60 protein-coding genes and 1 pseudogene (2 of these 61 cut by a window edge) are annotated in these 57,671 nt (G+C 45.7%); 34 read left to right on the top strand and 27 right to left on the bottom strand.

Going from position 1 to position 57,671, the window contains the following annotated elements; genetic code table 11:
* From metW to rdgB, 4 genes are all read left to right on the top strand, one after another.
* Positions 1-431 carry the 3' portion of a methionine biosynthesis protein MetW gene (gene metW, locus NI467_RS06130; protein ID WP_151203356.1) on the top strand. The gene continues 163 nt to the left of window position 1, outside the view, so the window shows 431 of its 594 coding nt (coding positions 164-594); its start codon lies off the left edge, out of view; its stop codon occupies positions 429-431.
* Positions 428-1,018 (top strand): tetratricopeptide repeat protein, encoded by a 591-nt coding sequence (locus tag NI467_RS06125; protein ID WP_151203355.1) that lies wholly within the window; start codon positions 428-430, stop codon positions 1,016-1,018. Before metW ends, NI467_RS06125 begins: the two co-directional genes overlap by 4 nt.
* A 308-nt stretch (positions 1,019-1,326) precedes the next feature.
* The gene (locus NI467_RS06120; protein WP_253151731.1) at positions 1,327-2,205 is read left to right on the top strand and encodes a LysR family transcriptional regulator; all 879 of its coding nucleotides are present in this window, start codon (positions 1,327-1,329) and stop codon (positions 2,203-2,205) included.
* 81 nt (positions 2,206-2,286) lie between these two features.
* A complete protein-coding gene (gene rdgB / locus NI467_RS06115) occupies positions 2,287-2,913 on the top strand; it encodes an RdgB/HAM1 family non-canonical purine NTP pyrophosphatase (protein ID WP_253151729.1) in 627 nt (208 codons plus the stop codon).
* A 99-nt stretch (positions 2,914-3,012) separates the two neighbouring features.
* Here the strand turns inward: rdgB and NI467_RS06110 are convergent, their stop codons facing one another.
* On the bottom strand, positions 3,013-3,894 hold the full coding sequence (locus NI467_RS06110; protein ID WP_253151727.1) for a permease: 882 nt from the start codon (positions 3,892-3,894) through the stop codon (positions 3,013-3,015).
* Between the two features lie 147 nt (positions 3,895-4,041).
* Between NI467_RS06110 and tatA the strand changes: the two genes are divergently transcribed.
* From tatA to NI467_RS06090, 4 genes and pseudogenes are all read left to right on the top strand, one after another.
* Entirely contained in the window at positions 4,042-4,260 is a 219-nt protein-coding gene (tatA, locus tag NI467_RS06105) for a Sec-independent protein translocase subunit TatA (protein WP_151203351.1), read from the top strand.
* Positions 4,261-4,269: 9 nt separating this feature from the next.
* A pseudogene (tatB, locus tag NI467_RS14895) lies at positions 4,270-4,522 on the top strand (Sec-independent protein translocase protein TatB); the annotation flags it as partial.
* Positions 4,523-4,706: 184 nt separating this feature from the next.
* On the top strand, positions 4,707-5,489 hold the full coding sequence (tatC, locus tag NI467_RS06095; RefSeq protein WP_151203349.1) for a twin-arginine translocase subunit TatC: 783 nt from the start codon (positions 4,707-4,709) through the stop codon (positions 5,487-5,489).
* Between the two features lie 173 nt (positions 5,490-5,662).
* Entirely contained in the window at positions 5,663-7,903 is a 2,241-nt protein-coding gene (locus NI467_RS06090; RefSeq protein WP_253151723.1) for a PhoX family phosphatase, read from the top strand.
* Positions 7,904-7,942: 39 nt separating this feature from the next.
* Here NI467_RS06090 and NI467_RS06085 read toward each other — a convergent pair whose 3' ends face one another.
* Entirely contained in the window at positions 7,943-8,722 is a 780-nt protein-coding gene (locus tag NI467_RS06085) for an NRDE family protein (RefSeq protein WP_253151721.1), read from the bottom strand.
* A gap of 93 nt (positions 8,723-8,815) precedes the next feature.
* On the opposite strand from NI467_RS06085, the gene lgt reads away from it, so the two are divergent.
* The 3 genes from lgt (at position 8,816) to NI467_RS06070 (ending at position 10,488) form a co-directional block, all read left to right on the top strand.
* Positions 8,816-9,625, top strand: coding sequence for a prolipoprotein diacylglyceryl transferase (lgt, locus tag NI467_RS06080; protein ID WP_253151719.1), 810 nt, complete (start codon positions 8,816-8,818; stop codon positions 9,623-9,625).
* A gap of 91 nt (positions 9,626-9,716) precedes the next feature.
* Positions 9,717-10,109 carry a hypothetical protein gene (locus NI467_RS06075; protein ID WP_253151770.1) on the top strand — a complete coding sequence of 131 codons (393 nt, stop codon included), beginning with the start codon at positions 9,717-9,719 and terminating at the stop codon, positions 10,107-10,109.
* Positions 10,102-10,488: a hypothetical protein gene (locus tag NI467_RS06070; protein WP_253151717.1), complete on the top strand. Its 387-nt coding sequence runs from the start codon at positions 10,102-10,104 to the stop codon at positions 10,486-10,488. The genes NI467_RS06075 and NI467_RS06070 overlap by 8 nt, the downstream gene beginning before the upstream one ends.
* Positions 10,489-10,507: 19 nt before the next feature.
* Here NI467_RS06070 and NI467_RS06065 read toward each other — a convergent pair whose 3' ends face one another.
* Positions 10,508-11,020 (bottom strand): CHAP domain-containing protein, encoded by a 513-nt coding sequence (locus NI467_RS06065; RefSeq protein ID WP_253151715.1) that lies wholly within the window; start codon positions 11,018-11,020, stop codon positions 10,508-10,510.
* A gap of 807 nt (positions 11,021-11,827) precedes the next feature.
* Here NI467_RS06065 and thyA point away from each other — a divergent pair.
* The 5 genes from thyA to msrA all read left to right on the top strand — a co-directional run bounded on the left by thyA (position 11,828) and on the right by msrA (position 15,553).
* Positions 11,828-12,670 (top strand): thymidylate synthase, encoded by an 843-nt coding sequence (thyA, locus tag NI467_RS06060; RefSeq protein ID WP_253151713.1) that lies wholly within the window; start codon positions 11,828-11,830, stop codon positions 12,668-12,670.
* Between the two features lie 110 nt (positions 12,671-12,780).
* Positions 12,781-13,293 (top strand): dihydrofolate reductase, encoded by a 513-nt coding sequence (locus NI467_RS06055; protein WP_253151702.1) that lies wholly within the window; start codon positions 12,781-12,783, stop codon positions 13,291-13,293.
* A 25-nt stretch (positions 13,294-13,318) separates the two neighbouring features.
* Positions 13,319-14,365 carry a DUF4105 domain-containing protein gene (locus NI467_RS06050; RefSeq protein WP_253151700.1) on the top strand — a complete coding sequence of 349 codons (1,047 nt, stop codon included), beginning with the start codon at positions 13,319-13,321 and terminating at the stop codon, positions 14,363-14,365.
* Between the two features lie 99 nt (positions 14,366-14,464).
* Positions 14,465-14,926 (top strand): META domain-containing protein, encoded by a 462-nt coding sequence (locus NI467_RS06045; protein ID WP_174659250.1) that lies wholly within the window; start codon positions 14,465-14,467, stop codon positions 14,924-14,926.
* 102 nt (positions 14,927-15,028) lie between these two features.
* A complete protein-coding gene (msrA, locus tag NI467_RS06040; RefSeq protein WP_253151698.1) occupies positions 15,029-15,553 on the top strand; it encodes a peptide-methionine (S)-S-oxide reductase MsrA in 525 nt (174 codons plus the stop codon).
* Between the two features lie 57 nt (positions 15,554-15,610).
* On the opposite strand, the gene NI467_RS06035 is transcribed toward msrA, so the two are convergent.
* The 5 genes from NI467_RS06035 to NI467_RS06015 form a co-directional block, all read right to left on the bottom strand.
* On the bottom strand, positions 15,611-16,015 hold the full coding sequence (locus tag NI467_RS06035) for a biopolymer transporter ExbD (protein ID WP_253151696.1): 405 nt from the start codon (positions 16,013-16,015) through the stop codon (positions 15,611-15,613).
* Complete coding sequence (locus NI467_RS06030) at positions 16,015-16,638, bottom strand: MotA/TolQ/ExbB proton channel family protein (RefSeq protein WP_151203337.1); 624 nt, start codon at positions 16,636-16,638, stop codon at positions 16,015-16,017. The genes NI467_RS06035 and NI467_RS06030 overlap by 1 nt, the downstream gene beginning before the upstream one ends.
* 25 nt (positions 16,639-16,663) lie before the next feature.
* Complete coding sequence (locus tag NI467_RS06025) at positions 16,664-17,440, bottom strand: TonB-dependent receptor (RefSeq protein ID WP_201798508.1); 777 nt, start codon at positions 17,438-17,440, stop codon at positions 16,664-16,666.
* 191 nt (positions 17,441-17,631) lie between these two features.
* Positions 17,632-18,498 carry a formyltetrahydrofolate deformylase gene (gene purU / locus NI467_RS06020; protein ID WP_151203335.1) on the bottom strand — a complete coding sequence of 289 codons (867 nt, stop codon included), beginning with the start codon at positions 18,496-18,498 and terminating at the stop codon, positions 17,632-17,634.
* A 47-nt stretch (positions 18,499-18,545) separates the two neighbouring features.
* Positions 18,546-19,277, bottom strand: a complete 732-nt coding sequence (locus tag NI467_RS06015; protein ID WP_151207028.1) for a TetR/AcrR family transcriptional regulator — start codon at positions 19,275-19,277, stop codon at positions 18,546-18,548.
* A gap of 116 nt (positions 19,278-19,393) precedes the next feature.
* Here NI467_RS06015 and NI467_RS06010 point away from each other — a divergent pair, with 116 nt between their 5' ends.
* The 4 genes from NI467_RS06010 to NI467_RS05995 all read left to right on the top strand — a co-directional run bounded on the left by NI467_RS06010 (position 19,394) and on the right by NI467_RS05995 (position 23,264).
* A complete protein-coding gene (locus tag NI467_RS06010) occupies positions 19,394-20,842 on the top strand; it encodes a coniferyl aldehyde dehydrogenase (protein WP_253151686.1) in 1,449 nt (482 codons plus the stop codon).
* 165 nt (positions 20,843-21,007) lie between these two features.
* Complete coding sequence (gene rpmB, locus NI467_RS06005) at positions 21,008-21,244, top strand: 50S ribosomal protein L28 (protein ID WP_004976147.1); 237 nt, start codon at positions 21,008-21,010, stop codon at positions 21,242-21,244.
* A 16-nt stretch (positions 21,245-21,260) separates the two neighbouring features.
* Entirely contained in the window at positions 21,261-21,416 is a 156-nt protein-coding gene (gene rpmG, locus NI467_RS06000; RefSeq protein WP_001205031.1) for a 50S ribosomal protein L33, read from the top strand.
* A 135-nt stretch (positions 21,417-21,551) separates the two neighbouring features.
* Complete coding sequence (locus NI467_RS05995; protein WP_253151684.1) at positions 21,552-23,264, top strand: cation:proton antiporter; 1,713 nt, start codon at positions 21,552-21,554, stop codon at positions 23,262-23,264.
* Between the two features lie 171 nt (positions 23,265-23,435).
* On the opposite strand, the gene NI467_RS05990 is transcribed toward NI467_RS05995, so the two are convergent.
* The 9 genes from NI467_RS05990 to NI467_RS05950 all read right to left on the bottom strand — a co-directional run bounded on the left by NI467_RS05990 (position 23,436) and on the right by NI467_RS05950 (position 32,888).
* Positions 23,436-23,714, bottom strand: coding sequence for a hypothetical protein (locus tag NI467_RS05990; RefSeq protein ID WP_151203331.1), 279 nt, complete (start codon positions 23,712-23,714; stop codon positions 23,436-23,438).
* Positions 23,715-23,825: 111 nt separating this feature from the next.
* Positions 23,826-24,329 (bottom strand): DUF6586 family protein, encoded by a 504-nt coding sequence (locus NI467_RS05985; protein WP_174659245.1) that lies wholly within the window; start codon positions 24,327-24,329, stop codon positions 23,826-23,828.
* Between the two features lie 207 nt (positions 24,330-24,536).
* On the bottom strand, positions 24,537-24,788 hold the full coding sequence (locus NI467_RS05980; protein WP_151203329.1) for an RNA-binding protein: 252 nt from the start codon (positions 24,786-24,788) through the stop codon (positions 24,537-24,539).
* Between the two features lie 83 nt (positions 24,789-24,871).
* Positions 24,872-26,860, bottom strand: a complete 1,989-nt coding sequence (locus NI467_RS05975) for an ATP-dependent helicase (RefSeq protein WP_253151682.1) — start codon at positions 26,858-26,860, stop codon at positions 24,872-24,874.
* 146 nt (positions 26,861-27,006) lie between these two features.
* Complete coding sequence (locus NI467_RS05970; RefSeq protein WP_253151680.1) at positions 27,007-28,140, bottom strand: glycerate kinase; 1,134 nt, start codon at positions 28,138-28,140, stop codon at positions 27,007-27,009.
* Positions 28,141-28,204: 64 nt separating this feature from the next.
* A complete protein-coding gene (locus NI467_RS05965) occupies positions 28,205-28,777 on the bottom strand; it encodes an HdeD family acid-resistance protein (RefSeq protein ID WP_253151670.1) in 573 nt (190 codons plus the stop codon).
* Between the two features lie 134 nt (positions 28,778-28,911).
* Entirely contained in the window at positions 28,912-29,670 is a 759-nt protein-coding gene (locus tag NI467_RS05960; protein WP_253151660.1) for a hypothetical protein, read from the bottom strand.
* 95 nt (positions 29,671-29,765) lie between these two features.
* Positions 29,766-32,408: a type I DNA topoisomerase gene (gene topA, locus NI467_RS05955; RefSeq protein ID WP_253151657.1), complete on the bottom strand. Its 2,643-nt coding sequence runs from the start codon at positions 32,406-32,408 to the stop codon at positions 29,766-29,768.
* 30 nt (positions 32,409-32,438) lie between these two features.
* Entirely contained in the window at positions 32,439-32,888 is a 450-nt protein-coding gene (locus tag NI467_RS05950) for an ammonium transporter (protein WP_151205382.1), read from the bottom strand.
* A 109-nt stretch (positions 32,889-32,997) separates the two neighbouring features.
* On the opposite strand from NI467_RS05950, the gene NI467_RS05945 reads away from it, so the two are divergent.
* Entirely contained in the window at positions 32,998-33,138 is a 141-nt protein-coding gene (locus tag NI467_RS05945) for a hypothetical protein (RefSeq protein ID WP_253151655.1), read from the top strand.
* A gap of 449 nt (positions 33,139-33,587) precedes the next feature.
* On the opposite strand, the gene NI467_RS05940 is transcribed toward NI467_RS05945, so the two are convergent.
* Both NI467_RS05940 and NI467_RS05935 read right to left on the bottom strand, forming a co-directional pair.
* Positions 33,588-34,586: a hypothetical protein gene (locus NI467_RS05940; protein WP_253151653.1), complete on the bottom strand. Its 999-nt coding sequence runs from the start codon at positions 34,584-34,586 to the stop codon at positions 33,588-33,590.
* 217 nt (positions 34,587-34,803) lie between these two features.
* Entirely contained in the window at positions 34,804-35,049 is a 246-nt protein-coding gene (locus NI467_RS05935) for a SlyX family protein (protein WP_151207047.1), read from the bottom strand.
* A 33-nt stretch (positions 35,050-35,082) separates the two neighbouring features.
* Between NI467_RS05935 and NI467_RS05930 the strand changes: the two genes are divergently transcribed.
* A complete protein-coding gene (locus tag NI467_RS05930) occupies positions 35,083-36,990 on the top strand; it encodes an ATP-binding cassette domain-containing protein (protein WP_253151651.1) in 1,908 nt (635 codons plus the stop codon).
* Between the two features lie 121 nt (positions 36,991-37,111).
* On the top strand, positions 37,112-38,047 hold the full coding sequence (locus NI467_RS05925; RefSeq protein WP_253151649.1) for a lauroyl acyltransferase: 936 nt from the start codon (positions 37,112-37,114) through the stop codon (positions 38,045-38,047).
* Between the two features lie 388 nt (positions 38,048-38,435).
* On the opposite strand, the gene NI467_RS05920 is transcribed toward NI467_RS05925, so the two are convergent.
* Positions 38,436-39,566 carry an endonuclease/exonuclease/phosphatase family protein gene (locus tag NI467_RS05920; RefSeq protein WP_374982202.1) on the bottom strand — a complete coding sequence of 377 codons (1,131 nt, stop codon included), beginning with the start codon at positions 39,564-39,566 and terminating at the stop codon, positions 38,436-38,438.
* 190 nt (positions 39,567-39,756) lie between these two features.
* Between NI467_RS05920 and asd the strand changes: the two genes are divergently transcribed.
* The 5 genes from asd (at position 39,757) to truA (ending at position 45,619) form a co-directional block, all read left to right on the top strand.
* Positions 39,757-40,875, top strand: a complete 1,119-nt coding sequence (asd, locus tag NI467_RS05915) for an aspartate-semialdehyde dehydrogenase (protein WP_253151647.1) — start codon at positions 39,757-39,759, stop codon at positions 40,873-40,875.
* A 123-nt stretch (positions 40,876-40,998) separates the two neighbouring features.
* The gene (locus NI467_RS05910; protein ID WP_253151644.1) at positions 40,999-42,402 is read left to right on the top strand and encodes a hypothetical protein; all 1,404 of its coding nucleotides are present in this window, start codon (positions 40,999-41,001) and stop codon (positions 42,400-42,402) included.
* A 71-nt stretch (positions 42,403-42,473) separates the two neighbouring features.
* A complete protein-coding gene (locus tag NI467_RS05905; RefSeq protein WP_253151642.1) occupies positions 42,474-43,787 on the top strand; it encodes a fimbrial protein FimV in 1,314 nt (437 codons plus the stop codon).
* A 50-nt stretch (positions 43,788-43,837) separates the two neighbouring features.
* On the top strand, positions 43,838-44,803 hold the full coding sequence (locus NI467_RS05900) for an asparaginase domain-containing protein (protein WP_253151758.1): 966 nt from the start codon (positions 43,838-43,840) through the stop codon (positions 44,801-44,803).
* Between the two features lie 18 nt (positions 44,804-44,821).
* On the top strand, positions 44,822-45,619 hold the full coding sequence (gene truA / locus NI467_RS05895) for a tRNA pseudouridine(38-40) synthase TruA (protein ID WP_253151639.1): 798 nt from the start codon (positions 44,822-44,824) through the stop codon (positions 45,617-45,619).
* Between the two features lie 105 nt (positions 45,620-45,724).
* Here the strand turns inward: truA and NI467_RS05890 are convergent, their stop codons facing one another.
* Positions 45,725-46,732, bottom strand: coding sequence for an AraC family transcriptional regulator (locus NI467_RS05890; RefSeq protein ID WP_151204010.1), 1,008 nt, complete (start codon positions 46,730-46,732; stop codon positions 45,725-45,727).
* A 230-nt stretch (positions 46,733-46,962) separates the two neighbouring features.
* Here NI467_RS05890 and infA point away from each other — a divergent pair, with 230 nt between their 5' ends.
* The gene (infA, locus tag NI467_RS05885; RefSeq protein ID WP_001284370.1) at positions 46,963-47,184 is read left to right on the top strand and encodes a translation initiation factor IF-1; all 222 of its coding nucleotides are present in this window, start codon (positions 46,963-46,965) and stop codon (positions 47,182-47,184) included.
* 292 nt (positions 47,185-47,476) lie between these two features.
* Entirely contained in the window at positions 47,477-47,896 is a 420-nt protein-coding gene (locus NI467_RS05880) for a hypothetical protein (RefSeq protein ID WP_253151626.1), read from the top strand.
* A gap of 62 nt (positions 47,897-47,958) precedes the next feature.
* Here NI467_RS05880 and leuB read toward each other — a convergent pair whose 3' ends face one another.
* The 4 genes from leuB to leuC form a co-directional block, all read right to left on the bottom strand.
* Positions 47,959-49,038, bottom strand: a complete 1,080-nt coding sequence (gene leuB, locus NI467_RS05875; RefSeq protein ID WP_253151623.1) for a 3-isopropylmalate dehydrogenase — start codon at positions 49,036-49,038, stop codon at positions 47,959-47,961.
* A gap of 40 nt (positions 49,039-49,078) precedes the next feature.
* Positions 49,079-49,642 (bottom strand): hypothetical protein, encoded by a 564-nt coding sequence (locus NI467_RS05870; RefSeq protein ID WP_151204013.1) that lies wholly within the window; start codon positions 49,640-49,642, stop codon positions 49,079-49,081.
* A gap of 86 nt (positions 49,643-49,728) precedes the next feature.
* Complete coding sequence (gene leuD, locus NI467_RS05865; RefSeq protein ID WP_151207065.1) at positions 49,729-50,379, bottom strand: 3-isopropylmalate dehydratase small subunit; 651 nt, start codon at positions 50,377-50,379, stop codon at positions 49,729-49,731.
* Positions 50,380-50,476: 97 nt separating this feature from the next.
* Positions 50,477-51,910, bottom strand: coding sequence for a 3-isopropylmalate dehydratase large subunit (gene leuC / locus NI467_RS05860; RefSeq protein WP_174659230.1), 1,434 nt, complete (start codon positions 51,908-51,910; stop codon positions 50,477-50,479).
* Between the two features lie 369 nt (positions 51,911-52,279).
* On the opposite strand from leuC, the gene NI467_RS05855 reads away from it, so the two are divergent.
* From NI467_RS05855 to ovoA, 3 genes are all read left to right on the top strand, one after another.
* Positions 52,280-52,528 carry a DUF2061 domain-containing protein gene (locus tag NI467_RS05855; protein WP_253151756.1) on the top strand — a complete coding sequence of 83 codons (249 nt, stop codon included), beginning with the start codon at positions 52,280-52,282 and terminating at the stop codon, positions 52,526-52,528.
* Between the two features lie 427 nt (positions 52,529-52,955).
* Entirely contained in the window at positions 52,956-53,825 is an 870-nt protein-coding gene (locus NI467_RS05850) for a LysR family transcriptional regulator (RefSeq protein WP_151204016.1), read from the top strand.
* Positions 53,826-53,972: 147 nt separating this feature from the next.
* Positions 53,973-56,156: a 5-histidylcysteine sulfoxide synthase gene (gene ovoA / locus NI467_RS05845; RefSeq protein ID WP_253151621.1), complete on the top strand. Its 2,184-nt coding sequence runs from the start codon at positions 53,973-53,975 to the stop codon at positions 56,154-56,156.
* A 92-nt stretch (positions 56,157-56,248) separates the two neighbouring features.
* Here ovoA and NI467_RS05840 read toward each other — a convergent pair whose 3' ends face one another.
* Positions 56,249-56,488 (bottom strand): DUF2789 domain-containing protein, encoded by a 240-nt coding sequence (locus NI467_RS05840; RefSeq protein WP_151204018.1) that lies wholly within the window; start codon positions 56,486-56,488, stop codon positions 56,249-56,251.
* A gap of 163 nt (positions 56,489-56,651) precedes the next feature.
* Complete coding sequence (locus NI467_RS05835; RefSeq protein WP_253151619.1) at positions 56,652-57,302, bottom strand: HAD family phosphatase; 651 nt, start codon at positions 57,300-57,302, stop codon at positions 56,652-56,654.
* A 185-nt stretch (positions 57,303-57,487) separates the two neighbouring features.
* Here NI467_RS05835 and NI467_RS05830 point away from each other — a divergent pair, with 185 nt between their 5' ends.
* Positions 57,488-57,671, top strand: the 5' end (the start) of a protein-coding gene (locus NI467_RS05830) for an RNA pyrophosphohydrolase (protein ID WP_151204020.1). The gene runs 299 nt beyond the window's last position; only the first 184 of its 483 coding nucleotides appear in the window; it begins with the start codon at positions 57,488-57,490; its stop codon lies beyond the right edge, outside the window.

Genomic DNA, 57,671 nt, shown 5'->3' with positions numbered 1-57,671 from the left:
GTCGCGGGTTAAATATCATCCAGCAGGACTTAAATCTCGGTTTAAGCCGTTTTGCCGATCAGTCTTTTGACTATGTTGTAATGGCACAGGCCTTACAGGCCGTAGATGCACCAGACGTATTACTGCGTGATATGGTGCGCGTAGGTAAACAGGCGATTATTACTTTCCCGAACTTTGCCCACTGGAGAACCCGTTCTTTTCTGGCTTTAAAAGGGAAAATGCCGGTTTCGGAGGCTTTACCTTATATGTGGTATGACACGCCGAACATTCACCTATGCACCTTCCGTGACTTTGAAGCTCTTTGTGCGGAAAATAATATTAATATTATTAATCGACTCGCTGTAAATGGGAATCAACAGGACAGCTTGCTCAGCAAGCACCTTCCTAATCTGTTTGGTGAAGTCGCAATTTATCGAGTGAGCGCTCTATGAAAAAATTATTAATCACTACGACGCTACTGGCGGGACTTTTTAGCTTAAATGCCCATGCAGATTATGTTGCGCCAAGCCCATCGGTGGCAAGCCAAGCCGCCCAATATTCAGTTATGGACATTAATAGCCTGATTAAAGCTGCCAAAGCCGGTCAACCAGGAGCACAGTTCTATCTGGCGACTAAATATCAGTATGGCAAAGACATTCAAAAAGATGAGCGTCAGGCTTTTAGCTGGTATAAAGCTGCTGCGGATCAAGGCTTAGCCGTAGCCCAGCTAAATGTAGGCCGTATGCTAGCAGATGGCATCGGTACTAAAAAAGATGAAACGCTTGCCCGCCAGTATTTTGAAAAGGCAGCTAGCCGTGGCGATAACCGTGCCAGCTTTAACCTTGCCATGATGGAAGAGAAAAAGAAAAATTATATGGGTGCCTATCAGTGGTATGAGCTTTCTACCCGTGACGGCATGCTCGACAATAAGGTCATCAGTCTTTCTGAAGGCAAGAAAACGGCTCTGGCAGCCAACCTGACTCAAGATCAAATCCGTCAGGCACGTGACCGTGCAGACAAATGGATTCAGGCACAATAAGCTGGATTTGCAAAAGAGCACCTTCGGGTGCTTTTTTATGGCCTGAACTATTGCCCAAAATGCTCAGGCACGTCCTCAAAGAGATTTTTGTAGCCAGTTTTTTGCTGAAACTGAGCATCCAGCTGTTGAAAAAACAGCACTGTCAGCCCTATCGTCAGATAAAGCAAACCTTGTTTAAAAAAAGCCGCCATAATTTTAACACTGCATGAACTTAAATCACTCATGCATTAGAATGAAAAACCATCATCATGTAAAATGATTCTTAGAGATAGCTATTATCTGTTTTTGAGATATTTTGAGATAAAAGTATGCAGTTAAAATCCCTGGAAATTTTTCTGACGGTTGTTGAGCTGGGAAGCTTTTCTCTGGCTGCCAACAAACTGTTTACGGTTCAATCCAATATCACCAGCCACATTAAAAAGCTTGAGTCCGAGCTAAACACTGAACTACTGACCCGTAAAACACCAGTCAGAACGACCCGAGCTGGCGAACAGCTGCTCACTTATGCCAGAAAAATTCTGTCCCTGCATGATGAAGTGAAAAGTATTTTTATTGAGGAAAAGCCCTATCTTTCGCATCCGATCCAGATTGGCAGTATGGAAACCACTGCTGCTGTCCATCTGCCGCAGATCTTAAACAGATTTTCTGCAAGCTTCCCTGCCCTATCCTTCAGCTTGCAGACCGCCCCCAGCCGCACACTGATTGAAGCCGTACAGAATGCTCAGCTGGACTGTGCCTTTATTGCCAGTCCTGAGCCAGTGCATGGTTTGTATAATCTGCATCTGTTTACAGAACAGCTGGTGGTAATAACTTCAAAAAACACCATGCAGCCCTTGACTGCCGCAACGCTACAACAACAGAAATTTCTCGCATTCCGCCAAGGATGCAGTTACCGTCGTGTCATCGATTTATTTTTACAGAGTCGACAGCTCGCCGTTTGTCATATTATCGAAATGGGTAGCCTGGACGGTATTATGAGCTGTGTCAGCATGAATATGGGAATGGCAATTTTACCGCGCTCCTATGTTGAGCAGTCACATTTTAGAAATGCAGTAGACGTTTTGGAAATTCATGAGCCTTTTGCCATCATGAACACCTACCTGATTGCAGATCAACCGGCTTGCTGGAGCAGCAATTTAAAGCATCTGGTGAAGCAGCTCACCGCCTCAAAAGATGAGGCGGTATAAATTCAGGTAAAATTACCGACTTTAGATTGAATTCGGTTAAAATCACCTGTTCCGTATTTTCAACTCATAAGTGGCGAATATATGTCAGCTCAGGCTTGGTTATCTCAGGGAACCTTGGTACTTGCAAGTAATAACAAAGGTAAAATTGCTGAATTTGAAAAACTGTTTGCAGAGTTACAACTGCCTGTCGACGTCGTTCCGCAAGGTCAGCTGAATATCGAAGATGCGGTCGAAGATGGGTTAAGCTTTGTAGAAAATGCCATTATTAAGGCCCGTCACGCAGCAAAGATTTCAGGCAAACCTGCGATTGCCGATGATTCCGGTATTTGTGTGCCTGTATTAGGCGGTGCACCGGGAATTTACTCGGCACGTTATGCAGGCGAACATGGCAATGATGCAGCTAATAATGAAAAGCTGTTAAGCAAACTCAAGCCGCTGCGTAAAGAAAATGAAGTCATTGACGGTATGTTTGTTTGTGTATTGGCGCTGGTCCAGCATGCCGAAGATCCACTACCACAAATTTTTCAGGGCATCTGGAAAGGTGAAATTCTGGAAGTTCCTCGTGGCGAAAATGGTTTTGGTTATGATCCCCTGTTCTGGCTGCCTGAATTGCAGTTATCCAGCGCAGAAATGAGTAAAGAGGAGAAAAATAAAATCAGTCATCGTGGTCAGGCCATGCAGCTGTTTAAAGCCAGTCTAGAGAAATAAGCGAGCACAACAAAGCCCTTCTTCCTTTTGAGGAGGGCGTTAGAAAGCGATAAATAAGCCCTTTCTTATTCAAACCATGTCCCGGTATTGATCGAATATTTATAAACCCGGGACCCAGATATGCAAGATCATGCCATAAAGCGCGATAAGTATGGCACTGGCAATTGTTCCTGACGCAATATATTTGGCTGAATGGCCTGTACCCTGATAATGCGTTTCTAGCGCCACAATATTGGCCGCAGGCGGTAATAAAAAATACATCAGCATGACGGCATAAATAAGAAGTTGAGGTGGAATCGGCAAAGTGAAATAAGCGGCTGCTGTCAGCCCCAGCGCAAGTATAAAGCGGCCACTGATAAGCAGCAGGCTACGTTGCAGATCTCGTAAATGAATCCGCACTTGACTCAGCCACATGCCTAAAATGCACATTCCGCTAAAAGTCACCAGTACTTTATTGGCCTGATACCCCCATTGCACGACCGGATGCATTTCATAAGCCCTCAAGTCCCAAAACGGCAGGACTGCGGCAATACTCAAAGCAATAACAGGTGGAGAGATCAGAACATTTTTAAGAATAAATTTGGGAGTCTGCCGTGTGGAGCTGACGGCCAGAACAGCCGCAACATTGCCAAACAGTGAGCCACCAATATACAGCGCCACAATCGTACTACTGGCCTTAGGTCCAAAAACGGCCAGAGCAAAAGGAAAACCCAGCCATACCCCATTTAAATAGCTAAAACACAGGGCACGGAGTTTATCTTTACTTAAAGCATAAAACAGGCTGAATAGCAGAATGGAACTGAATACGCTAAAGCCAAGCAGCCACAGGCTGCCTTGCTGATAAAACACCATGTTATAAATGATAACGAGTGGAATCAGCACCCGGGCCAGCATTGCTGCCATGAAGGGGCGAAGGGATTTTAAATATTGAACGCCCCAATATCCGGTTAAAAAAGAGATCAGAGGCAGAAGCAGCGCCATACCCGACAGGACTCATTTGTATCAATGTAAAAAATCCTATCATATTCAGTCTTGCTTCTTCTCTTGTCTTCAAAAAGAAATATAACCGTCACCTCTGTGTCATAAAAGCCTGTTGAGATAGAGCCATAATATAAAGAGGATAAAATGATGGCTGGATTATCAATTTGGCATGTACTGATTTTTGCAATTGTGGTGATTTTATTGTTCGGTACATCAAAGTTAAAAAACCTGGGCAAAGATGTAGGTGGTGCAATCAAGGATTTTAAAAAGTCAGTGAAAGATGAAGAAGCTGAACAAGCGCAGCTGCAACAGCCACGCACGATTGATGCACAAGTAAAAACACCTGAAAGTTCAGTCAAAAGCTAAGAGACTGCCATGCTCAATATTGGAATGACCGAGCTGTTTATCTTCGGGATCATTGCACTTTTGGTGCTGGGGCCGGACAAGCTACCTGAAGCTGTACGTTTTGTCGGCAAATGGTATGGCAAAGTTAAACGTACCGTCAGCAATATTCAAAATGACCTGGATCGTGAATTGCGTTTATCGGAACTGCGTGAACAAATGCAGGCAGAGATGAAACGTATTCAGGAGCTTGAAGCAAAGATGCAGGCACAAATGCAGAATTTGCAAAAACCGCTTGAAACCGATCAGGTGCAGCACAGCATGACGCGAGATCAATCAACTCTCAGCTATAAATCTTTAAGTTATGAACCTTTAAAAACCACTATTCCTGCGGTGTACTTGCCCTCTCGCAGTCAACCTAAAACCACTGTAGACCACCCCCAACAATATCTGGATATGAAGGTAGCCGTATGAGTTCCTTGCCTACTGCCCATTCCGAAGCCATTCCTGAACAGCCGCTGCTTGAAGAGATGCCCATTACCCAGCATCTGGTCATTCTGCGCAAATACCTGTTTAAAATTGTGGCGGTGCTGATCGGCCTGTTTTTCTGTTTATTGCCATTTGCCAATTCTACCTATCAGCTTTTGTCTGAGCCTCTACGTGCACAGCTTCCTGCCACATCGACCATGATTGCAACAGATGTGACAGCGACATTTATGGCACCCTTTAAGCTTAACTTTTTTCTGGCATTGATGATCACCATGCCTTTTATTCTGTATCAGCTGTGGTCCTTTATTAAGCCAGCTCTGTATGCAAAAGAAAAAAGTCTGGCACTGCCGCTACTTTTGGGCAGTATTATTCTGTTTTATCTCGGAATCAGTTTTGCTTATTTTGTGGCCTTACCTTCGATTCTGCACTTTTTTATCAGTGTAGCCCCTGAAACTGTTGCTCCCATGACGGATATTAACAGTTACCTCAATTTCTGTTTAAAACTGTTTTTGGTTTTTGGCCTGACTTTTGAAATCCCGATTATTACCCTGGTGTTAATTTTAATTGGAGTGGTGAGTACCGAACAGTTAGTTGAAAAACGCAAATTCATTATCGTCGGATGCTTTTTTGTGGCCATGTTTGTGACGCCACCTGATGCGCTGTCGATGATTATGCTGGCCATTCCCATGTGGCTGTTATTTGAGACTGGGCTGTTGACCGGGAAGCTGATTGAGAAAAGACGTTTAAAAGATATCGAGACCTAAAGAATCAATCGAGAATAAAAAGAGGCGGCTACAACCGTCTCTTTTTTATTTTTAATTCCAATAACTTATTTCACTTTATTGCAATATTTCCTTAAGCGTACTGTCATATAGCAGGCTTATGGTATGGAACAACTTCAACACAACTGAACACTTGATTTTAACAGGACTTTCAAATGCAAAATAAAGAAATGATACCTTGTCAGGACCTTACCGAAGATAGCAATACCTCAAATAATACCCATTTCCAAACGATTCTGAATCAATATATCAACCGTCGCAGCTTTATTGCCAAAACAGGCAGCGGCGCCATGGCTTTGGCATTTGCAGCGTCTGTAAGCGGTTGCTCTGATGACAACGATGATACCTCTTCTGGACCGACTCCGCCTAACCCAGATAAAGAAAATGATAAGCATGTATGGAGCGACCTGGCGCAACGTCCAAACAAGCTGTCTTTTGAAGCGGTTAAAAAAAATACCCAGAACTTTTTTAGTGTGCCTGAAGGCTACGAGCTTAATGTTCTGTATGCTGTTGGCGATCCGATCAATAGCAGCTATCCTGAAAAAACAGATTCTGAATTACCTTCAGGTCCATCTTACCAATTCCGCGCAGGTGATAACCACGACGGGATGTCATTCTTTGGCATGGACCCAACCAAGAAAAATTACTCATTAAAAGAATCAAAGCAAGGTTTACTGGTTTTAAATCATGAGTATCTACAACAATCTCAGTTACATACACCAGTAGGTGTGATTACGACAGAAGATGGTAAACGTCCTGAAGACCAGATTATTCGTGAAGTAAATGCTCACGGTGTTTCAGTCATTGAAATTCAGAAAGATCCAAACACGCAAAACGTAAAAATTAATTTGAACTCCCCATTTAACCGCCGTATTACCGCTGCAACAGAAATGGAGCTGCGTGGACCGGCACGTGGCTCAGACCTGGTCAAAACCCGCTTTTCACCAACGGGTACCTTAACCCGTGGTACTTTTGCCAACTGTGGTAATGGATATACACCTTGGGGCACTTATTTGACTGCCGAAGAAAACTGGAGTGGTTACTTCTCTCGTGATGAGGGTGATGTACGCCCAGATAATGAACAAGTTGCTTTAGCACGTTATGGCCGTGGCAAGTCTGCAGAAAGTCAATACCTTTGGGATAAGACAGATGCGGAACTCACAGGCGATCGTGATCTGTATGACCGCTGGAACATTACGGCTGATCCGAATGGCAATGCTTTAAGTGACTACCGTAATGCTATAAATACCTGTGGCTTTATTGTTGAAATTGACCCTTTCAGTGCAAACACTCGCCCGGTTAAGCGTACTGCACTCGGCCGTTTTGCTCATGAAGATTGCCGCTCTAGTAATCCGATTGTGGGCCAGCCACTTGCATTCTATATGGGTGATGATGCTACGGGCGAATATATCTATAAGTTTGTCTCTGAAGCCGTTTGGGATCCTAAAGATGTCAATGGTGGCTATGCCGCAGGTGACAAGTATATGGATAAAGGAACCCTGTACGTTGCACAATTTAAAGAAGATGGTACAGGCCAGTGGGTTGAGCTAAGTTATGGTAAAAATGGTTTAGATCAGTCCAATACTACTTATTCTTTCAAAGATGCAGCAGATATTGTGGTCCATGCTCGCCTGGCCGCCGACCATGTGGGTGCAACCAAAATGGACCGTCCGGAATGGGTGGCGGTGAACCCTGAAAATGGCGAAGTCTATGTTACCCTGACCAATAACAGTAACCGTGGTCGTGCCTACCCAACGGATGCTGCAAACCCGCGTAGTTATGTCGATTTCAAAGGTTCAACTGCCAGTAATTCAGGCAATATGAATGGTCATATCATCCGTTTCCGTGAAACTGATGACACTGTTACTGCCACTACGTTTACTTGGGACATCTTCCTGTTTGGCGCTGAAGCACGTGCCGCTTCAAACATCAACCTGTCTGGTCTGGATAATCTCAATGACTTTTCTAGCCCGGATGGCATGTGGTTCGATCCACGCGGTATCTTATGGATTCAAACTGATGATGGCCAATATACCGACGAAACCAACTGTATGATGCTTGCTGCACTTCCTGGTTCCGTGGGCGATGGCCATAAAGCCTTTGCTGCAACCACCAAAGAGGAAGGACAAGAAACTTTTGTCGGTGCGCAGTTAAGCAATGATCGCGTACGTCGTTTCCTTGTTGGCCCGTCAGGTTGTGAAATTACCGGTGTTACCATTACCCCGGACTACAAAGCAATCTTTGTTAACGTGCAGCACCCGGGCGGCGCATGGCCTGCTAACCAAAGTGAGCGTTATAGCCGCTTAGGTAAAGTACCTCGCTCTGCCACTGTGGTGATTACCCGTAAAGATGGTGGTGCAATCGCAGGGGAAGCACTGGAAACAGCTCAGGCTTAATCCAGAGCTCTCAAAAATGCCGACAAACGTCGGCATTTTTTATTGCAGTGTGATGATTTTCTCTACCACTTGTCCTGCCATGTCACCTTGCTGGGATTTTTCCAGCCATTGCCACTGCCCCCTTTTCACTCTGAGGAAGTTCGAACAACGGGTGCCGTAAGTCGGGCTTTGAATAAAAATCGAAGACAGCAGCTGTTCCATTTCAACCGAGATCCCGGTTTGAGGTAACAGATCTGGAATCACCTGGCGCTCATCTTCCAGAATATCCCAAGCTGCATCATACAGCTCTGCTTCCGGAATACGGTCCTGTTGCAACATCGGCAGAAATTCCTGGGTAAAGCGCTTACGCAAATGCCGGGTTTTTTGCCAGTCTTCTGTTATCAGTCCATTTGAGACAACATACACCCCATGCGCCAGCACTTGTGGTGCTTCACCCCGATTGCTCATATACACCGCTTGATGCTGATCGCCCATAAACAGGTTAAAACCGGCATAATCACATTGATGCTTTTCCAGTTCCCGGGCAAAGCGGATTGGCGGCAGCTCTGATTCCAGAAATTTCTGAATAATATGCCCGCGTGAGGTGGGATAATGATTCTGGTCCCGTCCATCACGAAAATTGGTAATCACTGCCCATCTTCCTGAAGCGGTAATGCCCATCCAGGTCCCACCAGACTGTAAGTCCTGCCCGGCAATAATCGGACTATGTTCCCATTCATATAAAGCATGCGTTGGACGCTGATAGAATTCATCACGATTTGAAATCAGGCAGACCGGGGTATCTTCCAGTACCTGCCAGGCTAAGGCCACTATACACATAATTGCTGCTCTCGATCTTTACACATTGAATGTACAACATTTTTCTTATCTTTCAGCTAAAATCTGTGCAAAACAGAATCACAAGGAACAGGAATGCTGACCTATCCAAATATTGATCCCGTGGCAATTTCGCTCGGGCCCTTGCAAGTCCACTGGTATGGACTGATGTATCTACTGGCCTTTTTATTTGCCTGGGGACTGGCAACCTACCGTGCCAAACAGCGTGGCTGGACCTCGGATATGGTGTCTGACCTGATTTTCTTTGGGGCGCTGGGGGTCATTATTGGGGGCCGGGTCGGTTATGTATTTTTCTATGGCTTTTCCCAGTTTCTGGACAACCCTCTCTGGCTGTTCCAGATCTGGACCGGTGGCATGAGTTTCCATGGCGGCTTCCTCGGTGTGATTTTAGCCATGCTCTGGTGGTGCAAGAAATATAACATGACCTGGTTCCAGACCCTGGATTTTATCGCACCTTGCGTACCGACAGGTCTGATGTTCGGCCGGATTGGTAACTTTATAGGCAGTGAACTGTATGGCCGTCAAGTTACAGATCCAAACTTTGCCTGGGGCATGATTTTCCCGACAGACCCCTTGCAGCTGGTACGTCATCCTTCACAGCTCTACCAAGCCCTGTGTGAAGGGCTGATTCTCTTTGTTGTGTTGTGGTGGTTCAGCGCGAAGCCACGCCCACGCATGGCAGTATCAGCACTGTTCCTGATCGGTTATGGCCTGGCGCGCTTCATCGTCGAGTTTTTCCGTGAACCGGACAATGGCCAGCTGTTTATTGGCTGGATGAGCAAGGGACAATTCCTGAGCCTGCCAATGATTCTGATTGGCCTCTGGATGATGTGGTATGCCTACCAGAAGAAAATTTATGACTGGGGTCCTCAGAAAAACTGTTAATTAGACCCACAACATTGCGAGGCAGCGGCCTCGCTTTTTTATTGAAAAAAATATGCTAAAGTACTTTTTGTCTTTCCATTCCTCCATTCGTATGCTTGAGTTCTGGTTTAATCCGCAGCTATCTTTTCTGCAAAAACTGCTGTTTTTTATAGTCATTGCAGTCGTAACAGCGCTACTGTACTGGATGCAACCGCTGCCACTGGATGCCATTTTAATGTTTGTCGGCACAGGCATTATTTTTTTGATTTGCCGTTACTGCAAAATACACTTTGCCTCTAAAAAGCCGACTGGCCTGCTCTATCGCGTCTTGACCTGGATTCCTTTGGCTTTAGTGATCAGTCTGGTTTTTATGCACATGCAGCAGGGTGAAATTTTACTTCCGGGTGCTCAGGGGATTGGCTTTATGACTTTGAGCATCTGTCTGTTTTCGCCCCTGTCACTCTTGAATCAGAACCGGCAAGACCCAGAGCCACCTCATGCTTGAGCACTGGTATTCCAAACGCTGTACCCGTCAGATGAAACTGGTGGTGGTCATCATTGTTTGTCTTCTGATATATAGCGCTTCCACCGTGGCTCAGCTCGGCCCGATATGGATCAGCTTCAGTGTAGGAATTGGCCTACTAAGCTATGGACTGCGCCAGCTGCGTTTCAAGATTCCTGCCGGCCATCCTTATGCCAATGGCTTTGCTGCGCTCAGCCGGGTCATCCCAATTGTCGCGATGGTCACCCTATGGGGTTATCTGCCGCAACATGCACAGGGCTGGGGAAAATTTGCGCTGGCTTTACAATGTCTGGGCTTTGCAGCAATTGGACTTTTTCTGGCGTCCATCCATGTCAATCGGGCCAGACGCTGTAACAATTAAGACGCTGATAGTGTTTAAGTTAAAGGTCTGGGGCCAGACGATAATAACTATAAGTCAGGTTCTTGGTGCGATAGATTGCATGACTGTTTTGCTTAAAATCCGATACCCAGGCACTTCCTGAATAAGCAGCAATATGCCCATAACGATGCTTGGCAGTGCGGTCAATAATATAAATATCGCCTTTTTTAGGACGGTCAAAAGACTGATTGATTTTCTTATACCCCAGTTGTTTCAAGGTACTTCCCCAGTCCGCTGCAGCCACCGGATGATTGACAATTTTTGCCCCGGAAGATTGCAATCCCACACGGATACTACGTGCACACTTTTGGGTACTGGTCCGGCGTGTAATCCCCTGTAAATAACTGGTGAATTTTTCAATATTAATACGGTGACCATTACTCGAACCGACTGCCTTAGTTGCAGAAGTGGATGAGGTTTTTTTCGGATTTTGTCTTGCTTGAGAACGCAACATGATATTCGCTTGAACAGGAGCATGTACTGCACTCACATTCACGGGCTGATCATAAACCATGTTTTTACCTACTCCTCCTCGCCGTAGATGTTGGCTTTCATTTCTTAACAAACGGAGAATACTAGACGGTTAAATGTTATTCTTCACGAATAAAATGTAATTAAATTTTTCTATTGTTGTTAAAGTATAACTAAAGCATTCTTTCTTTTGAGATTCTTTTTTCTGCACTTTTCATGGAAATAGTGAAATTTTATTTAGCTCTTTTAAACCTTAACCCCTACTTTTAAATTTTCATTTTTACTCAACTTTTTAATCATGCACTGATCTATACGTCTCACATTTTCTACTTTTAGCATTGAAAAACCAGAGTATATTGCTCCCAGATTCGCTCTATCTATATTGCCTTTAGGGCAATTAAACTGAAAGTACAACATACTGATGAAAATCGGCTCACCTTTAAAAAATTGAATGAAATATACAATTCAATAAGCACAAAAGTTTACTGGTTCTGCATGTTTAAAACTCAGGCAATAAAGCCCCCATAAAAAAACCTGAATCACTGGTACATCATGAGCACGTCAAATAAAAGTGGTCGAAACTAAAACTTAAACTCGGCCCATTCCTGGCCTGATCGGTGGCTAAGCCTGATCCATAGCACACCTTTGAACCATTCATCTGCGGCCAGCATTTTGCTTTAAGCTGACACTCAAGCGGCATTTTTTATTGTGAGTGGAACGATGAAAGGCCGTTAAAAAATGCTATGATGAGTGCAATTTAAATTGCCATTCTGACAGTAAATTAATCTCGAGCTGATCTTTTTTTTATTTTTAACATGGCAATTTTCAATAGCTTTAAACAGAGAGAATTATGCGCCCATATCTTGACCTTTTACAACACATTCTCGACCAGGGTGGCGATAAAGGCGACCGTACCGGTACAGGCACACGCTCGGTATTTGGTCATCAGATGCGTTTTGATCTTTCCCAAGGTTTCCCTCTGCTGACCACCAAAAAAGTTCATTTCCGTTCCATCGTCATGGAACTGCTCTGGTTCCTGAAAGGCGATACCAATGTTCAATATTTAAAAGACAATAAAGTCTCGATTTGGGATGAATGGGCAACTGCTGAACAGACTGCGCGTTTTGGCCGCCCTGCAGGCGAATTGGGTCCGGTCTATGGGCATCAATGGCGTAATTTTGGTGCCAGCCAAAACCAGGATGGCAGCTATCACCAGGACGGTTTTGACCAGATCAAATGGCTGATTAATGAAATCAAAACCAATCCGAATTCACGCCGTCTGATCGTTTCGGGCTGGAATCCGAAGGAAGCCAATCAGGTGGCTTTACCGCCCTGTCATACCCTGTTCCAGTTTTTTGTCCACAATGGCAAGCTGTCTTGTCAGCTCTACCAGCGCAGTGCCGATGTGTTTTTGGGTGTGCCATTTAATATTGCCAGCTATGCCCTGCTGACCCATATGATTGCGCAGGTCTGTGATCTGGGCGTTGGCGATTTTGTCTGGACTGGCGGTGATACCCATCTCTATACCAACCATTTTGAACAGGCTCAACTGCAATTAAGCCGCGAGCCTTTGGGCTTATGTCAGTTAAAGCTGAATCCTGAAGTTAAAGATATTTTCCAGTTTAAATTTGAAGATATTGAAATTGTCGGTTATGAATCTCATCCAGCGATTAAAGCGCCGGTTGCCGTTTAATTTATTATTGAATCATCCCTCTTGATTATTTCTTCTGACCAAACAGCACGTGTCATCTGCAGCTGTTTTGGGCAGAGGGAGACATCGGGATTCAACCTTTAGGGGCTGTTATGGCATTTCAAGATTTAGAAGTGGTACACGTGGTAGCTATGGATCAGCAGCGCTGTATTGGCAAGGGCAATGATCTGCCATGGCATATTTCAGCTGATCTGAAGCATTTTAAAGAAATTACTCAAGGCGGCGTAGTTGTCATGGGCCGTAAAACCCTTGAATCTATGGGACGTGCCTTGCCTAAACGGGTAAACTGGGTGATTACCCGTGATCCCGAATGGTCTTTTGCGGGCACCAAAGTTGCGCATAGTATTGAAGATGCACTGCGTCAGGCGGTTGCCGATGTCAAAGCCTCAGCAAAGCCGGATACGGTTTTCATTATTGGGGGTGGTGAAATTTTCAAACAGACCATGCAGATGACCGACCGCCTGGAACTGACCCATATCGAACTGGATGTACAAGGTGATGCCTACTATCCGGAAATTCCGGCAGACTTCAAAAAAGTAGCATCTGCACAACACATAGATGACAAAAGCGGGATTGCTTTTGAATTTGCCACCTATCAAAAATAAAGCCTATTTAAGTAAAAGGTTAGATATGCAAGGACGCACGCCCTCGGCAAAGCACTGGAGTCTTTGGCTACTGGGTGGCCTGTTTACTCTATTCGTGATGCTTTCCAGCCTTTGGTTAAGCCTGATGCTCTGGATACAGCAGCCTTTGGGCAAAATAGGCACTATGCTCCTGATCGGCTGCTGGGTGGTATTTTCCCTCGTCGTACTCGGCATTTATTTCACTCGGCATCTGATTTCACGCCAGGTCGATACAATCTTGTACCTGCTGGTGTTTCTGATCAGCCTGTTTGCATATTTCAGTATTGAAGCACGTCAGGATCGTGATTGGAACCCAGAAGTTTCGCGGCTATTATCCTCTGAACAGCAAGGTGATCAAGTCACTTTACACAATATCCGAAATTTCGACTGGCAGCCGGACGGAAAATATGTCGAACGCTGGGAAAGCCGCAGCTTCGACCTGCACCAGATTACTGGGGTGAATATCATCACCTCCTACTGGATGGGTCCTGAAATCGCTCACACGCTGGTCAGCTTTGATTTTGCCAACCAAAAACCGCTGACTTTTTCAATTGAAATCCGTAAAGAAAAACATGAAGAGTTTTCTGCGATTGGCGGCTTTTTCCGAAAATACGAGCTGAGTCTGGTGGCTTCGGATGAAAAAGATATTGTCTATACACGCAGCCATATCCGAAACGAACAGGTCTATTTCTTTCCGGTCAATATGCCCAAAGCACAAGCCAAGGCCCTGTTCAAAGAGTATCTGCGTCAGGCCGATGCGCTAGCTGAAGAACCTAAATGGTATAATACCCTGACCAGTAACTGCACGACGCTGGTTTTTGATATGGTGCAGGCCGTTTCCCAGCAGGCCCTGCCTTCAGATTATCGTCTTCTGGTTTCAGGCTACTTGCCCAATTATCTTTATGATCTAAAAGCACTAGATCAAGCTTGGGATATGCAGACCTGGTATCAACAGGCGCATATTAATCCGCGTATTCAACAGCCAAAACAGATATCGAGCAAAGAATATTCAGATCAGATTCGCCTCGGCTTGCCGGCTTCAAAACTTGATTAATACCCGATTCAGTCAATCTTCAGGATACAAAATTGACTGGCAGATAAATTCTTTTTTTGTTTATATACAGTTAGCTATTCAAAAAGTGAGGTAATTTTCATGTTAAAACAACTAACCGCAGCAATAATTATGGCATCGACCTTAAGCATCATGGGCTGTGAAACTCTTCCAGGCAATTCAGCAGCACAAACCACCCAGAATTTACAGCTTTTACAAAACCGGACCTGGATGGTGACCCAGATTGGTAATACCGAAATCAAGACTGCACCAACCGCACATAATATCCCAAGTCTGCAATTCGATGCTGCTACGCAACGTGTTTCAGGTGCAGACGGCTGTAACCGTATTATGGGCAGCTATACTGCCAGCAAAGACACGCTGAGCCTAGGCCAGATGGCAGGAACGCGCATGGCCTGCACAAATAATGACAATCTGGACCAGAAATTTAATGAAGCTCTTAGCAAAGTGACCCATTATCAGGTGTTTGGCAAAACCCTGAAATTATTAGACCGTCATGGCAATTTACTGATCCAGCTGGAAACCGCCGCACAGCCTCGTTAAACAACCGACTACAAAAAGCCTGTGTCTACAGGCTTTTTGATCTTTCATACTGTTGGCACAAGATTCAATAATCACCCGACCCCATTCCATGAGGATTTCATCATGCAACAAGCACTTTTTGGCGGTGGATGTTTTTGGTGTACTGAAGCGGTATTTTTACAGATTCAGGGTGTTCAGCAGGTGGTGAGCGGCTATGCAGGTGGTCATCTGCCTGATCCAACCTATGAGCAGATCTGCCGCGGCGATACGCAGCATGCAGAAGTGATTCTGATCAACTTTGATGAGCAGCAAGTAAGTTATCGCCAGTTACTGGACGTATTCTTTGCCACCCATGACCCGACCACCCTGAACCGTCAGGGAAATGATGTCGGCACCCAGTATCGCTCCGTGATTTATTATTTTAATGATGAACAGAAAGCCGCAGCAGATACTACAATTCAGGCCTTGAAAGATGAAGGGATTAATATCGTCACTGAGTTAAGTCCAGCTCCAACCTTCTACCCGGCAGAGGACTATCACCAGAATTTCTTTGCCCGCAATCCGAATCAGGGTTACTGCAATTTTTCTATTCCACCGAAACTGAACAAATTGCGTAGTCACTTTATGGCGTTATTAAAAAATCCTTAATCTCTGAAAATATCCCTAAAAAAAGCGACTGAAATCAGCCGCTTTTTTATCTCATCATTAATTTTCGGTTGCAAAAGCAATATCGCTGAGTCCGGCTCCACTCGCACGCGACATCACCTGAGCCACCGTATCATAACGTGATTCTTTATCTGCTTTTAGCACGATGGTCGGCTGACGTTCAGTCTGGCTGGCTTCGTTAAAGCGGGTTTCAAGCTGCGCCAAGGTCAGAATATTTCCATTCCAGGCCACTTCACCCTCTGCATTAATACTGATCGTAATATTTTCAGGCGGAAGATCGATAATTTCAGCCGTGGTCTGCGGTAAAGTTAATGGAATTGATGGGTTCGCCACGGTCGCTGTCACCAAGAAAATGATCATCAATACCAGCATAATATCGATCAGGGGAATGAGATTCATCTCATTCATGCCTGTATCGTTATCCTCACCCAATTGAAAAGCCATTAAACTTGACCTCCAACCAGACTTTCCTGGCTCATTTTTGTCTCAACTTTTTTTGCCGCAGAGTCCTGTTGCAACATGGTATCAATCAACAGGCTATGTGCATGATCCTGAAGCTCGTGTGCCAAGCCGCGATTAAAACGCACTGCAATATTATAGGCCAGTACCGCAGGAATCGCGACGGCCAGCCCCAGACCGGTCATAATTAATGCTTCACCGACTGGAGTTGCCACCTGAGCAAGACCGGCCTGACCGCTTTTACCGACTGCCACCAGTGCATGGAAAATCCCCCATACCGTACCAAATAAACCTACAAATGGCGAAATGGAAGCAATCGTTCCCAGGACGGATACACCTTTTTCAGCATTGGCCTTTTCTACTGCGATCTGACGCAGCAAAGCCTGCTCAGCCACTGCTTTACGCTGCTCGAAAGTCAAAGGAACACATTTGCTTTTCAGTTGATCCACAGCCTGAGCCAGCCTGTTATAAGCGATCTGTTTCAGCTGGCGAGTGCCCATCAGACGCAGTACAAAGATGGTCCATGTCGCAATCGACATTGCCAATAACACGAAATACAGTGTTTTGCTGACTGCATCAGCATGTTGCCAATAAACTGAAAAGTTCATATCCGAACTCCTAATGGGTTAGCCGTTATTTGGTCATCTTAAAATCAAATGGCTGTTCCACACGTGTTGGATAAGCCACTCCATTTTCAACATATTTGGTCAATTGCGCCCGACGTACTGCCGCTTCGACCTTACGCTTTATCGTTGGACTACAATCTGAATTTCGTGCATTTGCAGACACTACTTTTCCTTGCTCATTAGCCGCTATATCAATCACCATAGAGCAGGATGCTTTTAATTCGCCTGGTGATAATGACACTTTAGGTGAACGTAACCAGGATACTCCTCCGCCAATGGAAACACTTTTTGGTGATGGCGGTGCAGTCGGCGCTGGTGGTGTGACAGGAGCAGGCGGTGTAACGGGTGCTGGAGGCGGAGTCGGGATCACTTTGGTTTCAGTCACCACCGTCTGAACCGCCGGTTTAGGATCCGGTTTGTCCTCGACCACAGGCGCCGCTTTGACTTTAGGGGCTTCCGCCTTTTTCACCTGTTCAATTTTTTCGACTTTTTTAGGTGGTGGCGGTAGCGGTTTTTCTACAATTTTAACTTCTTTCGGCTTTGGCGGTTCTGGCTTCGGCTCTGCTTTCGGCTTCGGTGGTAAAGGTTTTGGTGCTTCTTGGAGTTTGATGAAACGTACTTTCATCGGCTCTTTGTCCACGGGCTTCAGCTCAGGCGTTTTCATCTGGCTGACTGCCCACAGCAGACCCGCATGCCCTACCAGTACAGCCGCCAGAATAGAAACGACTTTCTTTTTCATCTGATTGGGCGGCGGAGGGGTCATGGGAGCTGCAAATTGACTCATTAAATCTTTTACCTTGAGGAGTTGATACGAAACAACCTATCAAGCTCATCGGTTAGTACAATGAAAGTACGCCAATAATAAATGAGAAGTGTTTTCATTTGCAACTCAAAATCCGTACTTTCAGCATTTTTTTGTTGCAAACAAAAAAGGCATACTCAGAGTATGCCTTTTTTAAATGAAGATTCAGGAGCTTACTGAAACACGACCGTTTTATTGCCATCCACAATAATTCGGTCTTCCAGATGCCATCTGACCGCACGTGCCAGCACATTACGCTCGACATCCTGCCCCAGTTCCCGTAGCTGCTCAACTGTGAAGTCATGGTTTACCCGCTCTACATCCTGCTCGATGATCGGACCTTGGTCCAGATCAGCTGTCACATAGTGAGCTGTGGCACCGATCAGTTTCACCCCTTTGTCATAGGCCTGTTTATACGGATTGGCTCCCACAAACGCAGGCAGGAATGAGTGATGGATATTGATCACCTTCATTTCCCAGGTGTTAACAAACTCTTCATCCAGAATCTGCATATAACGCGCCAGTACCAGAAGGTCATTGCCCTGCATCAACTCATCGATCCGTGCATAGGCTTCGCGCTTGTTCTCTTTGGTCACAGGCACAACTTCAAATGGAATACCAAAGTTTTCTACCGCTTCACGCAAGGTTTCGTGATTGGACACGACTTTGGTGATTTCACATGGAAGGCCGCCGCGTGCATGACGCCATAACAGCTCAAGCAGGGCATGGTCCACTTTGGACACTAGAATACCGACTTTTTTAACGTCACTGACCAGTGCTAAACGCCATTGCATGGCATAACGCTCGGCGACATTTGCTGCAAAGGTCTGGAGAATACTCTCTTTACGACTTTGAAGATTATCTAATTCAAATTCAACGCGCATGAAGTAACGTCCGCCCTGCGCTGCTGTCGCATATTGGTCTAGCGCAGTAATGTTAGCACCCTGATGATACAAGAAGCTTGAAACAGCCTGCACAATGCCCGGCTTGTCTTCACAAGTAATCAATAAACGTGCGGTATTAGCAGTCGTCATATTCATGTTGGTTTGTGTCACTAATCAGTTAAATTTAAAATAGGCCAAGTATTCTAGCGCGTTTCTGGAATATTCTGAATAGCTGATTCAGCTTCAATATTCTTTCCAGAAGAAAGACTGGCAAACAGATCGGAAGGCCCCAAACTGCTTAACAGGCCTTCATAAGTCTGACGGCTTTCACCGCGCAAATACGCCCCCTCCAGAAAAACCATCTGACGTAAGGCTTGCCACACCCACTTTTCTTCCAGTTTATTTGAATCGGTAATATGTCCCGACATATATAAAAAGTTAGTCCAGTTGGTCAGTACAATCCATAAGTTGATAATCAGTGCTTCAATTTCAGAATCAGTCATTTCCATAAGGCCGGCATCTACAAAGCCTTTATAGATCTTCTGTCCCTGCTGCATCACCTGCCCGGCAAAACGCGGATACATCTTTCTAAAATCTTCATTATTTTCAACCAAATGATAGACATCTCGATGCAGGAAACGATAAGCCCAGAGCTGACTGCTCAATACCTGAAAATAATGAATCTTGTCATTGGTATCCAGCTGACGGTCATCCGGCAAAGCCAGCATTTCCAGCGTTTGCTTCTGGTACTGCTCCATCAACTCCTTAATAATTTCGTTTTTATTGCGGAAATGATAGTACAGGTTGCCCGGACTCATGCCGAGCTCAGCTGCAATATGATTGGTGGTTACAGACCGCTCACCGCGCTCGTTAAACAACTTTAAGCTAAGCTGTAAGATACGCTCTTTCGTTTTTAAGGTTTTGGTTTGGGACATCCTAAAAATAACCATTCTGTGCATGCATTAGCAGGCTAACACACAAAGTAACTTGACTAATTAGAGTATTTGCTCTAAAAATTGATTAACCGAGATTTGAATAATGGTAGTGCGGCATGAACAGTCATACAAAAACAACACCAATGACACCACATTTTTTGGACAGCCAGTACTTAAATGAAATGCTGGCTCAACAAAAATACGCTTATCTACGCTATCCTCTGCCGACTGCAAAGGAGCGTATCGATCGTTTAGCTCGACTTAAGCGTATCTTAGTTAAGTATCAAGATCAATTTGCCGATGCAATTAATCAGGACTATGGTAACCGCTCGATTGGCGAAACCAAAATTGGCGAGCTGCTGACCTGTCTGGAACATATTAAATATTACAGCAAAAATCTGACGGCGTGGATGAAGCCATCCAAACGTCACGTTGGCCTTATTCACCAGCCGGCCAAAGCCTGGGTGCAATATCAGCCTTTGGGTGTGGTCGGAATCATTGCACCCTGGAACTATCCTTTATTGTTGTCTGTTGGGCCCCTGATCTGTGCCCTGGCTGCCGGGAATCATGCCATGATTAAAGTATCCAGTTCCTCGGCAGAATTTGGTGCTGTACTGGAAAAAGCCTTGGCTGAGGCTTTTCCCAAAGAGCTGGTGACTGTGATCAATGGGGGCGGCATGATTTCCGATGCATTCTCGCATCTGCCGTTCGATAAGATGATCTTTACCGGGTCTACTTCGGTAGGTAAAACGGTGATGGCAGCCGCAGCAGAAAATCTGGTACCGGTGATTTTAGAGCTGGGCGGAAAATCTCCAGTGCTGGTGCACCCCTCTATTGATCTGCGTGATGTGGCGCAGCGGATTGCAGTGGGTAAACTCTGGAATGCAGGTCAAACCTGTGTTGCCCCGGATTATATGTTCCTGCCGCGTGGCAAGACTGCGGAGTTCATCGACCATTTTAAAGCCTGCGTTGAGCACATGTATCCGGATATCCAGCATAATCAGGATTACACTTCGATTATTAATGACAAGCAATATCAGCGCTTGCAGGGGTATCTGGAAGATGCCCGTGAGCAGGGTGCGCAGATTATTGAATTTAATCCGCATCAGGAAAACCTTGCCGAGGTTCGCAAGATCGCACCGACCATTCTGACCAATGTCATGCCCGACATGCAAATCATGCAGCACGAAATCTTTGGTCCGCTGTTGCCAATCATGGAATATGATCAAATCGACGATGTTATCGACTTTATTAATAGCCGTCCGCGTCCTCTTGCATTATACTATTTCGACTTTGATCAAGCGCGTGCCGATTATATTGCACAGCGTACTCATTCAGGGCATTTTGGACAAAATACGGTACTCACGCATGTTGCGCAGGATGATCTTCCATTTGGTGGAATCGGTGCATCCGGTATGGGGAAATATCATGGACCAGAAGGCTTCTTCAGTTTGTCGCATGAACGCTCGGTAATGTCGAATCCTAAGCTGTATAGCTTGAAATATATTCTTCCGCCGTTTAATAAGCCAATTCATAAGCTGATTTCAAAGGCGCTTCTTCGATAACTGATCAAGGTATAAGCTATCACACCAGCTCATGTTTATTTTTAGACAAAATCGCTTGTCTTTTAAGCGTATTTTTGATATAAAACGCCCCTTGAATGAATTCAATCCGTTTATTTTTGACTGGCCATACAGATTTGCTGTTGGCTAAATCAATGGAGTTACACCATGTCTAAGGTTTGCCAAGTTACCGGCAAGCGTCCAGTCGTTGGTAACAACGTCTCACACGCCAACAACAAAACTAAGCGCCGGTTCGAGCCGAACCTGCACAACCACCGTTTCTGGTTAGAAAGCGAAAAACGTTTTGTACGTCTTCGTTTAACCACTAAAGGTATGCGTATCATCGACAAATTGGGCATTGAAAAGGTTGTTGCTGACCTGCGTGCTCAAGGCCAAAAGATCTAAGTAAGGAGTCAAGACAATGCGTGATAAGATTCGCTTAGTTTCTTCAGCTGGTACAGGTTATTTCTATACCACTACTAAGAACAAACGTACTATGCCGGAAAAAATGGAAATCAAAAAATTTGATCCAAAAATCCGTCAACACGTGATTTTCAAAGAAGCTAAAATCAAATAATTTTAGCTTTTTAAAAAAAGCGACCTTAAAGGTCGTTTTTTTTTGCACTATTTTTATGCAGCTTGATAAAATTTCCGCCTACTTTGGCATTTTTTCAGCTTATTTCCCATTAAACCCAGAATAAAGGAGTGTTTAGTGCCCCATGACGTAGAACTTATTATCTTACTGGCTGTTGGTTTCAGCTTAGCGCTGTTGTTTGGCTATATTGCTGCACGTTTACGCCTTCCTCCCCTGATCGGATATTTAGTGGCCGGCATTCTGATCAGTCCCAATACTCCCGGCGTGGTCGGTGACATTCATCTGGCCAACCAGCTTGCAGAACTCGGCGTCATGTTCCTGATGTTCGGCGTCGGTATGCATTTCTCCCTAAACGACCTGATGCAGGTACGCCGGATTGCCCTCCCCGGTGCAATTTTACAGATTGCTGTTGCCACCTTACTGGGAATGGGTATTTCCATGATGTGGGGCTGGAGCTTTGGCTCTGCACTGATTTTTGGTCTGAGTCTGTCTTGTGCCAGTACTGTAGTACTTCTTAAAGCCCTGAGTGATCGGGGGGTGCTTGACTCCATCAATGGCCGTATTGCGGTAGGCTGGTTGCTGGTCGAAGATCTGGTAATGGTGCTTGCTCTGGTCTTATTACCAGCGACTGCAGTTCTTCTGGGCGGTCAGGCCCTAGAAAGTTCGGTAGATGAAAGTATCTGGATGACCTTAGGGCTGACCCTACTTAAAGTGATCGGCTTTATTGCCTTTATGCTGATTATCGGTAAACGTTTGGTTCCGATGATTATGCAGGTGGTTGCACGCCTGGGTTCACGTGAACTGTTCACCTTAACCGTGGTGGCAGCGGCCGTATCAATTGCCTTTGGCGCCTACAAGATCTTTGGTGTCTCGATGGCACTGGGTGCCTTCTTTGCCGGCATGGTGGTTAAGGAATCTGACTTCAGTAACCGTGCCGAACAGGAAACCTTACCGCTACGCGAAATTTTCTCGATCCTGTTCTTTGTTTCGGTCGGGATGCTGTTTGATCCGCGTATTCTGGTTGAACAGCCGCTGCATGTATTAGCAGTCATCGGTATTATTATGATTGGTAAAACCATTGCGGCCATGGCACTGGTACTGTTTTTCCGCTATCCACTGAATACGGCCTTAACCGTTGGCGCTTCACTGGCCCAGATTGGTGAGTTTTCATTTATTCTGGCAACCCTTGGCCTATCCTTGCAACTGTTAAGCCTGGAGGCACAGAACCTGATTCTGGCAGGGGCCTTATTTTCCATTAGCCTGAATTCTTTTGTGTTTTCTGCAATTGAGCCGGTACAAAAATGGATTCGTGAACGCTCAACCCTGGCACGTTTACTGGAACGCAGCGGGGACCCGCTGGCCATGCTGCCTGATGAAGTATCACAGGATTATCTGCGTGATCAGGTGGTGATTGTCGGTCATGGTGAAGTCGGTCGCCGTATCACCCTGTCCTTGATGCAGCACAACATCAAGGTCGTCATTGCTGAAGAAAACCGTGAAATTGTCGAAGATCTACGTAAAAAAGGGATTGCTGCGGTTTCCGGGATTGCCACTGAAGCCGGTGTACTGATTCAGGCACATATCCAGCACGCACGCTTACTGGTACTTTCTCCCATGGATATTGTCGATATTCATAAAATTGTCGACATTGCCAAAACCCTGAATCCGCAAATTCAGGTTCTGGTCTGTGCAGAAAACAAGGAAGAAGCCGAAATCATCCGTCGTGATCAGGTCGGTGAAGTGTATTATGCCAAGGAAGAAATGGCGAAGAACATGAGCCATTATATTTTGCACCAGATAGAAGTGGCCCATCAGCACAGCTCGCATTAAGCCGGGCTTGCTCAGTGAAAAGTTGTCCATCCGGGCAACTTTTTTTATTAGAAGAGAATTTAAGTATCTTCCCTGAAAACTAAAAACCTGGACCCCAGTGATACAAGGTACTTTTTAATTTGAGAGCCACAAAAAAGCACATCCGAAGATGTGCTGCTGGACCGGGATGAATCAACTCAGATATTTCGGTTTTTCATCCACTACTTCTGCCTGCCACTCATTGACTTGCTGTTCCAGCAAGCCGTATAAGGCAGCCTGAATCATCTGCTGTGCGATCACAGGTGTTTGGTCACCCAAAAGCGCTTTTACTTCATCATTAAACTGAATCATGACCAGAGGCTGCTGTTCCGAGCCTGCATTTCTTAATGCTAACACGCCACCTTCAAGTTGAACGAGTTCTAAAATCGCCTCTTGATTACCAAATAAGTCTTTCAACTGTTCTATAGACATATATCCTCCATGTTCAACATGGTGGCAAAGCACGATTGCACTTTGCATCATCAGAGTAATAATTGATATAAGGTTAGAAATAATAATTTCAAGTGCCATTAATCCATTGGATTAGAACTCTACCATCTCATTACGAAAGCCATCAATCAGATAGGTCAGGTCACGGTGCCACTCTCTAAGTATAGCAATATCAGGCAGCCAGGCCTGTGGAGACTGTGTGACTTTAATGATGAGATTTGAAGAGGTTTCGTCTTCCCCTTGCGGTACACTCGGTTCGGGTGCGTACTCGCACAGGCGGTGGGCACGTTTTAATTCAGCAATAAAACCGTCTTTGGCCAGGCGCTGCAAAACCGACACTTCAGGTGAGATCTGACCTTTGGCAGCCAGCTGTTCCTCAATCGACTTTAAGGTCGGAGTTAAATCATTTAAACGGTAGTAGCGAACCAGTTCCTGCAGAAAGGCCAGCAAGGCTCCATGCAGATGAAACACAGCGGCTTCACGATACGCCTGTGCCTGTTGCACATGATCATTCTGTTCGGCCTGCTGGCAGGCTAAACGAGCAAAATAAAGTTTCTGGTTGGTACGGTCTGCATGGTAGCGAGCAACTCGTGTCATCGAGATTTCCTGAGATTTAAAACATATTTTGGCCTCTTTAAAGTAAAACGTCCGCCTTCATTACGCAATCCAAGATTTGCAAGCGCTCTTCTATTAGACTGGCTTTTTGTTTAAGACCTCTGAGATTACAGCTTTATTCGCATTTAAAGCTTTTTATCTCCACAAAAAAAAGAGCATCCAATAATGCTCTTTTTTATACCGCCCGGTTTAAGCCTGCGGCTTGTCTTCAGCCTGTTTGACGCGAATACCACGGCCATGCAAACGCAGGGTATTCAGGCCTTTAATTGCCTTAACTGCTTCACGGCCCTGTGGCATTTCTACAAAGGCAAAGCCCTTGGATTTACCCGTGTCGGCATCCAGTACCAGCGTACAAGTCTCCACAGTGCCATATTGCTGGAATAAAGTCAGCAATTCAGCTTCTGTTACCGTGCGTTCCAAGTTACGGACTAAAATTTTCATCGGATCACCTTAAGAAGATAGGCAAAAATAATCAAAAAGCACCTGCCTACTCTACTTTTTGCGTAAAACCCAAGTATGACAGTTTAATCGAGATCAATGCCAAAATCTAAATTAATCGCTTGGCGTTCGATCAGGGCACTTTTAACGGTCTGCTGCCGGGTTTTGTAATGCGTTTCCATGGTACACAAATTACGGGTGAGATCATTCATAAAATAGCTTTCGACTTTGCGCCCCTGCTCATCCACGGTTTCACGCGCCCAGTGATTCAGGTTCTGCTTGGTCAGAATCAGCTCATTCTGCGCCCGGGTCAGTGCCACATATAACACCCTGCGCTCTTCTTCAACATCATCGAAATCACCTTGGGCCCGTGCATGTGGATACTGCCCCGGCGTGACATTAGCCACATAACAGACTTTCTGTTCGGTTCCTTTGGCTGAGTGAATGGTAATCAGCGTGACCACATCACTGTCGGACTGGCGTTCGATTTCGGAAATAGATACCGGGTCTAAAACATATTCTTCTAGAAATTCACTGAGCTGGGTATGCTTGGAGGCCAGCTGTTTCACCAGTTCAAAATCCCCTGCACGGCGATTCCAGTCCTTTTTATAGTTGTCAGCCAGTTGAGATTCAATTGCCTGTACAGCCAGACTTACACAGGCCTGTACTTCAGTTTTGAGTACTGCCATCTGTTTCATGATCAAAATGGTTTCCAGCGGAATCTTGCCAAATTTTTCTAATTTTCCGGCAATCATTTCCATCTCTGGCTCTATCAGCAATTGCTGAGACAACTTGCTTGCACCGACATCGCCGACCCCATTCCATAAGGTCAGAAAGCGCATCCAGGCAATGTCATCTAGCGGATTCGCGACCACACGCAATAGGCTTAACAGGTCTTTAACATGGGCGGTTTCCAGCAGTTTCATGCCGCCAATAAAACGGTAAGGAATATTTGCAGCAATACAGGCTGCTTCAATATGACGGGCTGAAAAGCTGGAGCGCACCAAGACCATATGATCTGACCATTTATCCCCATGGATATAATGGCGCTCTTTAATATCAATCGCAATCCATTTGGCTTCATCAAACTCATTCGGAAAGATGTGCATTTTCGGTTTGATCCCTTCACCGCGATACGCATCCAGACGCTTGTCATAATTGATTTCGGACTGATCCAGCAGCCAGTTCGACAGATCAAGAATTTCCTGGGTAGAACGGTAATTTTGCTCTAGCCTGAAGATTTGGGCATCTGGCACGCGCTCTTTAAAATGATGGATATTCTCAAAATCCGCCCCGCGGAAGCCATAAATCGACTGGGCATCATCCCCGACACAGAACAGGCTGATCCGATCTTTTAACGGCTCCAGCAAGGCCCATTGCAATGGATTGGTATCCTGCATTTCGTCGACCAGCATATACCGGCAAATTGAGGCGACATAGTCGACCAGACCGTCAGACTGCGCCAAAGCAGTCGCCACCACCGCCAGAATATCGTCATAATCCAGAAAACTGCGTGCTTTTTTACGTGCCTCATATTCTTTCATGATGTCAGCAATCTGGTCTTTGAGCGCCAGATATTCCGGCATCTGTTTTTCCAGCGCCAAGCTAAGCTTTTGCCGGGTATTTCGTGCAAAAGAATACAGGTCACAGAGTTCCTGCGGCTTAGGCAAGTAATTTGGATTTTTCTTGTCATCACGGCCACGGATCAGGCGAAACAGCATCAGCTGATCATCACGGTCAATAATGGAAAACTGCTCCAGACCGAAAGCTTTTGGAATACGGCGCAGCAGATACATACAGAAGGTATGAAAGGTCGAAGCGCGCAGCCCTTTGGCCTGTTCACCCAGTGCCAACTCGACCCGTGCCACGATTTCGCTGGCTGCACGGCGGGTAAAGGTCAAAATCTGAATCTGATTGGCCGGCACACCTTGATCAATCAGATAAGCCGCCCGCGCTACGATGGTTTTGGTCTTGCCACAGCCCGCCCCGGCCAAAACCAAACTGTGCTTTGCTTCGGTGGTCGCAGCTTGCTTTTGTTGTGGATTTAATTCATCAATTAGGGCGGCTAAACTCATGGTCACTCATCATTCTGTGGATAAGGATAGTTTAACAGATCGCGTTCCTAATTATGGCTTTTGGATTGCAGTCTAAGGATCTGCCCTTAATCCAGCACAAGATTTTTATTATTTTTCATCCTTAAAAGTAACATCTACTCATACCTTCATATTTGCGATTGAATGAATCCGGCAACCGCCTTTTCCAGATTGAATTCGGCATTTTTTAATGCCTCTTCCAATGAACAGTCCGGCGGGTTAATCCCCACCATCTTCGTAAAATCCGCCTGATAAAGCGACTCAGCTCCCTCACCAATTACACCTGCAAAAGCAACCACCGGTTTATTCAAACGTTTGGCTAGCTGAGCGACGCCAAACGGTGTTTTACCCAAAGCGGTTTGACTGTCGATTTTGCCTTCGCCCGTCAGCACCATATCTGCCTGGGCAATTTTTTCAGCCAAACCTGTCATCTGCATCACCAGCTCCACACCAGATTGAAGCTTTGCTCCAGTCAGCGCCATCAAACCAAAACCCAAACCACCAGCCGCACCTGCCCCGGGAATATTCTGAAATTGCTGTCCGAGCTGCTGTTCAATGCAGTCGGCAAAATAGTGTAAATTTTGATCCAGTTGCTGCACCATCTCAGGCGTCGCACCTTTTTGCGGAGCAAAAATTACAGAAGCTCCCTGGGTACCGCAGAGCGGATTATTGACATCAGAAGCAATCACCATCTCGGTGTGTTGCAGCCGCGCATCCAGTCCGGTCAAATCAATCTGGTGAATACCATTTAGATTACCGCCACAGACCTGAATGGAGGCACCGGTGGCGTCCAGAAAGTGCGCGCCAAGCGCTTGAGCCATCCCGGCACCCGCATCATTGATCACACTTCCCCCCAACCCGATAATGATTTTTTCCACACCCAGATCCAGCGCTTGCCGGATCATCTCGCCCGTTCCGTAACTGGAGGTCAACATCGGATTACGCTGTGAGGAGGCTAACAAATGAATGCCATTGGCCTTGGCCATTTCAATCACGGCGGTCCGGCCCTCATCGACCAGACCAAAATAGGTGTTGATCCGCTGACTGGCCAATGGGCCGGTGACCTGACAAAAAACCTGCTGCCCCTTTAAGCTAGAGATTAAGGCATCTACCGTTCCTTCACCGCCGTCTGCCATCGGCACTGCCAGGCAGACAGCATCCGGACAGACCTGAAGAATGCCACTCTGCATGGCCTGGCAGACCTGGACAGCGCTCAGACTTTCCTTAAAGGAATCCGGTGCAAGTACAAAGATTTTCGCCATTCACTGATCCCCAGTTTTTTATTCATCATGCAACACAAATATAGAGCAGTGTTTAACTGTCTATTTAAAGTTCTGCTGAACTTTTTGGAACTTCGCGGCGGATATAGGTAGCCAGTGACAGATAATTCACGCCTTGAAATAGAATATCAATGGCCAGAAATAAGCCCAATACCCAAAATGGTGCATCAGGGGACTGTAAAATGACTACACCAGCCAGCAGGGTGAATACACCGGATAATAAAGTCCAGCCCCATCCACGTGCAGTACGGAACAAAAGCGCATTCAGGATACGGATAACCCCGGCAATAATCAGGATAATGGCCAGAATATGAGTCAAGACCACTGCTGTCTGTACAGGGGTGCTAAAAGCATAATATCCGGCCAGGAGATATAAAACCCCGAACAAGGCCCAGAACCAGCGAAAACCACCCTGAAAAATTTTGAATGCCGCAATAAAATGCAGAATTCCACCCATCATCATCAATGCCCCGAACATAAAGACTGCGGACAGGGTGGCAAAAGGTAAAGTAGCCAGTAAGACCAGACCGAAAATCATCAATAAGATACCCAATCCCAGATACCATTTTCGCTGTTGATGCAGCTGGCCGCGCACCAAGTCATTGCCTACTGTTTTCATTCTTTCATCTCCAATGATCTTTTTCTCTTATTGATCATACTCAATTCAAATGAACAAAAGGTGTAAAAGTGCTACTTTTATCCCCCAGGCTGGTTATAGACTGTGGATAATTTCAGTGTTATCCACACACTCTTTTATTGTTTCCAGCCAAGTTCAATAGCCGTTATTTCATTCAACAGGGTCTGCTTTAAAGATGCGGGCATTTTACTGGTGCTTTGTGATATCGGCAGATGGCCCGCCATCAGCTCCGCTTTGGCCTGTGGATATAAAGGCTGCTGCTTGGGGTCAGCATAACCTACTGGAAAAATGGGTTGGCCTGTGGCCAAGTCATATTTATCCGAGGCTCCAAAGGCATGCAATAACTCATGTACCAGCACAATTTTATTCTGTTCAGCCTGTTTTTCTGAGGCAAATAAATTGACTGAACCAATCCGACCTTTTTGTAAAGCGGTAGAATGTTTTAACTGGCTGGTTCGGGCCGGGTCATAGTAATTTAAAAACAAGGTCACGTTGGCTGATGGATCTGAGTCCTGATGTTGTTGCCAGGCATAAAACCTGAATTTTAGGCTCCAGCCTACCGTTTGCAATAAAGACGCCTGCTCAGGCACTTTAGGCGGTAACTCCTTCAGTTCACGCCCCAGATTAAAATAAAAATAAGTCGGCTTTCCGCGATACTGCTGTGCAGAGGTTTGCAAATAAGTCCGGGCCTCTTCCAGATCCTGTACTGACAGCTGCTGGATATAATTTTGAGTAGTGGCCAATCCATCAGCATTGACCGGATGCAGTAGGACAAAAATCGGCTTATTCCAGTCCTGATTCTGGTCCCGATAGGCATTAACGGCCACAATCAGTAGAATCATTAATAAAATCAGAATCCGAATCTTTTTCAACATTGCCCCAAAACTACCTTATCGTTATTTTTAAAATGGCATACATCATAAATAAAAAATGCCGACCTTCGTCAGCATTTTTTGAATATTTTTAAGCTTTAGGCTTCCACCCATTTGCCATCCTGATATACCAGAGACCACTTGGTCTGCTTGCCCTCTGGTGTTTCCGAACCCACATATTGGGCCTGGTTCTTACGGCTGAATTTTACCAGAGTCGGATTTCCTTCAGGGTCCACATCGGGTGCCTGTAACAGGAACTGATATTTTGGATCAATTTGATCTGCCACAGTCCGTAATTCTGCTACTTTAGGGGCCCGGGTTTCACGAACTTTCGGGAACTTGCTTGCCGCCAGGAATAGGCCTGCTGCCCCATCACGCAGCACAAAGTAGTCATCATGCTTGGTTGAGCGCAAATGTTCCATCTTGATCGGATCCACACGCGGCGGCGCAGGCTGGCCATTTTTCAGGACTTTGCGGGTATTATCACAGTTGTTGCAGGCAAAATAAGGACCAAAACGGCCAGTCTTCAGCTGCATTTCTCCATCACATTTATCACATGGAATGGTTGGGCCGTCGTACCCCTTGATTTTAAACTCGCCTTCTTCAAGCTCATAACCGGCACAATCCGGGTTATTACCACAGATATGCAGTTTACGCCCGCCATCAATCACATAACTGTCCATCGCGGTTGAGCAGATTGGACAGCGTTTTTTAGACATCAAATCTGCTGTTTCTGCAGCGTCATCATCGGAAAGGGCAGCCAAAGATTCAACTGGGGTCAGGTTAAATGTACCTTTGCAACGCTCTTTCGGTGGCAGGTTATAGCCTGAACAACCCAGAAATACTCCCGTAGTTCCGGTACGAATCTGCATCGGACGGTCACATTCTTTACAATGTACTGCCTCAACTTCTACCGGCTGATTACGGCGCATCCCGTTCTCGCCTTGCGCATTGGTCAGTCGTTGTTTGAAATCACCATAGAAACTGTCCAGCAGCTCTTTCCAGTTACGCTCGCCATCCGCAACCTTATCCAGTTGTCCTTCAAGATCGGCAGTAAAGTCGTAATTCATCAGGTTATTGAAGCTTTCATCCAGACGATCGGTGACGATCTCGCCCATTTTTTCGGCATAGAGACGACGGTTTTCCAGCTTTACATAACCCCGATCCTGAATAGTAGAAATAATCGCAGCATAGGTTGATGGACGGCCAATGCCTTTTTTCTCCAGCTCTTTCACCAATGAAGCTTCGGTAAAGCGTGCTGGCGGCTTGGTAAAGTGCTGAGAAGGATCGAGTTTTTCCAGTTTTAGTACTTCGCCGACTTTAACCGCCGGTAACAGCACATCATCATCAGACTTGTTCTGACCACGGACTTTGGTAAAACCATCAAATACCAGCGTACGGCCTTTGGCTTTCAGTTCTACCCCATTGGCATCCACTAAAATGGTCGAGGACAGATATTCTGCCGGGGTCATCTGGCAAGCGACAAACTGGCGCCAGATCAGGTCATACAGACGCTGCGCATCACGTTCTACTCCGGCCAGGCTATCGCCTTTCAATGCCACATTTGATGGACGGATTGCTTCGTGGGCTTCTTGTGCACCCGCCTTATTGCCATAACGATTCGGCTGGGCCGGCAAGTATTTTGTACCGTATTCGGACTCGATATGATCACGCACCATATTGACAGCATCTGCACTCAAGAAGGTCGAGTCGGTACGCATATAGGTAATAAAACCAGCTTCATACAGGCGCTGCGCCAGCATCATGGTTTTCTTCACCGAAAACCCTAAACGGGTACTGGCGGCTTGCTGCAAGGTCGAGGTGATATAAGGTGCACTTGGATTTACCTTGGTCGGCTTATCCTCACGCGTGATGACCTTGTATTCGGCATCTTTAATCAGGTTTAAAAGCGCGTCGGTTTCATCTTTGTTACGCAGCTTTAAGGTCTTGCCATGTTGCTTGACCGCTTCCAGACGAATATTGTCTTTATTGGATTGGGTATCGGCAAAAACCTGCCAGTATTCTTCAGGAATAAATTTGCGGATTTCACGTTCACGTTCGACGACCAGCTTGACCGCCACCGATTGCACCCGACCGGCAGACAGACCACGGGCAATCTTTTCCCATAGCAGTGGCGAAATCATGAAGCCGACCACACGGTCCAGAAAACGCCGTGCCTGTTGGGCGTTGACTTTATTGGTATCCAGACGTGCTGGCTGTTTAAAGGCTTCCTGAATGGCATTTTTGGTAATTTCGTTAAAGACCACACGCTGGTAACGTGAATCATCTCCCCCGATCACTTCTTTTAAATGCCAGGCAATCGCTTCCCCTTCACGGTCCAAATCCGTTGCAAGATAAACTTCATCAACTTGTGATGCCAGCTTTTTCAGTTCAGCGACCACGCCTTCTTTACCCGGAAGGACTTCATATTTGGCCTTCCATCCATGCTCTGGATCGACGCCCATCCGGTTAATCAACGCATTTTGTGCCTTTTCAGCTTTTTCAGCGTCGGTCAATTTGACTCGTGTCGCTGGTTTTTTCTCTGCACTCTTGGCAGAACCACCGGTTGGCAGGTCACGCACATGACCTACTGAAGATTTCACAATGTAGTTTGGACCGAGATACTTGTTGATTGTTTTCGCTTTTGCAGGCGACTCCACAATCACCAAGGCACGTTTACTTCCAGCGTCGGAAGTTTTTGCCGTGCTGCTTTTTGATGTGGACCGAGGAGCGTTCGCCATATTAACCGTTAATCCTGTTCATATCTAAAATTAAAGTTCAGTCAAAGCATGTAAAAGTGTCTTGATCTCGTCTAGTTGAGTCGCTCTAAGATCAGCTTCTTCATCCCAATAGACTCCTACACAGTTTGCCTGCATATCAATAGCATAAATGCCCTTTAATGCAATGGGAAAATCTGCAAATTTATCATCGCCCTGCACCAGCTCGAGCTTATTGTCGACCACACGGGCACGCATGAGTGGCAACCGCGCCTCTGGGAGCAGGATGCTATAATATGCCACCATACTGGCACGACTCTCTGTCGCTTTGGGAACTTTGGTCCATTCTGGTGCAACCACCAGTCGCGGGTGCAGCCCTATTTTACGGGCTTTGTCACGCATTATGCCTAAGGCTTTTTCCCGAGGACTAATGCGCAGTCCAAAGATCGACCCCAGCACAAAAATAATGATGACGAGCGCCACCCAGATTCCGGTATTTTCCATAGTTTAACCTTTATGCTCTTATATTAGAGTTGCATAAGCACAATATAAAACGCAAGCATCGCTTGCGAAATACTATTTTATTCTCTTCTTCTATAACTTTGATTCGTTTGTGTTAAGACAGGATTTCAGTACCGGGCTGGCCGATCATAGCGGCTATACTCGCGGCGTTAATCACACTGAAGGCATCCAGATTTTCCCAGGCCTGAATCAGCTGGTCATTATAAACTGGCTTGCTATTCTCCTGTTTTAAAATATTTTATTGCTTCAAAGCTAAACAGAAATTATTGTATTTACAAAACAGCTGTTAGTAGCAATTTTTATGAAATCATCACTATACAGTTAGTCCAGTTGCAGTTAGCGGGCTTGAGCTGGATCTCCTAACTTACTGTCTGATCCTGGCTATGAAGTAGCCGATCCTGCTTTAACTGACCAATCGTCCGCTGGATAGAGATAGGCCACGCTTTTAACCAGGATTTCAAAACATTAGTGAAAGAGTTGAACTGTTTAGGCTGATTTTTTAATCATAATTTGCCCACGAATAGCGCTTTAAACTCGGCTTTATCTGAGTCAATCTGCTGTAAAGCCAGCTTGGCCACTCTGCTAGGCGGAAGGTCTTTACTGTGTTGTTGCCTGAAAGCCCATCATTGCCAGCAAGTCGACACTAACAGTATTTTTTTCATATGCTCTTATAAACTGATTCTAATTTAGAAACATCTCATGACTATATAATACTTCGTGCCCATTCCAATAAACATATCCCTTTTCAATCAACTCTTTAAGTAAAAGGCGCACATCGGACTTCGGAAATAACTGCTCCAGCAAGTCACGCAGTGCATAAATATCTTTGGGCTTATCACCCTGCAATGCGCGCAGTTTACGTGCCACTTCCAGCTGTACAGGATCAAATTTACTGAAGTTTTTAAACAATTCCTGCTGGACCGACTGAATAGAAGATTGAGCAGCTTCAGTCACTGGCTCTTCCTTATGAAGCTGTGACAGCGCCTGATCCAGCGAGAGCTTTTCAACAGCCCCCTGCTCTTCCAGATCCAGTTGTACCCATTGTTTTAATACCTTTTTACGGAAGCTGACCTGCTCGTCATAGCGTTTGACAATTTTCAGGTTAATCAGCATTCCAATGACATGCTGTGCCTGAGCTGGCAGCACTTGCAGGATATTGCTGACCGAGTTTTTCAAGCTTTCCAGTGTCCCCGGTTTACCACTCATCTTGCCCAAGGCATCGCAATATTTTTTGACCAGCTGCAAAGCAGGCTTGGCTTTGATGGTCTGAATGCTGGGCAATTGAATCTTCGGTTTATCCTGAGCAGAAGTGGCATCATCCGGCTGAATCTGGATCAGGCTACACGGAATTTCTGAGGCTTGCAGCATGTCCATCAGCAGCTCACTGCTGTCCATAGCCGAAATCAGCTCAACTTGGGTATCGGCTTCCAACAAGGCCATCAACTGCCCGACGATCACGGCATATTCATATTCTTTATGTGGTGCTTCTGGCGTATCCAGAATCACAACCTGTCCACTGCTAATCCAACTGGCAAGCTCGGTAAGATCTTCCAGAGCAAATTCGAATTTTCCTGCACAGTTAAACAGATATAAACTCGGATAATGCTCGACGATATTACGTAGCAGCTGGGCTGTAGGAAAGTTATTTTCAAGATCGATAAGGACAACTTTTTGGCGCATAAGGCAAGATTAAGTATAAACCTGAAATACTCTATTAGAGTAGGAAGCGCGTGAAAGGTCAAACAGTTTTCTACGTGAGTGAAGGTGGATATATCTGAAAATTCATCTAAAAAGCGGTAAAAATTGCCGATAGGTGCCGAGGCTGATGCGCTGCAAGCTCTCTAAAAAAGAAACCCTTACGATTAGTAGGGTTTCTTTTTTCACAATCACTTGCAAATTAATAATGTGGTGGACGGTTGCTAATCGGGTCAAAAGCATCAATTCCTTCAGATAGGTCAGCAGACTCAACACGTTGATATAACAGCTGCATTTGTTTTTTTAAATCGATAATTTCCAGATTCTGCAGGCTCACCTGCTGATTCAGTTGTTCAACTAAATCATCTAAAAATGCAATTCGCACTTGCAAATCTTCAATGGGTGCGGAAAATGACGCCTGATCATTTAGATTTTGTTGTTTAGTCATTTTAAGTCCTCATTTGGGATTTCAGGAAACATTATGGCCTATATTACCTTAAGGGATGTCCAACTGGCATTTGGCGGACCTGCCTTGCTCGACGGCGCGAATTTTAACTTGGAACGCGGCGAACGGGTGTGTTTGATTGGCCGTAATGGTGAAGGTAAGTCTACCTTACTTAAACTGATTGAAGGAAGCTTACTCCCGGATGCTGGTGAAGTTTCCTTACAAAATGGCATCACCATTTCCATGCTGGCCCAAGACGTGCCGATGGATTCTGGCAAGGTCGCAGATATCGTCGCAGACGGAGCTGGTAAGGCTGCAGAAGTCCTGCGTGCTTATCATGAAGCCAGCGAAGCATGTGTGCTCGGGGATATGGAAGCCTGTGACCGCATGGGTAACTTACAACACCAGATGGATCTGCTGGATGGCTGGGCTCTGGAAACCAAAGTCAACTCAATCCTCAGTAAAATGGGACTGGATCCGGAAGCCGACCTGGCTGACTTGTCCGGTGGCCGTAAACGCCGCGTCCTGCTGGCACGTGCCCTGCTAACGCAGCCAGATGTATTGTTACTCGACGAACCAACCAACCATCTGGATGTCGAGAGTATTGAATGGCTGGAAAAATTCTTGCTAGAGCAGAATAACCTGACCTTGCTGTTTATTTCACATGACCGTGCTTTTGTCGATAGCATTGCGACCCGTATTGTCGAGCTTGACCGTGGTATTTTGCGCAGCTATGAAGGCAACTATTCGCGCTATTTGGACCTAAAAGCCCAGCAATTGGAAGCTGAAGAAAAGCAAAATGCACTGTTTGAGAAAAAGCTGGCTGAAGAGGAAGCCTGGATTCGCCAAGGTATTAAAGCACGCCGTACTCGCAATGAAGGTCGTGTCCGTGCCTTAAAAGCCCTACGGGAAGAATCCAAAGCCCGTCGCTTCCAGCAAGGCAAAGCCAGCATGTCGACTCAGGAAGCGCAACGCTCAGGTAAAGTGGTGTTTGAAATTGAACATCTCAGCGTAAAATTTGGTGACAATGCCCCAATTATTAATGATTTCTCGGCACTGGTGATGCGTGGCGACCGGATTGGCCTGGTGGGCGACAACGGTGTCGGAAAAACCACCCTGATCAAAGCCATTTTGGGTCAGCTGGAACATGGAGGTACAGTAAAAACCGGCACTCAGCTAGAAATTGCCTATTTTGACCAGTTAAGAAATGTGCTGGATCTGGAAAAATCAGTCAAAGACAACGTCTCTGAAGGTTCAGACCATGTCGATGTCAATGGTAATCGCCGTCATATCTACAGCTATCTGCAAGACTTCCTGTTCTCGCCGGAACGTGCCCGCACCCCGGTAAAAGCCCTGTCTGGTGGTGAGCGTAACCGTATTCTGCTGGCCAAACTGTTGTTAAAACCATCCAACCTGATCGTGATGGACGAACCGACCAACGACCTGGATATGGTGACGCTGGAACTTCTGGAAGAAATGCTGGCCGAATACAAAGGCACCCTGCTACTGATCTCGCATGACCGTGCCTTTATGGACAACGTGGTGACCTCGACTTGGGTCTTTGACGGAAAAGGCAATATTGATGAGTATATCGGTGGCTATCAGGATTATCTGGAACAGCGTCCGGATCAAACCGTGGTTGACCAGAAAATGGCAGTGAAAAAAGCCCAGGCGAAGGCAGAAGCCGCAGCAGCACCGGCGCCCTCTGTAGCGAAGAAAAAACTCAGCTACAAAGATCAGCGTGAACTGGAAATGTTGCCGGCTGAAATTGAAGCGCTGGAAAAAGAGCAAGCTGAGCTTTCTGAAAAACTGGCCGATGGTTCCTGGTTTGTCACCGACGCAGCAGCTGCAACCCAAGCCTCTGAACGTCTCGGCGCAATTGACGAGATCTTGCTGGAAAAAATGGAACGTTGGGATGAACTAGAAAATATGACCAAAGGTTAATTTTCCTCACAATCCACAACTAAGCATCTGTATTCGTACAGATGCTTTTTTATTGATGCACTTTTTATTTCAAAAAGCGCTTCTGCTACACTGCAAACAATTTAGCTTCCAACATCGCATTATGAGTCAAAAGCCCCAGTACCAGCCTGGTGAATTTCAATGGTCATTTTTACTGCCTCAATACTGGACCATCTGGATTGGCATTGTTTTTCTGATGATATTGGCCATTTTACCGTGGGCCATTCAGCATCGTGTGGCCACTTTTTTGGGCAGGCTGGCGTTTAACAGATTAAAATCGCGCCGTGAAACCACGGTCCGTAATCTGGAAGTGTGTTTTCCTGAATGGACACCTGAACAGGTCCAAGAACATGCACGTCAGGTTTTTGTTGACCAGATGATTGGGGTATTTGAAACCCTGAATGCCTGGTACTGTCCGAAATGGTTTGAGGGCCGGGTGTCTATTCAAGGCCTGGAACATATCCAAAATGCCCAGGCAGAAGGCAAAGGGGTCTTGCTCTTAGGTACCCACTCGACTTTACTGGATGCTGGTGGCTATCTGTGTGCTCAATATTTTGAACCAGATGTGGTCTATCGTCCCCAAAACAATCCTTTGCTCGATATGCTGATTTATCGTTGCCGGGCCACCATTTATGCCCATCAGATTGACCATGATGACATGCGCGGCTTAATCCGTCATCTTAAAAATGGCCATGCCATCTGGTATAGCCCAGATCAGGATTTTGGCTTGAAACAAGGCGTTATGGCACCATTTTTTGGCATTCCCGCGGCAACAGTTACCGCCCACCGTCGCTTGCTCAAAATCTCTAAAGCCGTCCCTATTCCCTTATATTTTTATCGTAGTGGCGATATTAAAGATCCGCATTACCATGTCCTGATTGAACCGGTGGTCGCTAATCTGCCCAGTGAAAATGAAGTCGATGATGCTACCCGCGTCAATCAGATTATTGAAAAGCAGCTGAGAATTGCTCCCACTCAATATATGTGGTTTCACCGTCGTTTTAAGACCCGCCCGGAAGGCTACGACTCTATTTACTAAATTCCCGATCAAATACAAAGACATCGACATCGACATCGACATCGACATCGGCATCGCAACTGCCATTTTCGTGTTTTCCCGGGTTTATTTGCTATAAAAATTATTTTAATTTTCAATTGAATATAAAAGAAAAATATTTAACCCGGGTTTTACATCCTGTAAAACCCGGGTTAATGAGGTTGTGCTTTCACATGTTGGTTTTTTTGTTTTTTGATTTCCCTTTCCGCATCATCTCCATAATGATTTCATTCAGCTTCGTCTTCCTTATGAGAATATCCTTTCTCGACTCCCTGTGCTGATGAGTCCAGAATACGAGATTCCTCCCTAGCTGCCTATTCGCAAGAAGCGTCAACTGCTGTAAGCCATATCCTACACTTTTCCCATAAAACTAGGGATATTTAGCTCCCTCTTTATAAGCCACCGCCACCTCATCAGTGACAGGTTTTTCTTCTTTTTCAGCTTTTTCAATGCCTTCCGCAATTGCTTCATGTGCTTCCTGCTCATCCTCATCGGTTTGCTCCAGCTCTTCCTGTAAGTGCTCAAATATCCGTCCCGTTTGTAAAACCAGATAAATCGGAAAGTGGTCTGAGCCTATATGGGCTAAACGCTCCATATGCACCAAAGCAAAATCGCGACTATGAAACACATGGTCAAGTGACCAGCGTAATAAGGGATAATCCGCATGGAAAGTATTGATATAATGCCGCCCGACACGCGGATCAAGTAAGCCACTGATACGCTGGAATAAACGTGTGGTTCTGGACCAAGCTACATCATTCAGGTCACCCATGACTATACAGCTTTCATCCAGATCCTTGATCTGGTCCCCGACAATTAATAATTCCGCATCGCGTAAAGTGGAATCCTTGGCTTCAGTCGGGCTGGGTGGCTTGGGATGCAAACAGTACAGCTGCACGGTCTGACCAGAACGCAAAGTCGCTGTTGTGTGAATTGAAGGGATATCATCACTCAGAATAAACTTGACCTCAGTATTACTGAGCTTGAGCTTGCTATATAGATGCATGCCGTACAGATTATCCAACGGCACAGGCACCCGATAAGGATAATCCTCCTCAATTATAGCGAGTGCATCTTGCCAGACCTGATCCGTTTCCAGAGTTAATACCAGATCCGGTTGCAAAGTCTGAATTTTTTCAATGAGCAGATGATATTTGGTATTGGTGGTCAGTACATTGGAAACGATCAGAGAAATCTGGCGCTGGGGATCCAGCTGATCCTGTCTGACCTGTTTCACCTGCTTTTTCCAGACAAAGGTATAAGGCAGTACCATTTTTAGCTGATAGGCCAAGGCTGCAATCAGCCCGACAAAAATAAGCTGGCTCGCCCAACTCCAGGGATGATCGACCGCTAAAAACAGAATAAAAGCAATGAAGCCCAAGACCAGAATTTGCAGGCGTGGAAAGTCTGCGCCACGTATCCACCACTCATCTCGTGGAATAAGTGACCAGAAACTGAGCCAAATTACGACAATAGCGACACTCTGGATAATCCACATCATAAAAATTTACTCTGTACTAAGTTATTATTTTTTCTTAAAGAAAACTGACTTTATCAGTTTTGTATGTATCATAAAGCAGATATTTTTCTCAAGAATATTGATGTTTTGATTGTGTAGCTATTGCAGTTGAATCCCGTTTTGATACACTCGAACATCTTCTGAATTTTTTAACGCACCGAGGCAAAGTGACATGAAAGTAGGTCTGGTCGGTTGGCGCGGGATGGTCGGTTCCGTCCTTATGCAACGTATGGTTGATGAGAATGATTTTGCTCATTTTGAGCCATTCTATTTCTCCACCAGTAATGCAGGTGGTGAAGCACCTGCATTTGGCGGTAAAACTGCCCCAGCACTTATGGATGCAACAGACATTAACAGTCTGAAGCAGATGGATGTCATTATTACCTGTCAGGGTGGCGACTACACCTCTGAGGTTTTCCCGAAACTGAAAGCCGAAGGCTGGAACGGTTACTGGATTGATGCAGCATCTACCTTACGTATGGCAGATGAAGCCATCATCGTGCTTGATCCTGTCAATATGAATGTCATCAAAGACGGTCTAGTCAAGGGCACCAAAGTATTTGTAGGTGGTAACTGTACTGTTTCCCTGATGCTGATGGGCATAGGCGGTCTGTTCCAGAACAATCTGGTGGAATGGGCAACCTCAATGACCTATCAGGCTGCATCTGGTGCAGGCGCGCAGAATATGCGTGAACTGATCGCTGGCATGGGTTATTTATACAATAATACCAAAGAGTTGCTGGATGACCCACGCTCACCAATTCTGGATATTGATTCTAAAATCGCAGAATTGCAACGTGGTGAAGGCTTCCCGTCTGCTAACTTCGGTGTGCCTCTGGCGGGCTCCCTGATTCCATATATCGACAAACAGCTGGAAAGCGGTCAGTCGAAAGAGGAATGGAAAGGCCAGGTAGAAACTAACAAGATTCTGGCTAACCAGCAAATTGTTCCGATTGATGGCCACTGTGTTCGTATCGGTGCTATGCGCTGTCACTCCCAGGCATTGACGATCAAGCTGAAAAAAGATGTGCCATTAAACGAAGTGGAAGACATCATCCGTCAATCAAATGACTGGGCGAAAGTTGTGCCAAATACACGTGAAGCTTCAATGAGCGACCTTACCCCTGTGGCTGTCACTGGTACCTTGAGTGTTCCGGTTGGCCGTCTGCGCAAGCTAAACATGGGCAAAGAATATCTCGGCGCGTTCACTGTAGGCGACCAATTGCTGTGGGGTGCTGCTGAGCCTTTACGTCGTATGTTGCGTATTCTGATTGACTATAAAAATGCTTAATCGCATTTAAGTCGTAAATTCTAAAAGCCGGTCTTTATTGATCGGCTTTTTTGTGTAAGTATTATGTAAACATTTTACAAAAAACAAACATCCCGTTAATCTATGATTTTTCGCTATGCGATAATGACTGAGCTCACGATTAAGATGACTGTATATAACAAATTAAAACTTGCCATTTTAGCCATTATTGCTTCACAGACCAGTTATGCGATTAATGTGGATCCCGTACAAGTCCAGTCCGCACCTGGGGAGCTGCTGTATGCAGAAATGACCTTCCGACAATCTGATATCAATACCCCACTTGAAGTCAGTCTGGCTACACCAGAAGATCTGATCGCCATGGGCGCTGTACATCAGCCACCGGGTCATCTGAATTTCTTTACTCGCCGTAATAGCAACGGAACCGGGGTCATTACCATTACCTCATCACGTCCGGTGACCGATCGTGAGCTGAATATTATTGTCAAGATCAAGGAAGGAAATGCAGCCCGTTTGCAGCATATCCGGACCTCGCTGCAGACCAAAACAGATTTATTGCAAGCCAGCCTGAAACAGAATGAGCATACGCTATCCCCGGTCGTAGTCGCCAGCGAAAAAGATATTGCCTTGAACCTGCCGGTGAGTACCCAGTATCATCCTGCGCCGCAAAGAGCCCAAGCAGTCCCTCCTGCGGAAAAATCTCTGGTAGCACAATCAACGACACCTCCACCTCTATCGAGTAGCTCGATTCCCAAAGCGCTTACTGCATCTCATGCGGTTCAGCCTGAGCAGACAGTCACTGCTGAGTCGCAGAAGGTCGCAACTCAACCTGTAGTGGATTCTGATGGCCGAGCTACTCCAGCACAGGCTTTAGCACAAACAGATACTACCCAATCTCAGGTATCACTAGACCCGCTGGTCCAGAAATATCAAAAAGAGTTGGCGCAAAAACAGGCACAGGTAGCACCTACTCAAGCCAAAGCCTTGCCTAAAACAACAGCCCCTCAGGCTGCCAGCTATGTGGTGCAGTCCAATGAATCGCTCTGGAGCATTGCCTCACGAATTGCTCAGGAACAGCAACGTCCTGTACATGAAATCATGCAACAAGTGAAAGAGCGTAATGACCATGCCTTTATCGATGGCAACGTGAATCGCCTGCGTAAAGGTGCAGCCTTGAATCTGGATGGTATTGGCACAGTGTCGGCAGTGAAAGTGGCAAACCACAAGCAGGTTGAGGCTCCTACACGCCCTGCTGCGAAAACCAAATACCGTCTGAATGAGGCAGAAATGAGCTTGGTGGCTGAGAACCAGAACAATTCCAGCCATGTTTCTGCAAATCAGAACACAGAACAACAGCAAACTTCAAAAGAGTTGTCATTAAAAGTTATGACAGCCCGAGAAAAAACCGTTAAATTACAGAGAAACGTAACTGAATTAGAATTGGCTCTCAATCAGAAGGATCACAAAATTCAATTATTAAATGCCCGTCTTGCTCAACTGCAACAACAGCTGAAAGCACAACAGGTAGATAAGAAGCCAACTCATTAAAAAGTTATACATGAAGATTTATTTGGAATAGGCGAACACCAACGCTCTTCTATTCTTTAAGGGGTAACAACATGCTGATTTATGTGATTCCATTAGTAATATTGATCATTGTTTTGCTGGTTTTCAAAAAACGGCAAGATGCTCAGGCAGTAGATCAGGCAAAAACCAAAACGGTGAAGGCAAAGAAGCCAGCTACAGCTTCTAAAGTTACCCCGCAAAAAACCAAGGTGGTAGAGCCAGCAACCGCGAAAAAGACGGTTACACCGCTCTCTGACGATACCCGTAAAAAGATTGAAACCCTGATTCAGGAACGGAATTTCTTTTCAGCCGAAGCTAACATTAATCAGGCTTTAAATCGGGATAACTCCCAACATGAACTGTATTTACTGTTGCTTGATATTCATATCTTGCAAAAAGATGAATTTGCGATCTCTCAACTGATTAACCATATTCGCTCTTTAGAGCTGGATGATATTTTAACCCAAGCTGAAGCTAAGCAAAGTGAATATGCAAAAGCAGCAAATGCTGTTCAAGAAACTATTGATTTTCAAAGCGTGCAGCCACAAACTGTGACAGCACAGGATAATGCAGCGGCTCAGAGTGCCTTTGATAGTCTGGTTGCTCCAACACCCTCTAATGAGCAGGCATTTGACCAGTTACAGCAGGAATTACAGCCAGGTACACCGGCCGTCGCTCCTAAACCTGTACCCGACATCCAACCTCTGGAATTTAACTTTGAACCTGCTATTGCTGCGGCTAAAACCCTGCCAGTAGAAGACACACCTGCACCAGCAGCCAATAGCTTAGATTTTAACTTTCAAGATGCGGCTCCAGTTGAAGATATTAAGAGCACACCAGAAGCAGCAAGCGAACCAGCACCCGGTCTGGACTTTAAATTGGAGCTTGAACCTGCGGCAAATGTAGAGCCGACAGTGGTTACGCCATCGAATGAAGAGATTCAACCTTTAGATTTCTCTTTCTCATTGGATACACCTGCGACAGAAGCTGAAAAAACTACTGAAGCGCAGGTTGAATTTGACCTGTCAAACCTGACGACTCCTGTTGCAAGCGAAGTACCTGCGGAAACCTCTGGGCTGGACTTTAAATTCGATAACCCTGAGTCTGAAAAGCCAGTACCGGCTGCGACAGTAATTAATTTTGAAACTCCTGCTCCAGCTGTAACAGATCAAGGTGATCCACTGGTACAATCGTTCCCGGAATTAAGTGAGGTGAATGAAGCCGAGTTGAATCTCGAACTTGCCGAGCAATATATTCAATTAGGCGCTTATGCAGCCGCACGTGAAGTCATTGCAGAATCTGAAAATGAATACAGTCCTGAACAGCAGCAGCAGGCTGAGCAGTTACTGAATAGAATCGCTTCTTAAAATATTTCGATTTACACTAAAGCAGTCAGATTTGGCTGCTTTTTTTTATGATGAAAAATAATATTGCATTAATTTATATGGGCGGTACTTTCGGATGTGTGGGCGATCCGCTTGCTCCCATGTCGGCTGAGCTTTTCCTGCCTAAGCTTGAGCATCTACTGCATCAAGACTATGCCGTACAATGCTATCGTGCACCCGTCATTAAAGACAGTAGCGCCTGTACAGCCGCAGACTGGCTGCAACTGGTACAGTTCATTCAAGAGCTGCAATTACAGGAAATCCAGTATTTTATCGTTATTCATGGCACAGACACGCTCAGTTATGCCAGTGCTGTGCTGGCCCATTGTCTGGCCCAGTCCGCGCATGTGATATTGACCGGCAGCCAGTATCCCCTGCTCAATGTTCAGGGAGATGCGATCCGCGAATTTAGTGATGCTTTAGACAACCTGAGATTTGCCTTAGAGTCAGTGCTTCAGTCCCCCCCGGGAGTTTATCTGGCCTTTCACCAACAACTGCTGCACGCGCAAACAGCATTAAAACAACATACCACCGAACTGAATGCGTTTACCGGCTTAAAGTCGCATATTCCCCTTCAGCCTTCACAGCAAGTGTATCGGGTCACCCTTCAGAATATTGAAAAAGCTGCCGGCTTTAACTGCATGAGCATCATGATGCAGCCGATTGATTTAAGTCAGCAGTTAGCTAATCTGCGTAACCTTCTGCAACGGCCTCCGCATTTTCTGTTCCTGCAGGGCTTTGGAACAGGCAACCTGGCCGTAAACCAGGCTCTGGTTGCGCTTATTGATCAACTTTATGCACAAGGCTGTATTTCGGTACTCACCACCCAGGTCCCATTTGGCGCGACCGACCAGCGCTATGCCATTGCCGAATGGGTCCATGAATGCCAGATTTTACTCAATGACAGTTATGGACATGCCGATCTGTATGCAAAAGCCCTGAAAATGTATTTACAATACGAGACTGTAGAACAATGGCATCGCCATTGGTACGATTAGTCAGGGTTTGAGGTCTATATGCAACGTTTTGCAGTCGGGATTGAGTTTTCTGGAGCCAACTATCGGGGGTGGCAAACGCAGCAGCCGGGCGTAGCTAGTGTGCAGGAAACTATTGAAAAAGTACTCTCGAAAGTCGCCAATGAACCTGTCACTTTGCATGGTGCGGGTCGCACAGATGCCGGAGTACATGCCACAAATCTGGTTGCGCATTTTGATAGCTGTGCAATACGCTCTCTTCATGGCTGGCTACGTGGCTGTAACAGCCAGCTTCCAAAAGATATTTCGATCCAGTGGATCAAAGAAATGGATCAAAATTTTCATGCGCGCTTTAAGGCCCAAGCCCGCCGTTATCGTTATATTGTCTACAATCATCCCGTACGTCCCGCCTTGCTGCATAAGCAGGTGACCCATATTTACGATGCGCTGGATGTAGACAAGATGGTACAGGCTGCAACGAAGTTTGAAGGCACGCATAATTTTGAAAGCTTTCGTGCCGCCGCCTGTCAATCCAGGCAGCCAGTCCGCCATGTCAGTCATTGCCGTCTGATCCGGCATGGTCTTTATCTGGTCCTTGATATTCAGGCCGATGGCTTCCTGCACCATATGGTGCGTAATATCATGGGCTGTTTACTGGAAATTGGTCAGGGCATGTATGATATTGACCATATTGATAGCATTTTCGCAGCTGAAGACCGTAAAGCTGCTGGGATTACCGCTGCCCCGGATGGTCTATATTTTATCCAGGCTGAATATCCGCAACAGTTTAATTTGCCCCAGGTTCCTTTAGGGCCGCATTGGCTTAACCTGCCAAAATAATCTTAAAAATTTTGACCTTCCCTAATCCTTCCTATCAGCAACTGCATGCCGGTCAAAATAAAGCAATAAAAATCCCTCATGTTAGGAGGGACTTAGGGAGGTAACTTAACGCTGTTTGCGCTTGCGATATTCTACTGGGGTCTCATTGGTCCAGCGTTTAAAAGCCCGATAGAATGTACTCGGCTCTGAAAATCCGGTCAGATAGACAATCCGTTCAACACTTTCATTGGTGCCAGCGAGCAAACGTTTGGCCAGACGACAGCGATAATCTGAAAGAATCTGCTGAAAGCTGGTATTGGCTTCACTGAGCTGGGTTCGCAAACGGCGTGGCGTAATATTCAGCTGTGCTGCCACGGTTTCCAAAGTGGTTTCGCCACTTTCCAGGGTAGAGCCAATCGCACGACGTACTTCCCCCACCAGATCATAGCGTGCCAGTTCTTGCAACTTTTCAATGGCTAACTGCTCATGCAACTGTAACAGTTCCGGTTCTGCCTGCCACAGTGGATAATCGAGAATACTTGGATCAAAATATAATCGGGTTTCTTTTTGTCCTAGGCTGACCGGACATTCATAAACACGGAAATATTCATCATCGGTTGCCCCTCTGGAAAAGTTAAAGTCGATATAAATCGGTTCAAAGCGTCCTTCTGTAATAAATTTAAAGAAGCGCAGCACGCCTGACATCGCACATTCGGTAAAATGCCGGTTAACCAGACTTTCTGGAAAACGCTGTTCTCCATTACTCAGATAGCAGCGATCATCCTCAATGACCAGTTTAGCATCAAAGGCATCACTGATCAGACGCTGATAGGCCAGTGCCCGCTTAAGCCCTTCGCCAAAGTTTTCAGAAGAGATAAACAGATGTTCAATCACTTGCCCTCGATAAAGCGGTAAATGCTCCCCCAGATGTAAGCCGATATCTGGATCCTTACTGACTTCTTCTGCGGCAACCCAGAAGGCATACTGAGCACTTAATGGAGTACGATCATTGGCCTCCACCTGATTTAAAGCCACTCCGGCTTTGCTCAGAAGCTCTTCTGTAGGTAACCCTGCACGACGAATTGCCTGATAACCTAAACGCAATACGACGGATGCATCCGTTAGCTGACTCACTCAAAAACCTTCCTTGTATGTACTTCATTTATACTTAAAAAGATTAAAATTAGATTAACTGCGATTGACCAAACTGACAACACAAACTCGCATTTTTTTAGTTAAAACTTTTGTACACTGCTTTGCTTGTTTTACTGACAGATGATCAGTCTACCACCCGTTTCATCTTGCTTTTCGCAAAAAAATTGCCTATAATTTGCGCCTTTCCAATTTATTCATTCAGGTAGGCTATGGCCAATAAAGAGGAACTCATCGAGTTCGAAGGCGTTGTCACCGAGACGCTTCCTAATACTATGTTCCGTGTACGTTTAGAGAACGGTCACGAAGTGATTGCCCACATTTCAGGTAAAATGCGTAAACACTATATTCGTATTTTGACTGGCGATAGTGTGAAGGTAGAAATGACTCCTTATGATTTGACTAAGGGTCGTATCACTTATCGTGCACGCTAAGTTTGAGCGGAAGCAAAAAGCCACTTTTTAGTGGCTTTTTTTGTCCCTGATGACTCTTTTTATACCTGTTATATCTGAAAAATTTTGCCGAATCTCTAGAGCACCTCAATGCTTTCTATTAAATCTCCACCCATTTAAAAACTATAAAACCAATAGTTGGCCCTGATTGCTCTAAAGCCAGCTCAGCATTTGCCTAAACGCCAGATGATGCAATTGGCCGTCTGCCAAATTACAACAATACCGCTTCCCAACTTTACTATAATTTTCATATCGCCCTGATGGGAGTGAAATTATGTTATTTGCTTATCCAAAGGCAGCCAACTCGCTTGGCTTATTCACTGCTCTGCTATTCTCCTTGAGCGCCTGCACTTCTCCTCTCAGCAGCTCTCAAATAGATCGGGAAGCTTATCTACAGAGCTTTATTGGGCAAAGTAGCGAGCTGATTGACCAAAATCTGGACTTGAAACGTTTAGGCTATCAGCAGATCAGCGAGCCGCATCTGAGCGAGCAACAACTCAGCTATATTGTACAGCGTCCCCTCACGATTCCTTTACCCATTGCCCAGTTTCCAGCAGCAGGCACAGGCGCTGTCCCAATACCGACCAATATCAGCCCTGTGACTGGTTATGATGTCAATCTGCAATGCAAGATCAGCTTTCTGCTTAAAAACAATATTGCCACTGCAGTTCGTACTACTGGCCGCACCTGCTGACAGGTTAAATCTGAGTACATAAAAAACGCAGCTCAAGCTGCGTTTTTTTCACCCTATCTGATTTAGTTCAAGGCAGCGACGACAGCTTGGCCCATTTCCACTGTACCCACTCTCTGCATGCCTTCAGACATGATATCAGTCGTACGCAGACCTTGATCCAGTACATTACCAACCGCATCTTCAATGGCTTTTGCCGCCTCTTCTGCACGGAAGGTGTACCGTAGCATCATCGCCACAGACAGAATAGTCGCTAAGGGGTTAGCAATATTCTGACCCGCAATATCAGGCGCCGAACCATGACAAGGCTCATACATCCCTTTGCCGTTTTCATCCAAGGATGCCGATGGCAACATACCGATTGAACCAGTCAGCATCGCGGCTTCATCAGACAGGATGTCACCAAACAGGTTCCCGGTCACGATCACATCAAACTGTTTTGGCGCACGTACCAGTTGCATGGCGGCATTATCGACATACATATGTGAAAGGTTGATATTTGGATAGTGTTCTTCTTTCAATGCCGTAACAGTTTGCTTCCAAAGCTCGGTGACTTCCAGCACGTTGGCTTTATCTACCGAACACACTTTACCGCCACGTAAACTGGCCATTTCAAATGCAACTTTGGCAATACGCTTGATTTCAGATTCTGAATAGACATCAGTGTTATACCCCTGCTTCTCGCCATTTTCCAATTCACGGATACCACGTGGCTGACCGAAGTAAATACCACCAGTCAATTCGCGTACGATCAGAATATCCAGACCTGCCACAATCTCAGGCTTTAAACTTGAAGCATCAGCCAGTTGCGGATAAAGAATCGCTGGACGCAGGTTGGCAAATAAATTCAGTTCACTGCGTAATTTTAACAGGCCACGTTCAGGACGGATCGAGCGTTCAATGTTATCCCATTGAGGACCACCCACTGCACCCAGCAAAATCGCATCGGCTTTTTTGGCCTGCTCAGAGGTTACTTCCGGATAAGGCGAACCATGCGCATCGATCGCAGCACCACCGAGTAAGCCCTGTTCCCATGTTAAACCCAGATTAAATTTTTCATTAACTCGTGTCAGCACTTGCTCTGCGGCTTTTACGATTTCAGGACCAATACCGTCACCAGCTAAAATCAAAATTTGTTTAGACATGAGATTTTCCATTTATAGGGTCAGGCAGGTGCCTGAGGGGTTAAATTTTTCTTTCTACAAACTCTGCAATCCCGGTGACTGCGTTATAAGGTTTGCAAAAACGACGAATTGTTTTCTGCTCCTGTAGTAAATCCACACAAAGCGGATCTGGTGCAGAGGCATTTAATAAACTTTTATTGTGTGCTTTACGCTCACGATACATTTTAAAGGTATAGTTCTGGTTGGCCTTGAAACGCTGGAACAGGTGCAGGGTTTCGGCCTTATCCTTGCTAATCGGATAAAAACGTACCACCAGTTCATGCTGTCCTGCAGGTACCGATAAATAAATCGGGTTCGCCTGCTTCAGGTTTTCGGCCTGCAAGCGCACCAGATTCTGCTTCATCGCTTCGGCACTGATTCGGCCATTGCCGGCATGGACAATCGGGGTTTCATTCCAACGCTCAAACTGACAGTCCGATGTTCCAGCACAGTAAATCCGGGCATGGGATGGATTTGGCGTATTATCCTGTCCATGCTTGAGTTTCAGGGTATCGATACTTTGACACGCGCCCAACAGCATCGATACTGCAGTTAAAGCAAGCCACTGTTTCCAATCATTTGCCATAAGATCTGTCTTACCCATCAAAAAACTCAATAATCTTTTGATATTAGCAAGGGTCAAGCAGTCATGCCATGATAATTTTTACTGTTTTATGGCTGAATTTCAGCAAATACCCATGGACGTGATTGCTTGGTTTTTTCTTCATAGGCACGAATATCATCTGCTGCCTGTAAAGTTAAACCAATATCATCCAAACCATTCAACAAACAATGCTTGCGGAATGGATCAACTTCAAATTTAAAAGCCTCACCCGCTGGGGTACGAACTTCCTGCGCTTCCAGATCAATGGTCAACCGATAACCTTCGCTCGCCGCACATTCTTTAAATAATTGATCTACAATTTCTTCAGACAAAATGACCGGCAACATGCCATTTTTAAAGCTGTTATTAAAGAAAATATCAGCATAGCTTGGTGCAATCACGGTGCGGAAACCATACTCTTCCAAAGCCCAGGGTGCATGTTCACGACTTGAACCACACCCAAAGTTAGCCCGAGAAATTAAGATCGTTGCACCTTGATAACGCGGCTGGTTCAACACAAAATCTGGATTGATAGGACGTTTTGAATTGTCTTGACCCGGATAGCCTTCATCCAGATAACGTAATTCATCAAATAAGTTATCGCCAAAACCTGTACGTTTGATCGATTTCAAAAACTGCTTTGGAATGATTAAATCGGTATCCACATTGGCACGGTCTAATGGTGCAACGATACCTTGTTCAACGGTATATTTTTTCATGATTATTTCCCAATGAATCCGTAACCTCTCCCTCATCCTCTCCTCACCTAAGAGGGTATTCCTTCTCCCTCAGGGAAGGTTGGAATGAGGACTTAAATTAGAATGAACGCACATCCACAAAGTGACCGGCAATGGCGGCAGCAGCGGCCATCGCTGGACTCACCAGATGAGTACGACCGCCATTGCCCTGACGACCTTCGAAGTTACGGTTAGAGGTGGACGCACAATGTTCACCCGGTTGCAATTTGTCAGCATTCATTGCCAAACACATTGAACACCCCGGTTCGCGCCATTCAAAGCCCGCTTCAATCAAGATTTTGTCCAAACCTTCAGCTTCAGCTTGGGCTTTGACCAAACCAGAACCAGGAACCACCATGGCCTGTTTAATGCTACTGGCCACTCTTTTGCCTTTCGCAACTTCAGCGGCTGCACGAATATCTTCAATACGCGAGTTGGTACAAGAACCAATAAACACACGGTCTAATTGAATATCCGCCAAGGCTTGACCTGCGGTTAAACCCATATAGTTATATGCACGGGTCCAGTCATTGCGTTGCACCTCATCTCTGGCCTGTTCCAACGTTGGAACAGCAGCAGACACAGGAATCACCATTTCAGGAGAAGTTCCCCATGATACTTGTGGTTCAATCTCTTCGCCTTGTAACACGACTACTGTGTCAAAGTGCGCACCTTCATCAGAATGCAAGGTATTCCAATACGCAACTGCAGCATCCCACTGTTCGCCTTTCGGTGCATAAGGACGGCCTTTCACATATTCAATCGTTTTGTCATCGACAGCCACCATACCCACACGCGCCCCGCCTTCAATGGCCATGTTACAGACTGTCATACGACCTTCCATGGACATATCACGGAACACTTGACCGCCAAATTCAATCGCGTGACCCGTACCGCCCGCGGTCCCAATTTTACCAATAATGGCCAAGACCACGTCTTTCGGGGTAACGCCCTGACCCAACTTGCCGTCCACGCGGACCAGCATGTTCTTCATTTTCTTTTGAACCAAGCACTGGGTAGCCAATACATGTTCAACTTCTGAAGTTCCAATGCCATGAGCCAAACAGCCGAATGCGCCATGTGTTGCAGTATGCGAGTCACCACAGACCACCGTCATCCCCGGCAAGGTCAATCCCTGTTCTGGACCGACAACGTGAGCAATCCCTTGGCGAATATCGTTAATATCAAACTGCACCACATTAAAGGTCTTACAGTTATCATCCAAGGTTTGGACCTGAATACGTGAAGTATCATCTTCAATCCCGGCAATTCCTTCAGAACGTTCTTTGGTTGAGGTCGGAACGTTATGGTCAGGAGTCGCCACGTTGGCACTTAAACGCCAAGGCTTACGGCCCGCAAGCTGCAAGCCTTCAAATGCCTGTGGAGAAGTCACTTCATGCAATAAATGGCGGTCGATATACAGTAATGCAGAGCCATCATCTCGTTGTTTTACTAAATGGTCATCCCACAATTTGTCATACAAAGTCTTTGCTTTTTGGTTGTCGCCTGCCATGTCGATGTGCTCCACTGGACTGGGTAATTCTTTCATTGATATTGATTATAACCACGTTTTTACATAAATCTAATTTATCGTTTTTATTAATTAAAAAACCTTTTGGAATATTTTAAATCTGTTTTACTCAGCGCCTGATCTGCTTAAACGCAAAGATTTTAAGTAGGTTTTCAGGAGTTTCCCTGCCTTTATACTCTTATTCTCCCCCTAGTTTGCTTTCTATTTTCCGTATGGATTTAGCTGTTTTCTACTCCCTTCATTTTCTGTAAAAACCATCATTCAATAAACCAATAATCATCAATCAGAATTTCTTTTTTACTTTTTAAATGATAATAATTATCATTTAGTGAATTCCAATCTTTAGTGGTGATCGTTATGGCTCGCATTCAACATTTTATCCACAGCAACCAGCGTATTTTCAAAAAGACCTTAAGTTATTACCTCATGCACATTACGGTCGCCATGCTCGTTACTTATGTAGTCACCGGCAATGTCTGGATGGCAATCACTCTCAGCTTACTTGAACCGACTGTGCAAGCCTTTGCTTTCTTCTTTCATGAACAGATATGGAATCGAAAAGGCCAGAAACAAGCACCCACGCAAGACATTAAAGCTTAAGCCTAGTCCAGAGTAGTTGTGAGCTGGAGGTGCCAATCGCCACCACCTCTGCCACAACTACTGCAACAACGGTCACAACGACTCATGGCAAATGCTGAATTGTGACAATGTTCATGGAGAGCGTCCGCTAAAGAAGATCAATTGCTCCTCGATATTTTTGAAAGTTCAGCCAGATCATCTCAAAAACCACCCCTCAGCCAAATATAGAGCAGTGGATGGATGCACAGGCAGATGTCTCTTATCGAGAGGATTATAGGAATCTTGCAGACTTGTCCCAATGCGCTGAGAAAAAGTTTATTTATTAAAAAATACTCAAATATGAACAAGCTGGCCAATTAATTTTAAATTTACATAATTTCACTTTGATTTATTCCCAAATAATTACAATAATAAAATTAAGCATGAAAATTCTTTATAGGTAATCAAAATGAATCTCGCAGCCTTTGAAGCCTTTGTAAAAGTTATGGAAACCGGCTCAATTTCCCTAGCTGCAGATCAGCTTTTTATTACCCAGCCTGCCGTGACCAAACGTATTCATAGTTTGGAAGACTATTTTGGGGTCAAGCTGTTTGAGTCTGCTGGCCGCGGCGTACAGGCCACCCATGCCGCCCATTCATTGCTGCCTAAAGTCAAAAACTGGCTGAACGAGCTGGGAGATATTCATTATACCCTGAGTCATGAACAGGGTCAGATACAGGGAAAATTAAAGATTGGCACCAGCCATCATATTGGCCTACATCATCTGCCGAGCCATTTACGTAACTATGTGCAGCAGTATCCGGATGTCACTCTGGATGTACATTTTGTCGATTCTGAACAGGCGCATGAACAGGTGATTGCCGGTGACCTGGAGCTGGCCTTTCTCACCTTGCCGCCGCGTGGCAATGAACGCCTGAACTATGTCACCATCTGGAATGATCCTCTGGTTTTTGTGGCAGCCCCGTTTCATCCTCTGGCCCAGCAAAAAAAACTGAGTCTGGAGGATTTACTCAATTACCCAAGCCTGTTGCCCTCTTCACAGACCTATACCTCGCAGATCACGCTGGCCGAGTTTGAAAAACGCGGTATCAAACCTAAAGTTACCATGAGCAACAACCCACTGGAATCGATCCGCATGCTGGTATCCATCGGGCTGGGCTGGTCAGTTTTACCCAAAACCCTGGTCAATCATGATTTGCAGCAACTGGATATTAATCTGCAAATGAACCGCAGTCTGGGCATGGTCTGGCATCCGGGCCGGACCCAGTCCAAAGCGGCGGAAGCCCTGGTACAGCTGATGCAAAATCCTGCGCTCTAAATCTGACTCTGCTCTGCTGCATCTATGGCGATGCAGCATTTTGTTACCGAATACCTCGCATCTCATGATGGCTTTAGAGTACTTTTAAGATAAACAAATTCATTTAATACAATGAATACTTAAAATGTATTTGAAGGGACGGACCGGATGCAGCTTCATTCTTATTCCAAAACCTTATCTGCTACGGCACAAGACAGAACTGATGAGGCTGAGCTGTGGCAGTCTCTCAGGCCCAGCCTCAAACCTACGCCGCATCTTGACTTTAAAGATGAGCACAGCGCGCGCAAGGTCTTGCGTGAGTATTTTCTGAATACTTTCGATACCTATGAGCAGTTATTTGACTGTCTAAAAAATGATGAAGCCTATTATCATAAACCCATCTCTTTACGCCATCCGCTGATTTTTTATTTTGGTCATACGGCGACTTTTTTCATTAATAAATTATTATTGGCCAAACTTGTCCAGGAACGCCTGAATCCACGCTTTGAAAGCCTTTTCGCTATTGGGGTCGATGAAATGAGCTGGGATGATCTGGATGAGCAGAATTATGATTGGCCAAGTGTGCAGGCCGTTCGTGATTACCGGCATCAGGTTCGCGCCCTGATCCTGAATATTCTGGAGCATGCACCCTTAACGCTTCCCCTGAACTGGCAACATCCCTGGTGGACTATCCTCATGGGGATTGAGCATGAGCGTATTCATCTGGAAACCTCATCGGTGCTGATTCGCCAGCATCAATTACACTATGTGCAAAACCATCCGTTGTGGCGTGCCAATGTGATCACCGGCATTGCTCCCGAAAACCGCCTGCTGGCCGTCCCTGCTGGACTGGTCATTTTAGATAAAGATTTTCACAGTCCCTTTTATGGCTGGGACAATGAATATGGCCATCATCATGCCGACATTCCAGCCTTTGAGGCGGCGCAATATCTGGTGTCGAATCAGGAATTCTTAGAGTTTGTCGAAGCAGACGGCTATCAATATCCCGATTACTGGAGTGAAGAAGGACAGCAATGGTTAGAATTTTCTCAGGCGACCCATCCCACCTTCTGGGTCAAGACTGAACTTGGCTGGTCCCTGCGGCTGATGCTGGAAGAGGTTCCCATGCCTTGGGACTGGCCGGTAGAGGTAAATTATCATGAAGCCAAAGCTTTCTGTCAGTGGAAATCGCAGCAGCTCGATCAGCCGATTCGTCTGCCCACCGAGGATGAATGGTATCGGCTCTATACTGTGTCGGGTCTGGACCCGACTCTACCGAGTCCGGCACAGGCCAATATCGAACTGAAATATGCACCGCACTCCTGCCCGGTTGATCAGTTTCAGCAGGGCGATTTTTATGATGTTCAGGGCAACGTCTGGCAATGGACCGAAACTGCCATTTATCCGTTTGAAGGCTTTCAGGTACATCCTTTTTATGATGATTTTAGTACCCCTACTTTTGATGGCCAGCATCACCTGATTAAAGGCGGCTCTTGGATTTCAGCCGGAAATGAGGCCTTACACAGTTCACGTTATGCCTTTAGACGGCATTTTTTCCAGCATGCCGGTTTTCGTTATGTGGCAGCCACGGATGCCTTACCACAATTCCAGTCGCAGTATGAAAGTGATCAGCTGGTCTCGCAATATCTGGAATTCCAGTATGGCGCTGATTATTTCAATGTTTCCAATTTTGCCCAGACGCTGGTCAATCTGGCGCGTCCTTATTTCCAAGCCACGCCCTGCCACAAAGCACTTGATGTCGGCTGTGCCACCGGACGTGCCAGCTTTGAACCGGCACGTGATTTTGATCAGGTCACCGGGCTGGACTTTTCCGCACGGTTTATCCAGATGGGCGTAAAACTGATTCAGGAAGATCGCCTGCACTACCGCATTCCAGTCGAAGGTGACCTGATGGAGGATAAAAGCTTTAGCTTAAAGGAACTAGGACTGGCGCAGCACAAATCCAGAGTTGAATTCTTCCAGGCCGATGCCTGTAATCTGAAACCGCATTTTAAAGAATATGATTTTATTCTGGCTGCCAATCTGCTGGACCGCCTGCATCATCCCAAAGCCTTCCTGAAGGAGATTTATAAACGCCTGAATATTGGTGGAATCCTGTTGCTGAGTTCGCCCTATACCTGGATAGAAGACCATACGGCGCGCAGTGAATGGCTGGGTGGTTTTTTACAAGATGGAAAAGCCTTAACCACACTCGAAGGAATTTCGGCGCTTCTCAATGAACATTTTGAGCTGCTGGCTGAACCGCAGGATGTGCCCTTTGTCATTCGTGAAACTGCACGTAAATATCAGCACAGTCTGGCGCAGCTCACGATCTGGAAACGCACCCATTAATCTAGTCCAAGACCAGGAATTTTTAGTAAAAATTAAAAAAAGAGGAAGATACCAGGTCTTCCTCTTTTTTCTTTCTAAGCCCTTAGAATGGCTTAGCGGGTTGTTTCATGTAAGGATTCATTGAGCTGGTCGACTACAATCGCCCATTCTCCATCCGATGCAATTTTTTCTGTCAGAAACTGACGTTGAGCTTCATTCCAGAAAGGAGCTTCCAGTAAGGTCAGATCTTTATGTAACTGGTGCTCGTGAATAAATTTGGCAATTCCTTCTTCACTTGAATCCAGACCTAACTGTGCAAATAAGTGTGTCATACGCGGTCGAACTAGAGTCATATTCAGCACCTCAGCTTTTGCTATTGTTATCATGTTATGGCTATTTTGTGTCCCTGAGCATAGCATGTTTGTTCCGGCACGCGCAGCCTAAAAAGTACTGCGACTTTCGTCCTAGTGGGCATAAAAAAGCACAACCGGCGTTGTGCTGTAGCACTACAATAAATTAAATTGACCAGTCCTGAATGTCCCAGCCCTGCTCAATGGCAAGCGCTTTCAGACGATCATCCGGATTGACAGCAATGGCATGATCAGCATACTCCAGCAGAAAACGGTCATTAATCGAATCAGAATAGGCCCACGACTCTTGCACCTGACGGCCTGCCAGCCACTGATCCAGACGTGCCAGCTTGCCTTGCTGATAGCAGGCAATATTAATCACCTTGCCGGTATATTTACCCTCCACCCTTTCAGCATTGGTGGCAATAATCTCGCTAATGCCAAACTCTTGGAAAATAGGCGCGGTAATAAAGTCCGACGTCGCGGTAATTCCCACAATTTCATGGCCAGCCTCCTTATGACGCTGAATGGCTTTAAAACCCTCTGGGCGCATTTGCGGGCGAATCACTTTTTGCATGAACAATTGATGTAATTCGGTCAGATAATCCTGCTCATGTTGGGTTAGAAACTGGAATACAAATTCGTTATAGGCAATCGGGTCCAGCTGGCCTTTTTTATAATCTTCATAAAATTTATCGTTTATGGCGCGATGCTGAACTGGATCAACCAGACCTTCATGAACCAAAAACTCTCCCCAAGAATGATCTGAATCAGTATTTAACAAGGTGTGATCGAGATCAAATAGTGCCAATTTCATGAAAATACTCGTAAAAACTGAAATTTAAGAAAAAATTTGTAAATCTATCTCCGCTAGTCGATAGAAATTCGTTAAGATCATAACAATTTTAACATTTTTAAACTTTGCTTTTTGTGTGCAGGATAAAGAAATAAACATCCCCCAGAAGCAAAGGCATAAATTAAACAAATTTTTTAGGTAGCCAAATGATCGACTCTGAAGGTTTCCGACCGAATGTCGGGATCATTTTGGCAAACGATGCTGGACAGGTTTTATGGGCAAAACGCATTGGTCATAATGCATGGCAATTTCCACAAGGCGGGATCCAATTTGGAGAAACCCCCGAGCAGGCACTCTATCGTGAGCTGAGAGAAGAAGTTGGCTTACTGC

The organism is Acinetobacter sp. S4397-1 (assembly GCF_024129285.1).
Classification (GTDB): Bacteria; Pseudomonadota; Gammaproteobacteria; order Pseudomonadales; family Moraxellaceae; genus Acinetobacter; species Acinetobacter lwoffii_C.
This window is presented reverse-complemented; position numbering and strand designations above follow the sequence as displayed.

Coding starts and splice junctions, on each gene's coding strand:
- NI467_RS06125 (WP_151203355.1), top strand. CDS start 428: ATGAAAAAATTATTAATCACTACGACGCTACTGGCGGGACTTTTTAGC.
- NI467_RS06120 (WP_253151731.1), top strand. CDS start 1,327: ATGCAGTTAAAATCCCTGGAAATTTTTCTGACGGTTGTTGAGCTGGGA.
- rdgB (WP_253151729.1), top strand. CDS start 2,287: ATGTCAGCTCAGGCTTGGTTATCTCAGGGAACCTTGGTACTTGCAAGT.
- NI467_RS06110 (WP_253151727.1), bottom strand. CDS start 3,894: ATGGCGCTGCTTCTGCCTCTGATCTCTTTTTTAACCGGATATTGGGGC.
- tatA (WP_151203351.1), top strand. CDS start 4,042: ATGGCTGGATTATCAATTTGGCATGTACTGATTTTTGCAATTGTGGTG.
- tatC (WP_151203349.1), top strand. CDS start 4,707: ATGAGTTCCTTGCCTACTGCCCATTCCGAAGCCATTCCTGAACAGCCG.
- NI467_RS06090 (WP_253151723.1), top strand. CDS start 5,663: ATGCAAAATAAAGAAATGATACCTTGTCAGGACCTTACCGAAGATAGC.
- NI467_RS06085 (WP_253151721.1), bottom strand. CDS start 8,722: ATGTGTATAGTGGCCTTAGCCTGGCAGGTACTGGAAGATACCCCGGTC.
- lgt (WP_253151719.1), top strand. CDS start 8,816: ATGCTGACCTATCCAAATATTGATCCCGTGGCAATTTCGCTCGGGCCC.
- NI467_RS06075 (WP_253151770.1), top strand. CDS start 9,717: ATGCTTGAGTTCTGGTTTAATCCGCAGCTATCTTTTCTGCAAAAACTG.
- NI467_RS06070 (WP_253151717.1), top strand. CDS start 10,102: ATGCTTGAGCACTGGTATTCCAAACGCTGTACCCGTCAGATGAAACTG.
- NI467_RS06065 (WP_253151715.1), bottom strand. CDS start 11,020: ATGGTTTATGATCAGCCCGTGAATGTGAGTGCAGTACATGCTCCTGTT.
- thyA (WP_253151713.1), top strand. CDS start 11,828: ATGCGCCCATATCTTGACCTTTTACAACACATTCTCGACCAGGGTGGC.
- NI467_RS06055 (WP_253151702.1), top strand. CDS start 12,781: ATGGCATTTCAAGATTTAGAAGTGGTACACGTGGTAGCTATGGATCAG.
- NI467_RS06050 (WP_253151700.1), top strand. CDS start 13,319: ATGCAAGGACGCACGCCCTCGGCAAAGCACTGGAGTCTTTGGCTACTG.
- NI467_RS06045 (WP_174659250.1), top strand. CDS start 14,465: ATGTTAAAACAACTAACCGCAGCAATAATTATGGCATCGACCTTAAGC.
- msrA (WP_253151698.1), top strand. CDS start 15,029: ATGCAACAAGCACTTTTTGGCGGTGGATGTTTTTGGTGTACTGAAGCG.
- NI467_RS06035 (WP_253151696.1), bottom strand. CDS start 16,015: ATGGCTTTTCAATTGGGTGAGGATAACGATACAGGCATGAATGAGATG.
- NI467_RS06030 (WP_151203337.1), bottom strand. CDS start 16,638: ATGAACTTTTCAGTTTATTGGCAACATGCTGATGCAGTCAGCAAAACA.
- NI467_RS06025 (WP_201798508.1), bottom strand. CDS start 17,440: ATGAGTCAATTTGCAGCTCCCATGACCCCTCCGCCGCCCAATCAGATG.
- purU (WP_151203335.1), bottom strand. CDS start 18,498: ATGAATATGACGACTGCTAATACCGCACGTTTATTGATTACTTGTGAA.
- NI467_RS06015 (WP_151207028.1), bottom strand. CDS start 19,277: ATGTCCCAAACCAAAACCTTAAAAACGAAAGAGCGTATCTTACAGCTT.
- NI467_RS06010 (WP_253151686.1), top strand. CDS start 19,394: ATGAACAGTCATACAAAAACAACACCAATGACACCACATTTTTTGGAC.
- rpmB (WP_004976147.1), top strand. CDS start 21,008: ATGTCTAAGGTTTGCCAAGTTACCGGCAAGCGTCCAGTCGTTGGTAAC.
- rpmG (WP_001205031.1), top strand. CDS start 21,261: ATGCGTGATAAGATTCGCTTAGTTTCTTCAGCTGGTACAGGTTATTTC.
- NI467_RS05990 (WP_151203331.1), bottom strand. CDS start 23,714: ATGTCTATAGAACAGTTGAAAGACTTATTTGGTAATCAAGAGGCGATT.
- NI467_RS05985 (WP_174659245.1), bottom strand. CDS start 24,329: ATGACACGAGTTGCTCGCTACCATGCAGACCGTACCAACCAGAAACTT.
- NI467_RS05980 (WP_151203329.1), bottom strand. CDS start 24,788: ATGAAAATTTTAGTCCGTAACTTGGAACGCACGGTAACAGAAGCTGAA.
- NI467_RS05975 (WP_253151682.1), bottom strand. CDS start 26,860: ATGAGTTTAGCCGCCCTAATTGATGAATTAAATCCACAACAAAAGCAA.
- NI467_RS05970 (WP_253151680.1), bottom strand. CDS start 28,140: ATGGCGAAAATCTTTGTACTTGCACCGGATTCCTTTAAGGAAAGTCTG.
- NI467_RS05965 (WP_253151670.1), bottom strand. CDS start 28,777: ATGAAAACAGTAGGCAATGACTTGGTGCGCGGCCAGCTGCATCAACAG.
- NI467_RS05960 (WP_253151660.1), bottom strand. CDS start 29,670: ATGTTGAAAAAGATTCGGATTCTGATTTTATTAATGATTCTACTGATT.
- topA (WP_253151657.1), bottom strand. CDS start 32,408: ATGGCGAACGCTCCTCGGTCCACATCAAAAAGCAGCACGGCAAAAACT.
- NI467_RS05950 (WP_151205382.1), bottom strand. CDS start 32,888: ATGGAAAATACCGGAATCTGGGTGGCGCTCGTCATCATTATTTTTGTG.
- NI467_RS05940 (WP_253151653.1), bottom strand. CDS start 34,586: ATGCGCCAAAAAGTTGTCCTTATCGATCTTGAAAATAACTTTCCTACA.
- NI467_RS05935 (WP_151207047.1), bottom strand. CDS start 35,049: ATGACTAAACAACAAAATCTAAATGATCAGGCGTCATTTTCCGCACCC.
- NI467_RS05930 (WP_253151651.1), top strand. CDS start 35,083: ATGGCCTATATTACCTTAAGGGATGTCCAACTGGCATTTGGCGGACCT.
- NI467_RS05925 (WP_253151649.1), top strand. CDS start 37,112: ATGAGTCAAAAGCCCCAGTACCAGCCTGGTGAATTTCAATGGTCATTT.
- NI467_RS05920 (WP_374982202.1), bottom strand. CDS start 39,566: ATGATGTGGATTATCCAGAGTGTCGCTATTGTCGTAATTTGGCTCAGT.
- asd (WP_253151647.1), top strand. CDS start 39,757: ATGAAAGTAGGTCTGGTCGGTTGGCGCGGGATGGTCGGTTCCGTCCTT.
- NI467_RS05910 (WP_253151644.1), top strand. CDS start 40,999: ATGACTGAGCTCACGATTAAGATGACTGTATATAACAAATTAAAACTT.
- NI467_RS05905 (WP_253151642.1), top strand. CDS start 42,474: ATGCTGATTTATGTGATTCCATTAGTAATATTGATCATTGTTTTGCTG.
- NI467_RS05900 (WP_253151758.1), top strand. CDS start 43,838: ATGAAAAATAATATTGCATTAATTTATATGGGCGGTACTTTCGGATGT.
- truA (WP_253151639.1), top strand. CDS start 44,822: ATGCAACGTTTTGCAGTCGGGATTGAGTTTTCTGGAGCCAACTATCGG.
- infA (WP_001284370.1), top strand. CDS start 46,963: ATGGCCAATAAAGAGGAACTCATCGAGTTCGAAGGCGTTGTCACCGAG.
- NI467_RS05880 (WP_253151626.1), top strand. CDS start 47,477: ATGTTATTTGCTTATCCAAAGGCAGCCAACTCGCTTGGCTTATTCACT.
- leuB (WP_253151623.1), bottom strand. CDS start 49,038: ATGTCTAAACAAATTTTGATTTTAGCTGGTGACGGTATTGGTCCTGAA.
- NI467_RS05870 (WP_151204013.1), bottom strand. CDS start 49,642: ATGGCAAATGATTGGAAACAGTGGCTTGCTTTAACTGCAGTATCGATG.
- leuD (WP_151207065.1), bottom strand. CDS start 50,379: ATGAAAAAATATACCGTTGAACAAGGTATCGTTGCACCATTAGACCGT.
- leuC (WP_174659230.1), bottom strand. CDS start 51,910: ATGGCAGGCGACAACCAAAAAGCAAAGACTTTGTATGACAAATTGTGG.
- NI467_RS05850 (WP_151204016.1), top strand. CDS start 52,956: ATGAATCTCGCAGCCTTTGAAGCCTTTGTAAAAGTTATGGAAACCGGC.
- ovoA (WP_253151621.1), top strand. CDS start 53,973: ATGCAGCTTCATTCTTATTCCAAAACCTTATCTGCTACGGCACAAGAC.
- NI467_RS05840 (WP_151204018.1), bottom strand. CDS start 56,488: ATGACTCTAGTTCGACCGCGTATGACACACTTATTTGCACAGTTAGGT.
- NI467_RS05835 (WP_253151619.1), bottom strand. CDS start 57,302: ATGAAATTGGCACTATTTGATCTCGATCACACCTTGTTAAATACTGAT.